Origin of the sequence: uncultured Albimonas sp., assembly GCF_963977235.1 — a bacterium.
Taxonomy (GTDB): domain Bacteria; phylum Pseudomonadota; class Alphaproteobacteria; order Rhodobacterales; family Rhodobacteraceae; genus Albimonas.
This window is the reverse complement of the sequence record NZ_CAXBOD010000022.1, coordinates 1-57671: the sequence shown is the minus strand read 5'-3', so window position 1 is coordinate 57671 and position 57671 is coordinate 1. Positions and strand designations below refer to the sequence as shown.

Annotated in this window: 46 protein-coding genes (1 of these 46 running past the window's edge); 33 read left to right on the top strand and 13 right to left on the bottom strand. The window is 73.2% G+C overall.

Annotation, left to right across the window (positions count from 1 at the left end; translation table 11 throughout):
- From AAC134_RS12335 to AAC134_RS12310, 6 genes are all read left to right on the top strand, one after another.
- Positions 1–1083: the 3' portion of an MFS transporter gene (locus tag AAC134_RS12335; RefSeq protein WP_339949390.1), read on the top strand. The gene continues 576 nt to the left of window position 1, outside the view; 1083 of the gene's 1659 nt are visible here — the last part of the coding sequence; its start codon lies beyond the left edge, outside the window; its stop codon occupies positions 1081–1083.
- Positions 1080–1427, top strand: a complete 348-nt coding sequence (locus tag AAC134_RS12330) for a DUF1427 family protein (protein WP_339949389.1) — start codon at positions 1080–1082, stop codon at positions 1425–1427. Before AAC134_RS12335 ends, AAC134_RS12330 begins: the two co-directional genes overlap by 4 nt.
- A gap of 17 nt (positions 1428–1444) precedes the next feature.
- On the top strand, positions 1445–3316 hold the full coding sequence (locus tag AAC134_RS12325; protein ID WP_339949388.1) for an amidohydrolase: 1872 nt from the start codon (positions 1445–1447) through the stop codon (positions 3314–3316).
- Between the two features lie 3 nt (positions 3317–3319).
- Entirely contained in the window at positions 3320–3754 is a 435-nt protein-coding gene (locus tag AAC134_RS12320; protein WP_339949387.1) for a DoxX family protein, read from the top strand.
- Between the two features lie 130 nt (positions 3755–3884).
- A complete protein-coding gene (locus tag AAC134_RS12315; RefSeq protein WP_339949386.1) occupies positions 3885–4508 on the top strand; it encodes a response regulator in 624 nt (207 codons plus the stop codon).
- Between the two features lie 468 nt (positions 4509–4976).
- Positions 4977–6614 (top strand): ATP-binding protein, encoded by a 1638-nt coding sequence (locus AAC134_RS12310; protein ID WP_339949385.1) that lies wholly within the window; start codon positions 4977–4979, stop codon positions 6612–6614.
- On the opposite strand, the gene AAC134_RS12305 is transcribed toward AAC134_RS12310, so the two are convergent.
- From AAC134_RS12305 to AAC134_RS12295, 3 genes are all read right to left on the bottom strand, one after another.
- Entirely contained in the window at positions 6602–7243 is a 642-nt protein-coding gene (locus AAC134_RS12305; RefSeq protein ID WP_339949384.1) for an AraC family transcriptional regulator, read from the bottom strand. The two genes, AAC134_RS12310 and AAC134_RS12305, sit on opposite strands and share 13 nt — an antisense overlap.
- A gap of 143 nt (positions 7244–7386) precedes the next feature.
- Entirely contained in the window at positions 7387–8028 is a 642-nt protein-coding gene (locus AAC134_RS12300; protein ID WP_339949383.1) for a response regulator, read from the bottom strand.
- A 116-nt stretch (positions 8029–8144) separates the two neighbouring features.
- The gene (locus tag AAC134_RS12295; RefSeq protein ID WP_339949382.1) at positions 8145–9047 is read right to left on the bottom strand and encodes a LysR substrate-binding domain-containing protein; all 903 of its coding nucleotides are present in this window, start codon (positions 9045–9047) and stop codon (positions 8145–8147) included.
- A gap of 129 nt (positions 9048–9176) precedes the next feature.
- On the opposite strand from AAC134_RS12295, the gene AAC134_RS12290 reads away from it, so the two are divergent.
- From AAC134_RS12290 to AAC134_RS12275, 4 genes are read left to right on the top strand one after another with little or no spacing between them, the layout of a single operon-like run.
- Positions 9177–10103, top strand: coding sequence for a VOC family protein (locus tag AAC134_RS12290; protein ID WP_339949381.1), 927 nt, complete (start codon positions 9177–9179; stop codon positions 10101–10103).
- Positions 10104–10162: 59 nt separating this feature from the next.
- Positions 10163–10822 carry an alpha/beta hydrolase gene (locus tag AAC134_RS12285; protein WP_339949380.1) on the top strand — a complete coding sequence of 220 codons (660 nt, stop codon included), beginning with the start codon at positions 10163–10165 and terminating at the stop codon, positions 10820–10822.
- Positions 10803–11492: a pirin family protein gene (locus tag AAC134_RS12280; protein WP_339949379.1), complete on the top strand. Its 690-nt coding sequence runs from the start codon at positions 10803–10805 to the stop codon at positions 11490–11492. Before AAC134_RS12285 ends, AAC134_RS12280 begins: the two co-directional genes overlap by 20 nt.
- Before the next feature lie 56 nt (positions 11493–11548).
- Positions 11549–12493: a pirin family protein gene (locus AAC134_RS12275; RefSeq protein WP_339949378.1), complete on the top strand. Its 945-nt coding sequence runs from the start codon at positions 11549–11551 to the stop codon at positions 12491–12493.
- An 85-nt stretch (positions 12494–12578) separates the two neighbouring features.
- Here AAC134_RS12275 and AAC134_RS12270 read toward each other — a convergent pair whose 3' ends face one another.
- The 5 genes from AAC134_RS12270 to AAC134_RS12250 are packed head-to-tail and all read right to left on the bottom strand — an operon-like array spanning position 12579 to position 17037.
- Positions 12579–13520 carry a branched-chain amino acid ABC transporter permease gene (locus AAC134_RS12270; protein WP_339949377.1) on the bottom strand — a complete coding sequence of 314 codons (942 nt, stop codon included), beginning with the start codon at positions 13518–13520 and terminating at the stop codon, positions 12579–12581.
- Position 13521: 1 nt separating this feature from the next.
- Positions 13522–14388, bottom strand: a complete 867-nt coding sequence (locus AAC134_RS12265; RefSeq protein WP_339949376.1) for a branched-chain amino acid ABC transporter permease — start codon at positions 14386–14388, stop codon at positions 13522–13524.
- On the bottom strand, positions 14385–15119 hold the full coding sequence (locus tag AAC134_RS12260) for an ABC transporter ATP-binding protein (protein ID WP_339949375.1): 735 nt from the start codon (positions 15117–15119) through the stop codon (positions 14385–14387). Before AAC134_RS12260 ends, AAC134_RS12265 begins: the two co-directional genes overlap by 4 nt.
- Positions 15116–15898: an ABC transporter ATP-binding protein gene (locus tag AAC134_RS12255; protein ID WP_339949374.1), complete on the bottom strand. Its 783-nt coding sequence runs from the start codon at positions 15896–15898 to the stop codon at positions 15116–15118. The genes AAC134_RS12260 and AAC134_RS12255 overlap by 4 nt, the downstream gene beginning before the upstream one ends.
- A 2-nt stretch (positions 15899–15900) precedes the next feature.
- On the bottom strand, positions 15901–17037 hold the full coding sequence (locus tag AAC134_RS12250; protein ID WP_339949373.1) for an ABC transporter substrate-binding protein: 1137 nt from the start codon (positions 17035–17037) through the stop codon (positions 15901–15903).
- Between the two features lie 186 nt (positions 17038–17223).
- Between AAC134_RS12250 and AAC134_RS12245 the strand changes: the two genes are divergently transcribed.
- The 5 genes from AAC134_RS12245 (at position 17224) to AAC134_RS12225 (ending at position 29325) form a co-directional block, all read left to right on the top strand.
- Positions 17224–18324, top strand: a complete 1101-nt coding sequence (locus tag AAC134_RS12245; protein WP_339949372.1) for an NAD-dependent epimerase/dehydratase family protein — start codon at positions 17224–17226, stop codon at positions 18322–18324.
- A gap of 234 nt (positions 18325–18558) precedes the next feature.
- Complete coding sequence (locus AAC134_RS12240; protein WP_339949371.1) at positions 18559–19356, top strand: enoyl-CoA hydratase-related protein; 798 nt, start codon at positions 18559–18561, stop codon at positions 19354–19356.
- 85 nt (positions 19357–19441) lie between these two features.
- The gene (locus tag AAC134_RS12235; RefSeq protein WP_339949370.1) at positions 19442–21001 is read left to right on the top strand and encodes an AMP-binding protein; all 1560 of its coding nucleotides are present in this window, start codon (positions 19442–19444) and stop codon (positions 20999–21001) included.
- Between the two features lie 256 nt (positions 21002–21257).
- Positions 21258–28301 carry an autotransporter outer membrane beta-barrel domain-containing protein gene (locus AAC134_RS12230; RefSeq protein ID WP_339949369.1) on the top strand — a complete coding sequence of 2348 codons (7044 nt, stop codon included), beginning with the start codon at positions 21258–21260 and terminating at the stop codon, positions 28299–28301.
- A 136-nt stretch (positions 28302–28437) separates the two neighbouring features.
- Positions 28438–29325: an alpha/beta hydrolase gene (locus AAC134_RS12225; RefSeq protein WP_339949368.1), complete on the top strand. Its 888-nt coding sequence runs from the start codon at positions 28438–28440 to the stop codon at positions 29323–29325.
- Positions 29326–29406: 81 nt separating this feature from the next.
- Here AAC134_RS12225 and AAC134_RS12220 read toward each other — a convergent pair whose 3' ends face one another.
- The 3 genes from AAC134_RS12220 to pncA form a co-directional block, all read right to left on the bottom strand.
- On the bottom strand, positions 29407–29805 hold the full coding sequence (locus AAC134_RS12220; protein WP_339949367.1) for a Zn-ribbon domain-containing OB-fold protein: 399 nt from the start codon (positions 29803–29805) through the stop codon (positions 29407–29409).
- A gap of 4 nt (positions 29806–29809) precedes the next feature.
- Positions 29810–30970 (bottom strand): thiolase domain-containing protein, encoded by a 1161-nt coding sequence (locus tag AAC134_RS12215; RefSeq protein ID WP_339949366.1) that lies wholly within the window; start codon positions 30968–30970, stop codon positions 29810–29812.
- A gap of 228 nt (positions 30971–31198) precedes the next feature.
- A complete protein-coding gene (gene pncA, locus AAC134_RS12210) occupies positions 31199–31807 on the bottom strand; it encodes a bifunctional nicotinamidase/pyrazinamidase (protein WP_339949365.1) in 609 nt (202 codons plus the stop codon).
- A gap of 609 nt (positions 31808–32416) precedes the next feature.
- On the opposite strand from pncA, the gene AAC134_RS12205 reads away from it, so the two are divergent.
- The 9 genes from AAC134_RS12205 to AAC134_RS12165 all read left to right on the top strand — a co-directional run bounded on the left by AAC134_RS12205 (position 32417) and on the right by AAC134_RS12165 (position 43925).
- Entirely contained in the window at positions 32417–33826 is a 1410-nt protein-coding gene (locus AAC134_RS12205; RefSeq protein ID WP_339949364.1) for a hypothetical protein, read from the top strand.
- Positions 33827–33924: 98 nt separating this feature from the next.
- Positions 33925–35286 carry an ABC transporter substrate-binding protein gene (locus AAC134_RS12200; protein WP_339949363.1) on the top strand — a complete coding sequence of 454 codons (1362 nt, stop codon included), beginning with the start codon at positions 33925–33927 and terminating at the stop codon, positions 35284–35286.
- 165 nt (positions 35287–35451) lie between these two features.
- Positions 35452–36390: a branched-chain amino acid ABC transporter permease gene (locus tag AAC134_RS12195; RefSeq protein WP_339949362.1), complete on the top strand. Its 939-nt coding sequence runs from the start codon at positions 35452–35454 to the stop codon at positions 36388–36390.
- Positions 36387–37331 carry a branched-chain amino acid ABC transporter permease gene (locus tag AAC134_RS12190; protein WP_339949361.1) on the top strand — a complete coding sequence of 315 codons (945 nt, stop codon included), beginning with the start codon at positions 36387–36389 and terminating at the stop codon, positions 37329–37331. Before AAC134_RS12195 ends, AAC134_RS12190 begins: the two co-directional genes overlap by 4 nt.
- Positions 37319–38047: an ABC transporter ATP-binding protein gene (locus tag AAC134_RS12185; RefSeq protein ID WP_339949360.1), complete on the top strand. Its 729-nt coding sequence runs from the start codon at positions 37319–37321 to the stop codon at positions 38045–38047. The genes AAC134_RS12190 and AAC134_RS12185 overlap by 13 nt, the downstream gene beginning before the upstream one ends.
- 14 nt (positions 38048–38061) lie before the next feature.
- Complete coding sequence (locus AAC134_RS12180; protein ID WP_339949399.1) at positions 38062–38757, top strand: ABC transporter ATP-binding protein; 696 nt, start codon at positions 38062–38064, stop codon at positions 38755–38757.
- Between the two features lie 210 nt (positions 38758–38967).
- Positions 38968–41007: a hydantoinase/oxoprolinase family protein gene (locus AAC134_RS12175; RefSeq protein ID WP_339949359.1), complete on the top strand. Its 2040-nt coding sequence runs from the start codon at positions 38968–38970 to the stop codon at positions 41005–41007.
- Positions 41004–42767, top strand: coding sequence for a hydantoinase B/oxoprolinase family protein (locus AAC134_RS12170; RefSeq protein WP_339949358.1), 1764 nt, complete (start codon positions 41004–41006; stop codon positions 42765–42767). The genes AAC134_RS12175 and AAC134_RS12170 overlap by 4 nt, the downstream gene beginning before the upstream one ends.
- Positions 42768–43292: 525 nt before the next feature.
- Positions 43293–43925 carry a MarC family protein gene (locus tag AAC134_RS12165; protein ID WP_339949357.1) on the top strand — a complete coding sequence of 211 codons (633 nt, stop codon included), beginning with the start codon at positions 43293–43295 and terminating at the stop codon, positions 43923–43925.
- Positions 43926–44197: 272 nt separating this feature from the next.
- Here AAC134_RS12165 and pncB read toward each other — a convergent pair whose 3' ends face one another.
- Complete coding sequence (pncB, locus tag AAC134_RS12160) at positions 44198–45493, bottom strand: nicotinate phosphoribosyltransferase (protein ID WP_339949356.1); 1296 nt, start codon at positions 45491–45493, stop codon at positions 44198–44200.
- 30 nt (positions 45494–45523) lie between these two features.
- Entirely contained in the window at positions 45524–45997 is a 474-nt protein-coding gene (locus tag AAC134_RS12155; protein ID WP_339949355.1) for a MarR family transcriptional regulator, read from the bottom strand.
- A gap of 246 nt (positions 45998–46243) precedes the next feature.
- Between AAC134_RS12155 and AAC134_RS12150 the strand changes: the two genes are divergently transcribed.
- The 9 genes from AAC134_RS12150 (at position 46244) to AAC134_RS12110 (ending at position 57501) form a co-directional block, all read left to right on the top strand.
- The gene (locus AAC134_RS12150) at positions 46244–47092 is read left to right on the top strand and encodes an FAD binding domain-containing protein (protein ID WP_339949354.1); all 849 of its coding nucleotides are present in this window, start codon (positions 46244–46246) and stop codon (positions 47090–47092) included.
- Entirely contained in the window at positions 47089–49830 is a 2742-nt protein-coding gene (locus tag AAC134_RS12145; RefSeq protein WP_339949353.1) for a molybdopterin cofactor-binding domain-containing protein, read from the top strand. The genes AAC134_RS12150 and AAC134_RS12145 overlap by 4 nt, the downstream gene beginning before the upstream one ends.
- Positions 49831–49832: 2 nt before the next feature.
- The gene (locus tag AAC134_RS12140; RefSeq protein WP_339949352.1) at positions 49833–51329 is read left to right on the top strand and encodes a 6-hydroxynicotinate reductase; all 1497 of its coding nucleotides are present in this window, start codon (positions 49833–49835) and stop codon (positions 51327–51329) included.
- A 92-nt stretch (positions 51330–51421) separates the two neighbouring features.
- A complete protein-coding gene (locus AAC134_RS12135; RefSeq protein WP_339949351.1) occupies positions 51422–52276 on the top strand; it encodes a UPF0280 family protein in 855 nt (284 codons plus the stop codon).
- Positions 52277–52294: 18 nt separating this feature from the next.
- On the top strand, positions 52295–52876 hold the full coding sequence (locus AAC134_RS12130; RefSeq protein WP_339949350.1) for an amino acid synthesis family protein: 582 nt from the start codon (positions 52295–52297) through the stop codon (positions 52874–52876).
- Between the two features lie 319 nt (positions 52877–53195).
- The gene (dctP, locus tag AAC134_RS12125; protein ID WP_339949349.1) at positions 53196–54239 is read left to right on the top strand and encodes a TRAP transporter substrate-binding protein DctP; all 1044 of its coding nucleotides are present in this window, start codon (positions 53196–53198) and stop codon (positions 54237–54239) included.
- Positions 54240–54416: 177 nt separating this feature from the next.
- Positions 54417–55472 carry a TRAP transporter substrate-binding protein DctP gene (gene dctP, locus AAC134_RS12120; protein ID WP_339949348.1) on the top strand — a complete coding sequence of 352 codons (1056 nt, stop codon included), beginning with the start codon at positions 54417–54419 and terminating at the stop codon, positions 55470–55472.
- Between the two features lie 152 nt (positions 55473–55624).
- On the top strand, positions 55625–56188 hold the full coding sequence (locus tag AAC134_RS12115; RefSeq protein ID WP_339949347.1) for a TRAP transporter small permease subunit: 564 nt from the start codon (positions 55625–55627) through the stop codon (positions 56186–56188).
- Positions 56185–57501 (top strand): TRAP transporter large permease subunit, encoded by a 1317-nt coding sequence (locus AAC134_RS12110; RefSeq protein ID WP_339949346.1) that lies wholly within the window; start codon positions 56185–56187, stop codon positions 57499–57501. The genes AAC134_RS12115 and AAC134_RS12110 overlap by 4 nt, the downstream gene beginning before the upstream one ends.
- Positions 57502–57671: the final 170 nt, after the last annotated feature.

Genomic DNA, 57671 nt, shown 5'->3' with positions numbered 1-57671 from the left:
GTCTCGAGCTATGTGTTCGTGATCGCCACGCTGTTGTGGTGGAAGCGCCCCGCGACCGCCGACGACGGGCTCGCCGAGCGCTTTCCCGGCGCCTTCCGCGCCGGCCTGCGCTATGCCCGCGCCTCGTCCGAGCTGCGGCGCACGCTGCTGCGGGCGGCGATGTTCTTTCCCTTCGGGGCCGCGATCTGGGCGCTGATGCCGCTGGTCTCGCGCGATCTCCTGGGCGGGGACGCGGGGTTCTACGGCATGATCCTGGGCGCGGTCGGGGCGGGCGCGATCGGGGGCGCCTTCGTGCTGCCGGCGCTGCGCCGGCGCTTCGACAACGACGCCATCCTGCTGGGCTCGGCCCTGGTGGTGGCGCCGGTGATGGCGCTGCTGGCGATGGGGCCGGGCAGGCTGGGAGGGCTCGCGCTGGCGCTGGTCGTCGGCGCGGCCTGGATCGCGGCGCTGACCACGCTCAGCGGCACGGCGCAGGGGGTGCTGCCGAACTGGGTGCGGGGCAGGGGGCTTGCGGTCTACCTGACCGTGTTCAACGGCGCGATGACCGCGGGCAGCCTCGGCTGGGGGGCGGTCGCCTCGGGCATCGGGCTGCGCGGGGCGCTGCTGGCGGCGGCGGCGGGGCTGGTCGTCTCGGCGCTGATCGCCCGGCGTCTGCCGCTGCCCTCGGGGGACGACGACCTCTCGCCCTCCAACCACTGGCCCGAGCCCGCCGTCGCCGAGGCCGTCGCCCATGACCGCGGCCCGGTGCTGGTGACCATCGAATACCGCGTGGCGCCGGGGGACCGCGCGTCCTTCCGCGACGCCATGGCCCGCCTCGCTCCCGTGCGCCGCCGCGACGGCGCCTACGCCTGGGGCGTGAGCGAGGACGCCGCCGACCCCGAGCGCATCGTCGAGTGGTTCATGGTCGAGAGCTGGGCCGAGCACCTGCGCCAGCACGCCCGCGCCTCGGGCTTCCAGGCCGACATGCAGGTGGCCGCCCGTCGCTGGCACCAGGGCGAGGCGCCGCCCGTCGTCCGCCACCTGATCGGCCTGCCTCCGCAGGACCGCCGCCCGCCCCCGACCCGAGCAGGAGATCCGAAATGAAGATGTACCTGATATCCCTTGGCTGCGGCCTGTTGGTGGGGGTGATCTACAGCCTGCTCCAGGTCCGCTCGCCGGCGCCGCCCGTCGTGGCGCTGGTGGGGCTGCTGGGGATCCTGCTGGGCGAGCAGGCGATGCCGCTGGTCCGCTGGATCGGGGCCGAGGCGAAGACCGCCGCCGCCGAGCGCCGCGTGCCCGCCGCCTGCCTGAACCACCTGTTCGGCGAGCTGCCCAGCGTCCACGCCCCCCGCCGCGAGCCTCCCGAAGCCGCCCCCGCGGGCGCCCCCCGCGAGGCCGCCTCCGAGCGCGGCTGCGACCCGACCTCGTCCCCCGACAGCCGCGGCTGAGCTCCAGGAGCGCCCCCATGCATCCCGACCTGATCCTGCTGAACGGCCGCGTCACCACCCTCGATCCCGCGGCGCCCGAGGTCACTGCGCTGGCCATCCGCGACGGCGTGATCGAGGCGACCGGGCCCGACCCCGAGATCCTGGCGCTTGCCGGCCCGAAGACCGAGCGCATCGACCTGCAGGGCCGCCGCGTCCTGCCGGGCCTGATCGACAACCACACCCACGTCATCCGCGGCGGGCTGAACTTCAACCTCGAGCTGCGCTGGGACGGGGTGCGCAGCCTGTCGGACGCGATGGCGATGCTGCGCGCCCAGGTGGCGATCACCCCGCCCCCGCAATGGGTGCGTGTGGTCGGCGGCTTCACGCTGAGCCAGTTCGACGAGAAGCGCCTGCCCACGCTCGACGAGATCAACGCCGCAGCCCCGGACACGCCGGTGTTCCTGCTCCACCTCTACGACCGCGCCCTGCTGAACCGCGCCGCCCTGCGCGCGGTGGGCTATGACCGCGACACGCCCAACCCGCCGGGCGGCGAGATCCAGCGCGACGCGAACGGCGACCCCACCGGCCTGCTGATCGCCAGACCCAACGCCGCGATCCTCTACGCGACGCTCGCCATGGGGCCGAAGCTGCCGCCCGAATACCAGCTCAACTCCACCCGCCATTTCATGCGCGAGCTGAACCGGCTGGGGATCACCGGCGTGATCGACGCCGGCGGCGGTTTCCAGAACTATCCCGAGGACTACGAGGTCATCGAGAAGCTGCATGCCGATGGCGAGCTGACCGTGCGGCTCGCCTACAACCTCTTCACCCAGAAGCCGAAGGAGGAGACGGCGGACTTCCTGCGCTGGACGAAGTCGGTCAGGTATCGCCAGGGCGACGACTATTTCCGCCACAACGGCGCGGGCGAGATGCTGGTGTTCTCGGCCGCCGACTTCGAGGATTTCCGCGAGCCCCGCCCAGACCTCGCCCCCGAGATGGAGGGCGAGCTCGAGGAGGTGGTGCGGATCCTGGCCGAGAACCGCTGGCCCTGGCGCCTGCACGCAACCTATGACGAGACCATCTCCCGCGCGCTGGACGTGTTCGAGCGGGTGGACCGCGACATCCCCCTCTCGGGCCTGAACTGGTTCTTCGATCACGCCGAAACGATCTCGGAGCGGTCCATCGACCGGATCGCGGCGCTGGGCGGCGGGGTCGCGGTGCAGCACCGCATGGCCTACCAGGGCGAGTTCTTCGTCGAGCGCTATGGCCCGAAAGCCGCCGAGGCGACGCCGCCGGTCAAGCGGATGCTCGAGAGCGGCGTGCGCACCTCGGCGGGCACCGACGCCACGCGGGTGGCGAGCTACAACCCCTGGGTCTCGCTCAGCTGGCTGGTCTCGGGGCGCACCGTCGGCGGGCTGACCCTGACGCCCGAGCGCAACCGCCTCGACCGCACGGAGGCGCTGCGGATGTGGACCGAGAACGTGGCCTGGTTCAGCGGCGACGAGGGGCGGCGGGGGCGGATCGCGCCGGGCATGCTCGCCGATCTGATCGCGCCCGACCGGGATTATTTCGCGGTTCCCACGGCCGAGATCGCGGAGCTGACCTCGGACCTGACCATGGTCGGCGGGCGGGTGGTCTTCGCCAAGGGGGCGTTCGCCGCGCTCGATGCGGGCGGCCCGCCGCCGGCGATGCCCGACTGGTCGCCGGTGAACGGCTTTGGCGGCTATGCCGGCTGGAAGGCGCCGGGCGCGGCCGGGGCGGTGGCGCGGGCCGCGGCCTCGGGCTGCGGCTGCTCGAGCGCCTGCGCCGTGCACGGCCACGACCACGCCAGGGCCTGGACCGGCGGCGTGCCGGCGCGCGACCTCAAGGCCTTCTGGGGCGCGCTCGGCTGCGCCTGCTGGGCGGTCTGAGCGATGGGCGCGACCTCCCCCGCCCCTGACGCCGCGCGGCGCGCGCTGGTGTTCCTGGGGCTCGCCGGCCTCTGCGCGGCCTATGTGCAGGGGCCGGTGGCCAAACTGCTCGATTTCGAGGGCGCGCGAGCCGAGATGGCGCATTTCGGCCTGGCGCCCGAGACGCTCTTCGCCGCCGGCGTGATCGTGTTCGAGCTTGTCGCCTCGGGCCTGGTGCTCAGCGGCCGCTTCCGGCGGCCGGCGGCGGCGGCGCTGGGCCTGTTCACCCTGGCCGCCACCGCCCTCGCCCTGCGCTGGTGGGAGCTGCCGCCGGGCCCCGAGCGCGCGATGGCGGCCAACGCCTTCTTCGAGCATCTGGGCCTTGCCGGGGCCTGGCTGCTGGTGGCGCTGGGCGCGGCCGAGGCGCTGCTGCGGGGGCCCGCGCCCCCCGGCCGCTGAGGCGCGAGGCTTTCGCGACAAGACTCTTCGGCCCCGCCGCGGCACAAGAAGAGGTCGATCGCGCGCGTCCGGGCGCGGCGACGATCCGAGGGAGGAGCGAACGACGTGACAACGACCCCCGCTCGCGCGCATGGGCGATGAGCCGGCCTCCGCGCCGACCGTCTTTGTCATCGACGACGACGCGGACGTGCGCGAGGCGGCCGAAGGGCTGCTGCGCTCGGTGGGCCTGCGGGTCGAGACCTATCCCTCGACCGAGGCGTTCGCCGCGGCCGGGCGGCTGGACGCCCCCGGCTGCCTGCTGCTCGACATCCGCCTGCGCGGGCGCAGCGGCCTGGCCTTCCTGGCGCAGCTGCGCGAGGCGGGCCGGGACACGCCGGTCGTGTTCATGAGCGGTCATGTCGACGTGCCGATGGCGGTGCAGGCGATGAAGGCGGGGGCGCTGGACGTGCTGCCAAAGCCCGTGCGCCCCGCCGATCTGATCGAGGCGTGCAACCGGGCGCTCGCCGAGGACGTTCTTCGCCGGCGGGCGCGGGCGGAGCTCGACCTGATCCGGCGCGCAGAGGCGAGCTTGAGCGAGCGCGAGCGCGAGGTGATGGCGCGCATCGTCTCGGGCGAGTCGAACCGGCAGGCGGCCGCGGCGATGGGCCTGTCCGAGGCGACGGTGAAGGCCCACCGCGCCCGGGTGATGGCGAAGATGGCCGCGGCGAGCCTCGCCCAGCTGATCGACGCCGCGCGCCGGCTGCGGGCCGAGTAGGCCGGGGGTCGTCGGCGCGCGCGAGGCGCGGCCCCGGCCGGCCTGTCGGACCCCCGGGCCCTGTCGGGGCCCGGGCAGGATCCCCCCGGGCTTGCCGCCCGGTTCGGCCTCGCCCGAATCCGCCGCGATGACGCCGCGCTCCGACCCGGTGTAGCATGCCCGCGCCATGGCGTCGGCCAGGGCGGCGGCAGCGGAGGGCGGCATGGGTCGGCAGGAACCTCATCAGGGCCAGCGCGAGGGCGTCGCGCGGCGCGGCCCCGTGCGGTCCGGCCCGGCGTTCCGCGAGGCTGCGCGACCGGCCGACGCGCTGGGCGGCCCCCTGGGATCGGGGCCGCATGGCCCCCGCAGGCCCCGCGTGTTCGCGCCGGGCGGGCGGCCGGCGGCGCCCCGCGCCGCAGAGCCGCGGGCCGCCTGGCGAGTTGAGGCCGGGCGGTTTGATGACTGGCGGGTTGTGGATCGGGCGGCGCCATGACCCTCGACGCGCGCGGCGGCGCGCCCTCCGCAGCCTCCCCCTCCGCAGTCTCCGCGTCCGGGGACGAGCTGGTCCTGTTGATCTCGACCGAGGCGCCGGAGCGGTCGGACCTGCGTCTGGCCGGCGGCGTCGTCGCGCTGCTGGTCGCGGCCCTGCTGGCGACCGCGCCCTTCGCCGGAACGCCCCTGCCGGGGACCGCGGCGCTGGTGCCGGCCTATTTCGCCGCGGCGCTGATCTGCCAGACGCTGACCGCGGCGCTGCTGCTGGCGCTGCATGCGGCGCAGGCCTCGCGTCCGCTGCTGACGCTGGCGGCGGGCTACCTGTTCGCCGGGCTGATGATCGTGCCCTGGGGCGTGTCCTTTCCCGGCGCGATCCCGGCGCTGACGCAGGACTGGCGGTTGAACGCCACCGCGACGGTGGCGGCGGTCAACCGGCTGGGGTTCCCGCTGTTCGTGCTCGCCTACGCCCTGTGGCCGCGCGGCCGGGCCGCCCCCCGCGCGCAGCGCCCGGCCCGCGCCGCCGCGGCGACGGCGGCCGCGGTGACGGCGCTCGTCGCGGTCTTCGGCTGGGCGGTGCTGTTCACCGACCTGCCGCTGCCGCCGTTCATGCGCGACGCGATGCGGCCCTCGGCCCTGTGGCAGGTGGTGCCGCCCGCGGCGCTGGCGATCTGCGTGGCCGCGATCCTGGCGCTGGCGCGCCGCCGCCTCTCGCTGCTGGACCTGTGGCTGATCGTGGCGCTGGTCTCGCTGGTCATCGAGATCGTGCTGCTCGCCTGGCTGGCCGGCGGCGCCCGGCTGTCGCTGGGCTGGTGGGCGGGGCGGCTGTTCGGCCTGGTGGCCGCGAGCGTCGTGCTGGTGGCCCTGCTGGCAAGCGCAACCCGCCTCTATGCCCGCCACGCCCGCGCCGTGCTGGCCGAGCGTCGGGCCCGCGAAAGCCGCCTGACGCTGGTCGAGGCGATCTCGGGCGCGCTGGCCCATGAGCTGCGCCAGCCGCTGGCCAGCATCGGCCTGGATGCGGCCGCGGGCCTGCGCTGGCTGCGGCGCGACCCTCCCGACCCCGCCGAGGCGGCCGCGGCGCTCGAGCGGATCCTGGCGGTGGACGAGCGCGCCGGCCAGGTGATCGACGCGGTCCGCGGCGCCTTCCGGCGCGACGACGCGGTTCGCGCCGCGCTCGACGTCAACGCGATGATCGAGGAGGCGACCGCCCGCTGCCGGGCGGAAGCCGGGCTCGACCGGGTCGAGGTCCGCGTCGCGCTGGCCCCCGACCTGCCGCCGGTGCTGATGGACCCGCTGAAGCTGCAGCTGGTGCTGGTCAACCTGCAGCGCAACGCGATCGAGGCGATGTGCGCGGTCACCAGCCGCCCGCGCATCCTGTCCATCGCCAGCGCGCGGGAGGGCGACTCGGTCGCCATCGCGGTGCGCGACACCGGCGTGGGGCTGCCGGCCGACCACGAGGCGCGGCTGTTCACGGGGTTCTACACCTCCAAGCCCGGCGGGATGGGGGTGGGCCTGATGTTCTGCCGCACCATCGTCGAGACCGCTGGCGGCCGGATCCGGGCCGAGCGGAACCGCCCCCACGGCGCGGCCTTCCACGTCTCGCTCCCGGCGATGGAGCGGGGGGCTCAGCCCTCCTGACGGTAGGTGCGCCGCCAGGTCAGCGGCGTGGTTCCCAGATGACGGCGGAACAGCCGGGTCAGGTGGGCCTGGTCGCTCATCCCGCACAGCATGGCGACCTGGCTCAGCGGTTCGTCCGTGGTCAGCATCAGATGCTGCGCGCGCGCGAGGCGCCGACGGACGATGAAGCCGTGGGGGGTCTCGCCGGTGCTGACCTTGAAACCGCGGCAGAAATGCCCCTCGCTCAGCCGCACCTCGCCGGCGAGATCGGCCACGGTGATCGGCGCGTCGAGGCCCGCCTCGACGCAGCGCTCGACCCGACGCAGCTGCCAGGGCGCCAGGCCGCCGCGCACGATCCCGGCCCCGACTCCGCCCGCAACGCCGCCCGCCTCGCGCCCGTCCGCGACGTTCGCATACGCCTCGGGCCCATCAGCCTCGGGCCCATCCGCGTCGCCGTCGGCGGCGCGGCGCCGGTCCATCAGCCAGGCTGCGGCGTTGGCCGGGGGGGAAGGCGCCTCGATCAGGGCGGCGAGCCGGCGCAGGCACCGGCGCGCCTGGCGCAGGTCGCGGTCGAGCGCGGCCTCGGCGTCGGCCAGCAGGCGGACGGCGACCGCCTTTTCGGACTCTGCGATCAGGACCTGGCGCTGCACCTATCGACCTCCGGGCGATGGACCGTTGCCGCCAGAATAGGCCGCGCCCCGCGCCGGGGGCAGCTGGACCCTCGGACCGATGGCTCAGCCGAACCGGGGGGGCGCCCTATCCCTGGGGATAGGCGCCGCCTCGCCCCCGCGCCTCAGGGCTCGCCGCGTTCCAGCGTCGCCGCCATGCGCACGAGCTCGACCACCGAGCGCGCGGACATCTTCCTGAGCATGGCCGCCCGGTGCATCTTCACCGTGACCTCGGCGACGCCCAGCCGCGCCGCGATCTGCTTGTTCATCAGCCCCTCGGCGACCAGGCCCATCACCTCCTGCTCGCGCGGGGTGAGCGAGGCCTGGCGCGCGCGCAGCGCCGTCATCTCCCGCTCGGTCTGCAGGCGCGTCTCGTGCCGGGCCAGCGCCCGCTGGACGACGTCCAGCAGCTCCTGGTCGCGGAACGGCTTGACCAGCATGTCGAGCGCGCCCGCCTGCACCGCGCGCACCGCCATGGGCACGTCGGCGTAGCCGGTGACGAAGACGATCGGCACGATGCAGCCCTGCTCGGCGAGCCGGGCCTGCAGCTCGAGCCCGGTCATCCCCGGCATCAGCACGTCGGCGACGAGGCAGCCGGCGCCCGCGGGCATCGGCCCCTCGAGCAGGGCCGCGCCCGAGGCGAAAAGGCGCGTCTCGATCCCCACCGAGCGCAGGAGGGAGTCGATCGCCGCGCGCATGGCGGCGTCGTCCTCGACCACCACCACAAGCGGGGCCGGATCGGGCGGTGTCGGCGCCTGGGGCGTCACGCCTGGGGTCCTCCGTGTCCGGGGCGCCTGCCGCGGGCGCCGGGTTTCGTTGCCGGAGGAAACCGGCCGCCGTCAAGCCCCCGGACGAACGCGAAGTCGGGGGCGAGGGCGCGGCGTCAGACCGGGCGGGTCTGCGTGACATGGGTCTCGAAGAAGTCGGAGAAGGCCGCGACCCGGCTCGGCAGACGGTCGTAGGGCGGGTAGTAGAGGGTCAGCCACAGCGGCGGCGCCTCCCATTCCGGCAGGATCTCCTCCAGCGCGCCCGTGCGCAGGCCGTCCTCGACCATGAACCGGGGCAGCAGGGCGACGCCCTGGCCGCGGGCGGCGAGATCGGCGATCAGCTCGCCGTTGTTCGCCGCGACCGGGGTTCCCGCGGTCGCCCGCATCCGGCGGGCGCCCTGGCTCAGCTCCCACACCTCGGGACCCGCATCGGGGCCGTGGCCGAGCAGGGCCCGCCCGGCCAGGTCGCCGGGATCGCGCGGCCGCCCCTCGCGCGCCAGCAGCCCGGGCGAGGCGACCATGCAGCGCCGCACCGGGCAGATCCGCCGCCAGATCGTCAGCTTGTCCGAGGGCTGGCCGGAGATGCGCACCGCCAGATCCGCGGGCTCGGTCATCACGTCGATCAGGCGGTCGGTCAGGGTGACCGCGAACTCGACGCCCGGATGGGCCTGGCGGAAGGTCGCGATCGCCTCGGGCAACAGGCGCCGGCCGAGCGAGAGCGGCGCGTTGATCCGCAGCCGCCCGGTCAGCGCGCCGGCCTCGGCGCGCAGGTCCTCGGCCGCGGCCTCGAGCCCCTCGACCAGCGGGCGCACGCGGGCCGCATAGGCGGCCCCCGCCGCGGTCAGCGAGACCCGGCGCGTGGTGCGCAGCAACAGCTGCACCCCCAGCCGATCCTCGAGCGCGCCCACCGCGCGGGTGGCGGCAGGCGGGCTGATCCCGAGGCGCCGGGCGGCGGCGGCAAAGCTCTCCTGCGCCGCGACCTCGAGGAACACGCGCAGGGTCTCAAGATCTCCGGGCATCGGATCGTTCCTGAAATCGCAATTATGTTCGCCGATTTATTCCTGTTATCGCAGCGCCTGTCATCCCCCATCTTTCCGGTCAGGCCGGCGGCCGGACCCACCCGGCGCCGCGAACCGGAGGATGACGCGATGAAGATCGACGGTCTGCACCATGTGACGGCGCTCGCCTCGGGCGCGCGGTCGAACAATGAGTTCTATACCCGGACGCTGGGACTGCGGCGGGTCAAGAAGACGGTGAACTTCGACGCGCCCGACACCTATCACCTCTATTACGGGGATGAGCTGGGACGTCCGGGCACGGCGATCACCTACTTCCCCTTCGCCGGCATCGGCAAGGGAACGCCGGGGGCCGGCGCGGCCTCGGAGGTCGCCTACGCGATCCCCGAGGGGGCGACGCAGGCCTGGGCCGAGCGCCTTGCCGCCCACGGCGTTCCGCATCGTCGCCGCGAGGGGCCCTTTGGCGAGACCGGCCTGACCCTGGCCGGCCCCGACGGCGAGGGCATCGCGCTGATCGAGACGACGGGCGACCCGCGCGTGGGCTGGACCGGCGGCGGGATCGAGGCCGCCCATGCCATCCGCGGCTTCCACGGCGTGACCCTGACCCTGCGCGAGACCGCCCCCACGCAGGCGCTGCTCGAGGCGATGGGTTACGCGGTCGAGGGGGTCGAGGGCGCGCGGACCCGGCTGCGGATGCCTCAGGGCAACGGCGCGGATGTCGTGGACCTGCTCGCGGCGCCCGACGCGCCCCGCGCGATCGAGGGCGCGGGCTCGGTCCACCATGTCGCCTTCTCGGTCCCCGACCGGGCGGCGCAGGACGAGGCGCGGGCGATCCTGACCGCGGCCGGCGCGCGGATCACGCCGCCGATCGACCGGGACTACTTCTGGGCGATCTACTTCCGCACTCCCGGCGGGGTGCTGTTCGAGATCGCGACCGCCGAGCCCGGCTTCGACCGCGACGAGACGCCCGAGACGCTGGGCGCCGCCCTGAAGCTGCCCCGCCAGCACGAGCGGCTTCGCCCGCAGCTCGAGGAGATCCTCGAGCCGCTCGACGCCTGACCCTTGCGGAGGGGGGACGCCCCCCCCTCCGCCCCCTCCCGAGACAGGAGACCCGAGCCATGACCGACATCGCCGCCTCCGACCGCATCGGGACCGTGGACGGGCGCATCGCGCTGATCCGCCCGCCCCGGCGCCCCGGCGCGCCGCTGGTCTTCGCCTTCCACGGCACCGGCGGGGACGAGAGCCAGTTCGCCGAGCTGCTCGCCCGCCTCGCCCCCGAGGCCGGCGTGATCGCGCCCCGCGGAGAGGTCTCCGAGCACGGCGCCGCGCGGTTCTTCCGCCGCAGGGCCGAGGGCGTCTATGACATGGACGACCTGCGCGCCCGGCGCGACGCGCTGATCGGCTGGGTCGAGGCCCGGCGCGCCGAGCACCCCGACGCGCCGGCCTGGGGCCTTGGCTATTCCAACGGCGCCAACATCCTGGCCGCCATGGCCTTCGAGGCGCCGGGCCTGTTCGGCCGCCTGGCCCTGCTGCACCCGCTGATCCCCTGGACGCCGGCGCCCCAGCCGGGGCTGGCCGGCGTCCCGGTGCTGATCGGCGCCGGCGCGCGCGACCCGATCGCGCCCGCCTCGGCGACCCGCACGCTCGAGGCCTGGTTCCAGGCGCAGGGGGCGCGGACCCGCCTCGCGATGCACGCCGGCGGGCACGAGATCCGGCCCGAAGAGCTTTCGGCCCTGGCCGCCTTCCTGGGAGAGACCGATGACCGTCCTGATCCATGAGAGCATGAACCGCGGCCGCAGCCGGCTGGGCTGGGTCGACGCGTTCCACAGTTTCTCGTTCGGCGGGTTCCACGACCCGATGCGCATGGGCCACGGCCGTCTGCGCGTGCTGAACGAGGACCGCATCGCCCCCGGCGCGGGCTTTCCGGCCCACGACCATGCCGACATCGACGTTCTGACGCTGGTGCTCAAGGGCCGCCTGCGCCACGAGGACGACATGGGCCATGTCGAGGAGATCGGCGCGGGCGAGGCGCAACTGATGCGCGCGGGGTCCGGGGTGACCCACTCCGAGGTCAACCCCTCGCCCGACGAGGCTGCCAAGGCGCTGCAGATCTGGCTGGTCCCCCGCCTGCGCGGCGGCGATCCCGCCTATGCCCGCGCCCGGCTGCCCGAAGGGGCGGGGCCGCACCTGCTCGCCTCCGGCGACGGGGAGGGGGCGCTGAGGCTCGGCTCGGACGTGCGCGTCTGGTGGGGCCGCCCGCAGGAGGGCGCCCGCTCGCGCTTCGATCTCGGCCCCGGCCGCAAGGGCTTCGTGCAGCTCGTCGAGGGCTTTGGAACCATGGAGGCCGAGCGGCTGGTCGCGGGCGACGGGCTCCAGCTCGAGGAGACGCCGCCCGAATTGCTCTGGGCCTCCGAGGGGGCCTATCTTTTCTTCGACCTCCCGGCCTGAGGCCGCCCGGGGGCGCGGGTCGCCCGCGCCTCCCCCTTCCCTCGAAAGGACACGCCATGAGCTGGAATCCCTCCCAGAGCCCCGACTGCCCAGCGGGCGGCGGGCTCGACGCGATCGAGACGCTGATCGTGCCCCGGGCCCGCGATCTCGGCGGTTTCGAGGTGCGCCGCGCGCTGCCCGCGCCCAGGCGCCAGATGGTCGGCCCGTTCATCTTCTTCGACCAGATGGGCCCGGCCGAGTTCCTCACCGGCGGGGGCATCGACGTGCGCCCGCACCCGCACACGGGGCTCGCGACCGTCACCTACCTCTACAAGGGGGAGTTCCATCACCGCGACTCCACCGGCGCCGACCAGATGGTCTATCCCGGCGAGGTCAACTGGATGATCGCGGGGCAGGGGGTCACCCACTCCGAACGGACCTCGGAGGCGATGCGCCGCAAGCCGGGCGAACTGTTCGGCATCCAGACCTGGGTGGCGCTGCCCGACGAGGCCGAGGACATGGGCGCCGCCTTCGAACACCATGGCAAGGAGGCGCTGCCCTTCCTCGAGGACGGCGGCGTCTCGACCCCCCTGATCCTGGGGACCGCCTGGGGCGCGAAGGCCCCGGTGAAGACCTTCACCGAGACCTTCTATGCCGACGTGGGGCTGGCGCCCGGCGCCTCGGTCCCGCTGCCTGACGACCATGAGGACCGCGGCGTCTACATCGTCGAGGGCGCGGTCGAGGTGGCGGGCGAGCGGTTCGAGGCCGGCCGGATGATGGTCTTCCGCCCTGGCGACCGCATCACCTTGAAGGCCGGCGAGCAGGGGGCCCGGCTGATGGCGCTGGGCGGCGAGACGCTGAACGGACCGCGCTACATCTCGTGGAACTTCGTGGCCTCCTCGCCCGAGCGGATCGCCGAGGCCAAGCGCGCCTGGGCCGAGGGCGACTTCGCCCACGGCCGCTTCGCCCTGCCGCCGGGCGACGGCGAGGAGTTCATCCCGCTGCCCGACAACATGCGATAGGCGGTGGCGCGGCCGGGGGGGCACTCCCCGGCCGCCTGCGGTCGAGCGGCGGGGCGCGCGCCCGCCCTCAGGCCGCGCCCCGCCCTCAGGCCCTGCGTCGCCGCAGCAGGCGCAGCCCGCTGCCGGCGAGGCCCGCAAGCCCGCCCGGCAGGAACGACAGCACCACGATCAGCGCGCCGCCCAGCACGATGCTGTCGACATAGCCGCCGAAGGAGAAGAACTTCTCCTGCATCAGGATCAGCCCGACCCCCAGCAGCGGCGCCAGCAGCAGCCGCCGCCCCACCAGCACCACGGCGGTCAGCATCAGGATCAGGAAGTAGGTCTCCAGCACGTCGGCCGAGATATAGGCCCTCTGGTAGGCGTAGAGCCACCCGGCCCCCGCGGTGATCGGGGCCGAGACCAGGAACACCTGCAGCCGCGTGCGCAGCGGATCGATGCCCGACATGGTCGCGAGCTCGGGGTTCAGGTGCACGGTCATCGCCCGCTGCCCCAGGCCCGAGCGGCGGAAGGCGTCGACGAGGTAGATCGCGGCCATCAGCAGGACCCAGGCGACGGGCCAGAGGTCGCGGTCGGTGCGCGCCTGCCAGCCGGCGATCTCGAACAGCGGAATGCCGCTGATCCCGTCCGAGCCGCCCAGGAACGCCCAGTTCGCCGCCACCGTCATCGCCACCACGGTGACCGCGTAGGTGACGAGCGAGAACACGAACTCCCGCAGGCGCAGGGTCACCAGCCCGATCACCGCGGCGAGGGCGAGCGCGGCCAGCACGGTCAGGGCCAGGCTCTCGACCGGGCCGAAGCCCAGCCGCGTGGTCGAGATCGCGGTGGCGTAGGCTCCGCAGGCGAAGAACACCGGATGGGCGAGGCTGACCTCGCCCAGGTCGGAGACGATCACGTCGAGCCCGTAGGCCATGGTTGCGAAGATCGCGATCAGCACGAAGGCCGAGAACACCGCCGCCCCGCCCCCCAGCAGCCAGGGACCGGCCAGCGCGATCAGCGCGAGGGCGGGAAACAGGAGCGCGCGCAGCATCTCAGCGCCCTCCCGCGCGGGCGGCGAGGCCGCCGGGCCGCAGCGCCAGCACCACGATCAGCACGCCGAACATCGCCGCAGTCGCGTAGGCCTGGCTGACATAGGCGCCGAAGAAGGCGGTGAAGAAGCCGAGGCCCAGCCCCGCGAGGTAGCTGCCCGTGACGCTGCCGATGCCGCCCAGCACCACCACCACGAAGGTGATGATCACCTCCTGAAAGCCCATCGAGGTCAGGATCGGCGTGCGCGGCGCCACCACCGCCGCGGCCAGCGCCACCGCCGCCCCCTCGAAGGCGAAGACCCCGAGGTAGACCCGGCGCACGTCGACGCCCGCGAGCTGCGCGAGCTTGGGATCCTCGGCCACCATCCGCACCAGCCGGCCGAGGCGCGAGCGCTCCAGCACCAGCTTCAGGGCGATGAAGACCACGATGGTCACGATCACGATGGCCACGTCCTGCCAGGTGATCCACAAATCGCCGATGTAGATGTCGAGCAGCGACAGCGGCGTGTCCAGGATCTGCCCGGTGGAGCCGAAGGACAGCCCCGCCACCCCCTCGAGCAGGTGCCCGAAGCCCAGCGTCACGATCATGATCGAGACGAGATCCTGCTTGATCGTCAGCCGCAGCAGGGTCGCCTGCATGATCCAGCCGATGATCACGCCCGCCAGCATCGCGGCGGGGACGGCGATCAGGTAGGGCAGCCCCCAGGCGGCCATCACGAACCAGGCCACGAAGGCCCCGATCATGTACATCTGGCCGTGGGCGAAGTTGACCAGCTTGGCCGTGCCCAGAAGCACCGTCCAGCCGATGGCGATCAGCGCGAACGCGTGGCCCAGGATCAGCCCGTTCAGCGCCTGCTGCGCGAAGTTCATGGCGCGCCCCCTCCCAGGTAGGCTTCCGCGATGCGCGGGTCGTCCTGCATCTGCGCGGTCGGCCCCTGCGCGAGGATCCGCCCCCGCTCCAGCAGCACCAGGCGGTCGACCACGGGGATCGTCGCCTTCACGTTCTGCTCGACCAGCAGCACCGTCAGCCCGTCGTCGACCAGCGCCCGGATCGTCTCGAGCACCGTCGAGACCAGGCGCGGCGCGAGGCCGATCGAGGGCTCGTCGAGCATCAGCGCCCGGGGCGCCAGCCGCAGCGCCCGGGCGATCCCCAGCATCTGCCGCTCCCCGCCCGAGAGCTGGCCGCCGAGATGCCCGCGCCGCGAGGCGAGGTTGGGGAACAGGTCAAAGATCTCGTCGGTGGAATAGGACCGCCGCCCCTGCGCGTGGCGGGGGTGGGCGGCGTGGGCGAGGTTCTCGTCCACGCTGAGCGTCGCGAAGATCAGCCGGGACTCGGGGATCAGCAGCAGCCCCGCCTTCACCCGGTCGGGCGTCCGCAGGCCCGAGACGTCGCGCCCATCGAGGCGCACCGTGCCGCTCGCCTTCGGCTCCCCGCGCGACCAGCCGGCCAGCGCGTTGACCAGCGTCGACTTGCCTGCGCCATTGGCGCCGATCACGCCCACCAGCTCGCCCTGCGCGATGGAGAGATGCTCGACCGAGAGGGCGAGGTTGCCGCCGTAGCGGACCTCCAGCCCGTCTGCCTCCAGAACCGGCGCGCTCATGCGCTGCGCCCCAGGTAGGCTTCCAGGACGGCGGGGTCGCGGCGGACCTCCTCGGGCGGGCCGTTCGCGATCATCCGCCCCTGGTCGAGCACGACGATCCGGTCGGTGACGCTCATGATCAGGTCCATGTGATGTTCGATGACGACGAGGGCCATGCCCTCGGCCCGCAGCGACTGCAGCAACGTCACCAGCTGGGCCATGTCGGCGCCGCCGAGGCCCGCGGCCGGCTCGTCCAGCATCAGGATCTGCGCGCCGGAACCGTTGGCGAGCGCGATCGACAGCATCCGCTGCACGCCATAGGGCGCCTCGCCGGGGTAGGCGTCGTGGTAGCGGGCGGGCACGCCCATCCGCTCGAGCGCCTGCGCGGCGGCCTTGCGGGTCTCGATGGCGTCCCGTCGGGTGGCGAAGGGGCGGAAGACGGCGCGCGCGAGGCTCGCCCCCCGCTCGTCCTGCAGGACGGCGGCCATGTTCTCGAGCACCGTCAGGTCGCCGAAAAAGGCGTTCTGCTGGAAGGCCCGGCGCAGGCCGAGGGCCGCGAGGCGATGGGCGGGGACGTGGGTGACGTCCTCGCCCCTCAGGGTCACGCGGCCCTCGCGGCGCACCAGGTGGGTGGCGGCGTTGTAGCAGGTGCTCTTGCCTGCGCCGTTGGGGCCGATGATGCCCAGGATCTCCCCGGGCCTCACCTGCCATGACACGTCGTCGAGGGCTTTGAGCGCCCCGAAGGCGACCCGCAGCCCCTCGACCTGCAGCGCGGGGGCTGCGGAGTCCGATGGCGTCATGCTTACTGCTCGACCACCATCTTTTCGTCCTCGACCACGAACAGGTAGTGGTTGGAGTCGAGCTGGCCGTTGGCCTGGAAGGAGATGTCGCCCAGCAGCGTGCCGGTGAAGGAGCCGCCGCGGATGCGGTTGGCCACGGCCTCCTTCTCGAAGGACCCCACCTCCTCGACCGCCATCGCCCAGACCTGCAGGGCCGCGGCCGCCAGCGCCATGTACTTGTCGGGCGTGCGGTCGTGCATCTCCTGCAGCTTGGCCACGAAGGCCTGGTTGACGGGGTTCGAGGCGAAGGGCTCGATCTCGGGGAAGTAGATGTCGGCCCCGACCACGCCGTTGGTTGCGGCGCCCGCGACCTCGATCACGCTGGGCGCCACGGTGCCCACCGCCGAGACCAGCGTGCCCGGCAGGCGCGAGCGCGAGGCCTGGCGGATCAGGGCGGGCATGCCCAGCCCCTCGTTGGCGTTGATCGCCACGGTGATCTCGGGGTTCGCGGCCTTCACGGTCGACAGCGGCACCCGGAAGTCGGCCTGGTCGAAGGGGAATTTCTCCACCGCCACCAGCTCATAATCGTGGCCCAGCGCGTCGAGCTCGGCCTCGATCGAGGCCTGGGCGCCGTTGCCGTAGGCGTCGTTCTCGGTGAGGAAGGCGATGCGCTTGGCGCCGTTGTCGACGATGTACTTCGCGATCACCGCGCCATCGAGCGCGTTGGAGCTGTTGAAGCGGATCGCCAGCGGGTTGCCCTCGCCCGAGAGGATCGGGTCGGCCTTCGAGATCGCGGTGATGTCGAGAATCCCGGCCCGGCTGATCACCGGCTGCATGGCAAGCGTCACGGGGCTGTTCCAGCCCTCGATGATCACCTCGACGCCTTCGCCGATCAACTCGTTGGCGCGGGAGACGCCCACCGCGGGCGTGGATTCGTCGTCACGGATGTGGATCTCGATCTGGCGGCCCATCACGCCGCCGTCGGCGTTGATCATCGTGGCCATGGCGTCGAGGGACTCGGAGATGTGCTGGCCCTGGGGACCGGCGCCGCCCGAAAGCGGAAAGATCGCGCCGACCTTGACCGTGTCCTGGGCCCAGGCCGCCCCGGCGGCGAAGACCGCGGCGGCGACGAGCAGACTCGTCCCGAGCATGCGGGTCATCATGTTCCTCCCTTAATTGGCCGTTTAATTGATTCGACCTTGGGGGGACCTTAGCATCTCGCCCGACGTTGCAACGAGAATCGTGTCGGTCGCGCGGGACCTCGCGCCGGTGCTCGTGCCGGTGCTCGCGGCGGCGTCCAACAGCGCGCCCCCGTCGCGGAGGGCGCCGCGACAGGGGAGTTGTTCATGACGCATGTGGTCATCGCGGGCGGGGCCGGCGTGGTCGGCTCGGCCGCGGTCGAGGCCTTCGCCGCCGCCGGCTGGCGGGTCACCGCCATCTGCCGCCGGCCTCCGCCGGCGCTGCCGGGGGTGACGCACCTGGCCCTCGACCTCAACGACCGCGCGGCCTGCGCGGCGGCCATCGGGCAACTGGGCGACGTCACGCATGCGGTCTACGCCGCGCTCTACGAACTGCCGGGGCTGGTGGCGGGCTGGCTCGATCCGGGGCAGATGGAGACCAACCGGGCGATGTTCGCCAACTTCCTCGACCCGCTGACGGAGGCGGCCGCGGGGCTGCGCCACGTCTCGATCCTGCAGGGGACCAAGGCCTACGGCGGCCACATCCGGCGCACCATGCCGATCCCGGCCAAGGAGCGGTGGCCCCGCGACGACCACCCCAACTTCTACTGGCTGCAGGAAGATCACCTGCGCGCGGCGGCCGAGCGCGCGCCCTGGTCCTGGACCATCCTGCGCCCGCAGGTGGTGTTCGGCGGCGCGGTCGGCTCGGCGATGAACATCGCGCCGGTGCTGGGGGTCTTTGCGGCGCTGTGCGCCGAGCAGGGGCGCCCCTTCGGCTTCCCCGGCGGCCCGGCCTACCTGTGGGAGGCGGCGGATTCCCGCCTGGTGGCCAAGGCGCTGCTCTGGGCCGCCGAGGCCCCCGCGGCGGCCAACGAGATCTTCAACGTGGCCAACGGCGACGTCGCCGACTGGCATCAGCTTTGGCCCTCGATCGCGCGCGCTCTGGGCCATGCCCCGGCGGCGCCCGAGCCGCTGGAGCTCGCCGCCTGGCTGCCCGCGCAGGCCGAGGCCTGGGACCGGATCCGGGCCCGCCACGACCTGCGCGCCCCCCCGCTCTCGGCCTTCCTGGGGGAGTCGCATCACTATGCCGACCGGGTCATGGCCCATGGCGGCAAGCGCCCGCGCGACCCCTGGATCGTCAGCACCATCAAGATCCGCCAGGCCGGGTTCGACGCCTGCCAGGACACCGAGGACATGTTCGCCGAATGGTTCGCCCGCCTGGTCGAGGACCGCATCCTTCCTCCGCCAGGCCCCGCCCCGCGCGATTGAGAGATTGCTGTTTAACTGACTAGCTAATACTGTCGCCTGACCAACGCCGGCGACGATCGGCGACGCCCCGAAGGGGAGGAGACATCGCAGCCGCCGCCCTCGCCCCCTGCGGGCGGGGGCGGCGTCGCGGCCCGCCCCCCCCCCACGGATCTTTCGCCCGATGCCCGGGCGACCCGGACGACCAACGACGGACCGCCGCGGACGCGGACGGAACCGCGGGGAGGAGACGACGCCATGGACGGAGCCGCGCCCGGTTTCGACACCCTGATCTACGAGCTGCGCGACCACGTCGCGCGCATCACGCTCAACCGGCCGCACCGGCGCAACGCGCTGAACCGGGAGGCCTACGACGAGCTCGAGGCCGCCTTCCGCCGCGCCTCGGCCGACCCCGAGACGCGCTGCGTGCTGGTCACCGGCGCCGACCCCTCGTTCTGCGCGGGCGAGGACGTCAAGGAGATGATGACGGGCGAGAAGAAGCCCCCCTCGACGCTCGCCAAGCGCCCGCCGACCCCCGCCGCGATGGCGGCGATGGAGTGCCCGGTCCCGGTGATCGCGGCGGTCAACGGCTCGGCCGTGGGCTGGGGGATGGAGCTCGCCCTCTACGCCGACATCCGCATCGCCTCGGAAAAGGCGGTCTTCGCCGAGCTGTTCATCCGCCGCGGCCTGATCTGCGATGTCGGCGGCCTCCTGCGCCTGCCCGCCATCGTGGGGCCGGAGCGGGCGGCCGAGCTGCTTTATACCGGCGACGTGATCGACGCGCAGACCGCGCTCGACTACCGCCTCGTCTCCCGCGTGGTCCCCCACGAGGCGCTGCTGCCCGAGGCCGAGGCGCTGGCCGCCCGCATCGCCGGCAACCCGCCGCTGGCGCTCCGCTGCATGAAGGAGGGCCTGCGCCGCACCGCCTATGGCGACCCGCGGGAGGTCGGCTCCTGGGCGATCGACACGATCTATCGCCTGTTCGACACCGAGGATCACCGCGAGGGCGTGAAAAGCTTCCTCGAGAAGCGCGAGCCGGTGTTCACCGGCCGCTGAGACCCCGACGCGGACCCCCGCGCGGCGCCGCCCGGCCCGCCCGCGCGCAGCCCCCAATCGCGACGGCCGGGCGCGGGAGGAGATCATGACCGCACCCAGACCCTGGGTCCGCATCGCGGACGAGACGCGCGCGCACGCCGAGATCGACGCGCAGGCCCGTCGCGCCGCCTCCGGGTTCCGCGCCATGGGCGTGGCCGAGGGCGACGTGGTCGCCGTGCTGATGCGCAACAGCTTCGAGTTCATCGAGGCGACGCTCGCCGCCGGCCTCGTGGGCGCCTACGTGGTGCCGGTGAACTGGCACAACACGACCGAGGAGGTGCGCTACGTCCTCGACAACTGCGGCGCGCTGGTGGTGGTGGCCCACGCCGACCTGCTGCGCCGCGCGCAGGGCGCGATCCCGCCGGGCGCGCGGGTGCTGGCCGCCCCCACCCCGCCCGCGATCCGCGAGGACTACTCGGTGGACGAGGCGACCGCCGCCGTCCCCGAGGGCGTGGAGCGCTGGGAGGCGTTCGTGGCCGCGAACGCCGAGATGCAGCCGCCCTTCGCCGTCTCCCCCGGCTCGATGATCTACACCTCCGGCACCACGGGGAACCCCAAGGGCGTGCGCCGGGCGCCGCCGACGCCCGAGCAGACCGAGGCCTCTGGCGAGATGCTGCGCATCGTCGGCGGGCTCGAGGGCTGGCAGGACCGGATGAGCGAGGCGGTGTTCCTGATCCCGGGGCCGGCCTATCACTCCTCCCCCAACGGCTGGCTGTTCGGCGTCTACGGTATGGGCGGCAACCTGGTGGTCGAGCCGCGCTTCCGCGCCGAGCGGGTGCTGAGGCGCATCGCGGAAAGCCGCATCACCCACGCGCTGATGGTGCCCACCATGTTCGTGCGGCTGCTGGCGCTGGACGCGCAGACGAAGGCCGCGCACGACGTCTCCTCGCTGGTCAGCGTCAACCACGTGGGCGCGCCCTGTCCGCCGCATGTGAAGCGCGCGATGATCGACTGGTTCGGCCCGGTGATCACCGAGCACTACGGCTCGACCGAGCTGGGCGCCGTGGCTTTCTGCACGGCCGAGGAATGGCTGGCCCACCCCGGCACGGTCGGCCGCGCGCTGCCCGGCTGCGAGATCGAGATCCACGACGCCGACGGCAACCCGCTGCCCCCGGGCGAGAGCGGCGAGATCGTCTCGCGCCGGGTGGTCTACGCCGATTTCACCTATCACGGCGACGACGCCAAGCGGCGGGCGACGGGCCGCGCCGGAGGGCTGCTGGCGCCGGGCGACATGGGATATCTGGACGCGGAGGGGTTCCTGTATCTCTCGGGTCGGGCCTCGGACATGATCATCTTCGGGGGGACCAACGTCTACCCGGCCGAGATCGAGGCCGAGATCCACAAGATCCCCGGCGTCGCCGACTGTGCCGTCTTCGGCATCCCCGACGAGGCCTATGGCGAGGTGGTCTGCGCCCACGTGCAGCCCGACCCGGGCGCGCGCCTGACCGAGGCGGGGTTGACCGAGGCGCTGAAGGGCGCGCTCGCCTCCTACAAGATCCCCCGCAAGGTGGTGTTCGAGGACAGCCTGCCGCGCGAGGACACCGGCAAGATCTTCAAGCGCAAGATCCGCGCGCCGTATTGGGAGGCGCTGGACCGCGCCATCTGAGGGCGCGCCCTGCAGGGCTGGCGGGCAAGGCCCGGGCGCCGCGCGCCCGGGAAACGCGCGACCGTGTTCATGCCTGTCGACCCCCAGTTTTCTGGTGACGAGGCGCGTTCAAAGTGTTGAACTGCGAAACGGCTTCGAGCGCTCGGGGGGGTCTTCGAAGTCGGCGGCGACCGAATCGCGATGAACGCGGCCGGGCCGTTTCGGGTTGGGCGGGCTCGATGTATCCCCGCCTGTGACAGGCGTGGGGAGTGCTGCCTTGTCCATCCTTCTTCGCAACGCCGCGGCGCGGCGTCCGTTCCTGTGTGCGATGCTGGCGACGTCCTCGGCGATCGCGCTGGCCTCGACCCCCTCGGCCCGGGCCGACGTGATCGGCTGCAGCACGTCCTACGACAAGACCTGCACGCTGAGCGCCGGCGACACCGGCATCGCCTTCGCCCCCACGCTCTCGCAAGACGGCTTCCTGGGCTATGTGGAAAATGACGTCGACGTCACCGCCACCGCGGGCTCGCAGCCGATCGTGATCGACTACCATGCCACCGGCAGCAGCGGCTCCACCAGCGGCGACGACGGCAACGACAAGGCGCGGGGCGTCGACGGGGGCGAGTTCTTCATCACCAACCGCGGCTCGCTGACCCTGACCGGCGGCGGGACCGGGGGCGGCGGGCGGCTGTCGCTGATCGACCTGCAGGGGTTCGGCGGCGCCGGCGCCACGCCCGATTCCAACGGCAACGACGGCGGGCGCGGCGGCGACGGCGGCATCCTGACGGTCGACAACTACGGCCAGATGATCGTGCGCTCGAACGCGCCGGGGTCCAACGGCGACGAGGTCTTCGGCGTCCGGGTGGTCAGCCAGGGCGGCGACGGCGCCGAGATGAACGGCGGCAGCGGCGACCAGAAGGGCGGCAACGGCGGCGACGCCAAGCAGATCACCATCACCAACCACGCCGGCGGACTGATCCGGCTGGGCGATTCCCAGACCAGCCTGCTCTCGATCCCCAACGGGGCGCAGGCCATCATGGCCTATGGCAACGGCGGCAACGGCGGCTCCGAGAATGGCGCGGGCGGCGCGGGCGGCCAGATCAACGTGACCAACGCCGGGACCATCGAGATGTATCTCGACACGACCGGCCATGTCGCCAACCCGCAGAGCTCGATCGCGGGCGTCTACGCCCATTCCCGGGGCGGCCTCGGCCAGTCCTCGGAAGACAACTCCGACCCCGGCGGCCGGGGCGAGGAGGGGCGGCCGATCACGATCGGGAACACGGGCTCGATCTCGATCTACGCGCCGAGCCTGACCGCCGCCTTCGACACCGACATGGGGTCGGGCGCGATGTTCGCGCTGTCGACGGGCGGCGACGGCGGCGCCTCGCCTGACAAGAACGTCGGCGGCGCGGGCGGCGGCGCGGCGGTGAACACCGACGGCTCGGTCGGCCAGATCCACCTCAGCAACACCGGCGGCGCGATCACGACGCAGGGCTACGGCCTGAGCGGCATGGTGGCGCTGGCGCGCGGCGGCGACGGGGGCGAGGGCAACGGCGACGACAGCTCGCGCGGCGGCGCCGGCGGGCGGGGCGGCGACATCCTTCTGGAGATGGGCGCCAACAGCACCCTCGACACCAATGGCGAGGCGGCCTACGGCGCGGTCGGCCAGTCGGTCGGCGGCATCGGCGGGGGCAACGCCAGCGTCGCGGGCGACGGCGGCGCGGCCGGAACGGTCAGGATGACCGGCGCGGCCGGCTCGTCCATCGTCACCCGGGGCGATTTCTCGACCGGCGTGGTCCTGCACTCGCTGGGCGGGGGCGGGGGCGTCGGCGCGGACTTCACCGGCGTCCTCTTCGGTTCGGGCGGGGACGGAGGCAACGGCGCCAACGGCTCGGGCGCCGAGATCGTCATGCAGGGCTCGGTCGAGACCTCGGGCGACCATTCCTACGGCCTGCTGGCGCAGTCGATCGGCGGGGGCGGCGGCTCGGGCGGCGTCGGCGCGGGGCTGGTGCTGGGGCTTGGCGGCGACGGCGGCGAGGGGGGGCTCGGCTCGACCGTCACCGTCCAGCACTCGGGCTCGGTCACCACCTCGGGCTACGGGTCGAACGGCATCGTGGCGCAGTCGATCTCGGGCGGCGGCGGCGCCGGGGGCGCCTCGGGCGGCGTGCTGTCGATCGGCGGCCAGGGCGGCGCCTCGGGCGCCAACGCCAACCAGGAATCGGGCGCGGCCGGCGTCAACACCGCCGGCGACGTGACCACCACCGGCGACGCCTCGATCGGCGTGCTGTCGCAGTCGATCGGCGGCGGCGGCGGCTCCGGCGCGGGGTCGCTGGGCATCGCGGCCGTGGGCGGCAGCGGCGGCGCGGCGAGCGAGGGCGGCGACGCCAGCATCTTCGCGGTCGCGGGCTCGACCGAGACCTCGGGCGCCTTCTCCCACGGGCTGGTCGCGCAGTCGATCGGCGGCGGCGGCGGCACGGGCGGCGACGTGATCGACATGTCGGTCGGGGCCGGGCTGGGCGTGGGCGGGTCCGGCGGCGCGTCGGGCGAGGGCGGCAGCGCCTGCATCTCGACCGACTACGACGCGTGCACGGACGGCCCCATCAACCCCAACGACGCCGCGGGCGCCCCCTCCGACGAGGGGGTCACCTACGTGACGACGCGGGGCGACTATTCCACCGGCGTGCTGGTGCAGTCGATCGGCGGCGGCGGCGGCGCGGGAGGTTCGGCGACCGGCGGGGGCGTGCTGGACATCACCAGCCTCCAGCTCGGCGGGACCGGCAGCGCGGGCGGGAACGGCTGGTTCGCGCAGGCCTACTGGCACGGCGCCTATATCGACACCTATGGCCAGAGCTCTCCGGGGCTGGTGGTCCAGTCGATCGGGGGCGGGGGCGGCTCGGGCGGCTCGGCCTTCACGGTGGGGGCCGAGGACGTGATTCCGCTGCAGATCGGCGGCGGCGGCTCGGCCGGCGGCAACGGGATCGCGGCCGTGGCCGAGGTGAAGGGCGGCCAGGTGCGCACCCGCGGCGCCAACTCGGCGGCCGTGGTGGCGCAGACCATCGGCGGCGGCGGCGGGACCGGCGGCTCGGCCCAGGGGCTGGTGGCGAACGTGGGCTTCGGCTTCGACGTCTCGGTCGGCGCCAGCGGCGGCGTCGGCGGCCAGGCGGGCGCCAGCGGCGACGGAACCGTCGTCGACATCAATGGCGGGGCCAGCCTGATCACCGGCATGAACGACGACGGCACGCCGGACTACGACGCGTCCGATTCCCCGGCCGTGGTGGCCCAGGGCATCGGCGGCGGCGGCGGCATGGGCGGCTCCTCGCTCGCCGACGCGCTGACGGTGGCGGTGCCGGTCGATCCCGAGGATCCGGCCAACGCGGTGGCGCTGTCGGTCTCCACCGCGGTGGGGGGCACGGGCGGGACCGGCGGCGCCGGCGGCGACGTCTATGTCTATCTCCGCGACAACTCGATGCTGACGACCGGCGGCGACGGCAGCCACGGCGTGCTGGCGCAGTCGATCGGCGGCGGCGGCGGCGCGGGCGGCGCCAGCCAGGCGCTGAGCGCCACGGTCGGCTATGCCGAGAGCACCTCGCTGGGCGTCTCCTCGGCCATCGGCGGCGACGGCAGCGGCGGCGGGCGCGGCCACACGGTCGCCTTTGCGCTCGAGGACACCGCCAGCATCACCACCTGGGGGGCGAACGCCAACGGCATCCTGGCGCAGTCCATCGGGGGCGGCGGCGGCGACGGCGGCGTGGGCAACGCGGCCGCCGAGACCATCGGCGGGGGCTTCACGGCCGACGTGAAGATCGGGCTGGGCGGCTCCGGCGGCTCGGGCTCCTTCGGCGGCGCGGTCAATCTGACGACCGAGGCCGGAACCCTCGTCTCCACCATGGGCTCGGGCTCGCGCGGGATCGTGGCGCAGTCGATCGGCGGCGGCGGCGGCGCGGGGCAGGGCGGGACCATCGGCATCGGGGCCGAGTTCGGGACCGGCGGCGGCGAGGAGGCCGAGGGCGAGGGCGAGGAGGGCGAGTTCGAAGGCGACGTGACCCTCAGCGTCGGCGCCAGCGGCGGCTCGGGCGCGACCGGCGGCGCAGTCGACGTGACCCTGAACGGCGGAGTCGCGACGCAGGGCGACGACGCCGACGGCGTCCTGGCGCAGTCGATCGGCGGGGGCGGCGGGCTCGGCGGCTCCGCGGCCAACGACACGGGGCGCGAGAGCAAGTCCTTCGGCGACGACTCGAAGACGACCTACAACCTGACCCTCAGCCTCGGCGGCTCGGGCGGATCGGGCGGGACCGGCGGGACCGTGTCGCTCGACTTCGGCGGCGCGATCGCCACCCGGGGCGACTGGGCCCGGGGCATGGTGCTGCAGTCGATCGGCGGCGGCGGCGGCGTCGGCGGCACCTCGACCGCCGAGGGGTCGGAGGCGACGGCCAACCTCACGCTGGGCGTCGGGGGGACCGGCGGAACCGGCGGCCATGGCGGCGACATCTACTTCACCGCGAACACGCCGAACACCTCGATCTCGACGCTCGGCTACGGCGCGCACGCGGCGGTGCTGCAGTCGATCGGCGGCGGCGGCGGCCTGGGCGGGGACGGCTCCGACCAGGCGGCGGGCGACCTGACGGTGGGCGGATCGGACGGCGGCGCCGGCGGCGCCGCCGGCAACGGCGGCGCGCTGTCCTTCAACACGGAGGGCATGTTCCTCTATGCCACGACCGCGGGCGACGACGCCTACGGCCTGCTCGCCCAGTCGATCGGCGGCGGCGGCGGGCTGGGCGGCGCCGGCAACTCCGAGGCGTCCGAGAAATCCTCGTCCCACCAGCTCCAGGTCACGGTCGGCGGCCGGGGCGGGGCCTCGGGCAACGGCGATATCGTCAACCTCGTCCTCTACGACGCCCAGGTGACCACCTCGGGCGACCGCGCCTTCGGCGTCGTCGCCCAGTCGATCGGCGGCGGCGGCGGCGTCGGCGGGGCCGCGGACACCGACTCGCTCGCCTCGGTCACCGTCGGCGGCGGCGGCGGCGCCAGCGGCGCCGGCGGCCAGGTCAGGCTGGACACCACCTCCTCGACCCGCATCGCCACGTCGGGCGCCGGCGCGCACGGGCTGGTGGCCCAGTCGATCGGCGGCGGCGGCGGCATCGGGGGCGACGCCTCCGGCCCCACCTACCAGTTCCGCGGCATCGAGGGCGGCGGGGGCGCCTCGGGCGAGGGCGGCCTCGTCAACCTGACCATCGACGCCACCATCACCACCACAGGCGCGCGGGCGCACGGGATCGTCGCGCAGTCGATCTCGGGCGGGGGCGGCATCCAGGGCGGACCCGAGGGGGTCAGCTACGGCTCCAGCGCCGGCGACTCGCCGACGGCGCAGTCCACGGGCGAGGTCTATATCGACGTCTCCAGCTTCGGCGTGGTCCATGCCCAGGGCGCGGGCTCCATCGCCATTCTCGCGCAGGCCGACGGGGCGCAGACCCCGGGCAAGATCGACGTCGAGATCGACGGCAGCGTGATCGGCGGAACCGGAAGCAACGGGACCGGCGCGCTGCTGATCGACGGGTCGAACAACACGGTGCTGGTCGGCGGCGGCGCCTATCTGGGGACGGCGGACGGCGACGGCTATGCGGTGCGCTACCTCGGCTCGCGCAGCAAGGCGCAGGGGTCCTACATCACCGTCTCCAACTACGGGACGCTTGCCGGCGACATCGCCTTCGAGAACGCCGACGGCAGCGGCGGCGCGGCGGGCGTGCTCTACAACCAGGGGACCTGGACCGGGATCGACCGCTCCGCCGCCGATGTGACCAACGCCGGCACGGTGGACCTGGTGGCAGAGCCCGGCGTATTCGCGGGCGGCGGCGCCGCGCCGGGCCGCGGGCCGCGGCTGAGCCCGCTGACGCCCCCCGCCCCGCCGCGCGCGGGCATCGGGCAGGCGCGCCTGACCGGCGACTTCACCCAGACCCGCGAGGGCACGCTGCGGGTGACGGGCGACTTCGACCGCGAGCGGATGGACCTGCTGCAGGTCGACGGCACGGCCCGGCTCGGCGGCACGCTGCTGATCGAGCCGGTGACCATCTCTCCCGACGCGCAGGTTCAGGTGATCTCGGCCGAGGGCGGCCTGCGCGGCCGCTTCGACGAGATCGAGAGCGTGCTGTTCGAGTTCGCGCAGACCCGCGCCGGCGGCGCGATCGCCGTCGAGGCGGTGGACAGCAACCTCGCCGCGCCCGAACTGGGGCTCGACGCCCAGCAGGCCGCGGCGGGGCGCTATCTCGACGGCGTGTTCGACGCGGGCGGCGAGGGCTTCGGCGCCTTCTTCGCGGGGCAGGAGCGGCTGGCCCGCCTCGACCCCGCGGCCTACGCGCAGTCGCTGTCGATCTTCGCGCCGGGCGCCACCCTGGCCCCGGCGGCGGCGAACTTCGACCGCGCGCGCAGCCGGCTCGACGCGGCGCAGGGCTGCGACGGCCCGGCCGCGATCGGGGGCGGGGGCGCCGCGATGGACGGGCAGGGCCGCTGCGTGCGGATGCTCGGCGGGATCGAACGGCGCGACCAGCAGGGCGACGCCTCGGGCGCGTTCGGCTACGACGGCTCGGTCTGGACCACCGGCCTCGCCGGCCAGGCCATCGTCGCGCCAGGCTGGATCGTGGGCGGCGCGGCGGGCTACGAGGGGGCAGACTACTCCGGCGACACCTCGACCTCGGCCGAGGGCGGAACCGGCTTCCTCGCCGTCTCGGCGCGCCACGAGATCGGCGCCTGGGGTCTCTCGGCGGGCCTCGGCGGAAGCTGGGGGTCCTTCGACCTCGAGCGGCGCCTGGCCGCCGCCACCGCCACGGCCGAGACCGACGTCTGGAGCCTCTCGGGCCGGGTCCGCGCCGACTGGACGATGGCGCTGCCGCACGGCTGGCTGCGGCCCTCGCTCGACGTCGACGTGGTGCACTCGGCGGCGGGCGGCTACTCCGAGCAGGGAGCGGGCGCGCTGAACCTGGCGCTCGCCTCGAGCAGCGAGACCGCGGTGATGGTCACCCCGGCGCTTGAGGTGGGCGGCGAGACGCCGCTGACCGCGTCCTCGATGCTGCGCGGCTGGGTGAGGGTGGGGGCGACGCTGTCCTCGCTCGACGGCTATCAGGCGCAGGGGCGCCTCGCCTCGGCCAACCCGGCGCTGGGCAGCTTCGCCAACACGGTGGCGGTCCCCGACGCGACGGCGCGGCTGAGCGCGGGCCTCGCGGTCGTCGACTCCGAGCAGCTGTCGGTGGAGGCGGTCTACGACGGCGCCTTCGCGGACGGCTATTCGGCCCATGGCGGCAGCCTGCGCCTGACCCTGCGCTTCTGAGCGCAGGGCCCGACCCATCCCGAAGCCGGGCGCGCCCTGCGCCCGGCTTCTTCATGCAGGCGCCTCCGGGCGCGGTTCGAACGGCGGCGCGAAATGCGCTGTCACCGGGCGAGATCAGATCACGCGAGGCGAACGAATGGAGACGGAACAGGCCGCCGAGGCCGAGGAGTGCGCCTGGGAGGTCGACGGCCTGCGCTTTGCGGGTCTCGCCTGGGGGCCGGAGGACGGCACGCCGGTGCTGGCCCTGCACGGCTGGATGGACCACGCCGGCAGCTTCGCCGAGTTGGCCCCCCGGCTGACCGGCTGCCGGGTGATGGCGCCGGACCTCAGCGGGCAGGGCCTGAGCGGTCACCGCGCGGCGCACGCCACCTACAACATCTGGGACGACCTTCCCCAGCTCGTCGGGCTGCTCGACCTGTGGGACTGGGACGACTGCGTGCTGCTGGGCCATTCGCGCGGCGCCAACATCGCCTCGCTCTTCGCCGCCGCGCTGCCCGAGGCGGTGCGGGCCTACGTGGCGCTCGATTCCCTCGCCCCCCAGCCGATCGGCGAGGACGTCGCCGCCACCCTGCGCGCCTTCGTGCAGGAGACCCGGTTCCGCCGCTCGCGCCCGCCGCGCCTGTTCGAGAGCCCGGGCGACTACATCCGCCGCCGCGGCGACAAGGGCAACGCCGAGCGCACAGGCGAGGCGCTGGCCGCCCGCGCCCTGGTCGAGACGCCCCACGGCTTCCGCATGCGCGGCGATCCGCGGCTGTTCGCAAGCTCTGCGGTCAAGCTCAGCCAGGCCCAGGTTGAGAGCGTGCTGCGCGCCATCCGCAGCCCGGTCCTCAACATCTGGGCGAGCGAGGGCACCCTGCACCTGCGCCCCGAAAATGCGGGCGTGGCCGAGCGGGGCGCCGAGCTGATCGAGGACTACGCGCGCCTCGAGCTGCCGGGCGACCACCATTTTCATCTGGACCCCGCCACCGCCGAGCCGATGGCCGCGGCGATCCTGGATTTCCTGGATCGCAAGGGCGTTCGCTGAGCCGCCGGGCCAGGCCGGGACCAAAGCAAAGGGCGGCGCCGGACCTCCGGCGCCGCCCTTCGTCGTTTCGCTCCGTCCCGATCAGGCCGGGGTGAACACCAGGATGTTCTGGCCCGAGGCGGAGGGGCGGAAGGCGGCTTTCACCTTCTGGCCGATCTTCAGCGCCTCGGGGTCGCAGTCGACGATGTTGGTGATGGCGCGCACCCGGTCGGCGATCTCGACATAGGCGTAGACGTACTTGCCCCCGCCCTTCACCTGCTGGGCGGTGAACGAGTAGATCGTGCCGGTCCCGTCGCTCTCCTTCCACTCGAGGTTCGTGGAGTAGCAGTGCGGGCACATCGCGCGCGGGAAGTGGTGGCCCCGGCCGCAGTCGAGGCAGGTGCGGATCACCAGCTTCTCTTGGTTGCAGGCCTCCCAGAAACCCTTGGTCTCGGGCAGCATCCAGGGGTCGGCGTAGCTCATCTTGTGGTCTTCGGCCATGGGATCAGTCCTCCCGCGCGAGAATCAGGGTCGAGGCGCCGTGGCGGGTGCCGAGGCTCCCCCCGGTGCCATGCGCCAGCGCCAGGGCGCAGTCGGGGACCTGCACGGCCGGGTGCGCCTCGCCGCGCAGCTGGCGGACCGCCTCGATCACCTTGGTCATGCCGCCGCGGTTGCCCGGGTGGTTCGAGCACAGGCCCCCGCCGTCGGTGTTGAACGGCAGCTTGCCCTTGCCCGAGATCAGGTTGCCCTCGGCCACGAAGCCGCCGCCGTGGCCCGGCTTGCAGAAGCCCAGGTCCTCGATCTCGAGCAGCACCGTGATGGTGAAGCTGTCGTAGATCGAGGCGTACTGGATCTGGTCGGGGGTGCAGCCGGACATCTTCCAGGCCTTCTCGGCGGCCCATTTGCCCGCGGTGAAGGTCAGGTCGATGTCGCCCGCGCCCTGGTGCTTCACCGCCTCGCCGGTTCCGAGGATCTTCACCGAGGGGCGGTCGAGCTTCTTTGCGATGTCCGAGCGCGCCAGCACCAGCGCGCCGCCGCCGTCGGTGATCACGCAGCAGTCGAAGCGATGCAGCGGCGAGGCCACTATCGGCGAGTTCACCACGTCCTCGACCGTCACCACGCCCTGCAGCAGCGCATGGGGGTTGTGCTGGGCGTGATGGGAGGCCGCGACCTTGATCCAGGCGAGCTGCTCGGACGTCGTGCCGTACTCGTGCATGTGCCGCTGGGCGGCGAGCGCGTAGTTCGCCGGCACCGTGGGGTGGTAGGTCAGCTCGAAGTCCTGGTCGGGCTTGTTGGCGTCGGTCATCGGGCGCGAGCCCTTGGCCGGCGTGCGCGGCTTGCCCGCCAGCGTGACCAGCGCCACGTCGCACAGGCCCGCGTCGATGGCGCGGGCGGCGCGCGCCACGTGGGAGACGTAGGAGTTGCCGCCCGTCTCGGTCGAATCCGTGTAGCGGGGCGTGATGTTGAGATACTCGATCAGGCTCATCGGCCCCATGCCGGGCGTGTCGCCGCCGCAGAAGAAGCCGTCCACGTCCTTCATCGTCAGCCCGGCGTCCGCGACGGCGCCCAGCGCGGCCTCGGCCTGCATCTGCGCCAGGGACTTGTCCGGCGCATGCCGGTACGGGAGTTCGTAGGCGCCCACAAGGCGCGCGTCATGTGCGGTCATCTTCCCTCCAGGTTCGTCCTTGCCCGAGCCTCGCGCCGCGGGTCGGCGGCAAGGTCGGGTGCAGCGCGGCATGCCTGCCGGCCGGTCGGATAATCGCCGTTATCTTTCCCGAGCGCCAGTGCGTCGGCGCGCCCGCGGCGGTTCTGCCGCGCCGGGGGGCGCGAGGCGGTTCTGCCGCGCCGGCGAGGGTCCGGCCTCGTCGGGGACGACGAGAGGGGGGGGCGGGGATCAGCCCTCGAGCAGCCTCACCCCGGCCGCGCGCATCTCCTCGAGGGCCGGGGCCAGCGATCCGTCGAGATCGATCGCCCGGCAGGCGTCGAGCCGGACCGTGGCGCGAAAGCCCAGCCGGGCCGCGTCCACGGCCGACCAGCGCACGCAGAAGTCGGTGGCGAGCCCACAGAAGGTCAGGTCGGCGATCCCCCGCTCGCGCAGATAGCCGGCGAGGCCGGTTGGCGTCTCGTGGTCGTTCTCGAAGAAGGCCGAGTAGCTGTCGATCGCCGGGCGGAAGCCCTTGCGGATCACCAGGTCGGCGCGCTCGGTGGCGAGGTCGGGGTGGAACGCGGCGCCGGGCGTGCCCTGGACGCAGTGGACGGGCCACAGGACCTGCGGACCGTAGGCGGCTTCGGTCATCGAGAAGGGCTCGGCGCCGGGGTGGTTGGCGGCGAAGGAGGCATGCTCGGCCGGGTGCCAGTCCTGGGTGAGGACGACGGCGCCGTGCTCGGCCTGCAGCGCGTTGACGAGGGGCGCGATCTCGTCCCCGCCCGCGACGGCGAGCCGGCCGCCGGGGCAGAAGTCGGTCTGCAGGTCGATGACGATCAGGGCGCTGTCGGCGGTCATCCGGGGCTCCGGTCTGGGAATTCGCGAGGGCTGGGAAATCGCGAGGGCTGGGGGAGCCTCGGGCAATCGGGGCGCCCGTTCAAGGGGGCGCCGCGACAAGCCTCGCGCCCGTGGCCCGGTCTCGCCCGCGGCGCGGATCTGGCGTCCCGCCCGTGGCGGGCGTCCGGCGTCGCGCGGGATGCGGGCGTTCGGAGGCGCGCCGGGGGGAGCGTCGGGCGTGGCGCCGGGGAGCGCCACGCGCGTGACGGTCGGCCCGGGCGGTCGCGCCGGCGGTGGACCGGGCGCGGCGGGGCCGGGCGCAGAGGTCCGCCCGGGCGCCGCGCCCCGGCGCCCGGGCGGCGCCGGGATCCGCCCGTGGCGCAGGTCCGGCGCCCCGTCCCGGGCGCCGGTCGCCCCAGGCGCATCGCCGAAGCGCGCCGCGGGCGGGGCGTCTGCAAGGGGCGAGGCGCCGGACGCGGCGCTCCCTCGCCAGGGGCGCCGCGGCGCGTGGCGGGCGCGACAAGGCGTCGGTTGCTCTGCCGGGCCGGATGGCGCGGAGTGGCTGCCATGGGGAACGCAGGTCCAGGGCGGAGGCATGGGGCGGCGCGCGGGCGGCGCGCGGCGCGGGCCGTGCGGTTCGCGACGCCGGCGGTGTTGATGGCCGCGCCGGCGCAGGCGCATGTCTCGGAAGGGGCGGTGGCGCTGCTGCTGCCCACCGCCTACTGGATCCCGGCGGGAGCGGCGGCGGTCGGGGCCTCGGCGCTGGCGCTGGCGCTGGCCCCGCCGGCCTGGGCGCGGGCGGCGACGCGGGCGCTGCGGCTGCCGGTCCCCGCGCCGCGGGGCGGAGAGCGGCTGGCGGGCCTCGCCTCGGCGCTCGGTCTCTGGGCGCTGATCCTCATCGGCTGGTTCGGGCCGCGCGATCCGCTAGAGAACCTCGCTTCGCTGGGCCTGTGGTGCGGGCTCTACATCCTGGCGCCCGCGGCGATGTTGCTGGGAGGCGACCTCTGGGCCTGGCTCTCGCCCTTCCGCGCGCCGGTCCGCGAGATCCGCGCCCGCCTCCTGCACGACCGCCCCCCGCCCCTCCCCCTGCCGGAGCGGTGGGGGATGTGGCCCGCCGCCCTCTCGTGGCTGGCGGTGATGGGCTTCGCGCTGGCCGATCCCGCGCCCTTCGATCCCGCCCGCGCCGCCTCGGCGATGGCGCTGTGGTGGATCGTCCACGTCGCCTTGGCGCTCGTGTTCGGCGAGGCCTGGCTGGAGCGGGGCGAGGGCTTCGGCGCCTGGCTCTCGCTGTTCTCGGCGCTCGCGCCCCTGCGCGAGGAGGGCGGCCGGCTTGCCCTGCGCCTGCCGGGCGGGCGGCTGGCCGAAGGCGCCGCGGGCGCGCTCGCCGGGGCAGGCGCCGCGGGATTCGCGCTGGCGGCGCTCGGCGCGGGGATCTTCGACGGGCTGAACGAGACCTATGTCTGGCTCGACTGGATCGGGGTGAACCCGCTGGAGTTCCCGGGCCGCTCGGCGGTGATCGCGGAATCCCTGCTGGGCATGGCGGGCTCGGTGGCGCTGCTGAGCCTGGCCTGCGGGGGGTGCGTGGCGGCGGGTCTGGCGCTGGCCGGCCCCCCGGCGCCGGGCGACCCCGTCCCCCCCGGCTTTCGCGCGGCCTTCGCGCGGCTGGGCCTGTCGCTGGTTCCCATCGTCGCGGGCTACCACCTCGCTCATTACATCCCCGTCGTGCTGGTGCAGGGGCAGTACCTTTGGGCGGCGCTGGGCGATCCGCTGCATCGGCACTGGGAGCTGACCAGCTTCACCTCGCACGAGGTCACCACCTCGTTCTTCAACCATGTCGACGACGTCCGCCCGATCTGGCTGACCCAGGCCGCGGCCATCGTGCTGGGCCACGTCGTCGGCGTCTTCGTCGCCCACGCCGCGGCGCTGGACCTGTTCGGCTCCGCCCGCCGGGCCGCGCGCTCGCAAATTCCGCTGGCGGGGTTCATGGTGCTGGCAACGCTGCTCGGTTTGTGGCTCCTTGCCGCTCCGAAAGGCGCCTGAACGGGGCTGGTGCGAAAACGCTGGACAAGTTGTTTGCACACATACAGCTTGAGTCTATTAAACCGGCGGTCAGCCGGGGACCGACAGAGGAGGGTCCGATGTCCGAGATCGTGAAGAAATCCGCGTCCGGGGGGACGACGAAGATTGAGACCACGGCGACCGGAACGGGCGCCGCAGGCGGGGGGCTGAGCCGGCGCACCGCGCTCAAGGGCCTCGCGGGCCTCGGCGCTGCGGGCGCGGGCCTGGGCGCGCTGCCCGGCTTCGTGCCCTACATCCAGGCACAGAGCTCGGCCCCGATCAAGATCGGCTTCCAGGTCCACCGCACTGGCATCGGCGCCGCCTACGGCCGCTGGTACGACCGCGTCACCACCGCCGCCGCGACCCTGATCAACGAGCAGGGCGGCATCAACGGCCGCGAGGTGCAGATGGTGGCCGAGGACGACGGCACCGATCCCAAGCGCGGCGCCGAGGTGGTCGAGAAATTCGCCACCCAGTCCGAGTGCGACGTGGCCTACGGCACGCTGTTCTCCCACGTCGTGATGGGCTCGGCCCCCCGCGCGGGCGAGCTGAAGATGCCCTATTTCGTGGTCTCCGAGGGGCACCACGTCGCCTCGGGCGCGCTGAACCGCTGGACCATCCAGCCGGGCATCTGCGACGTCAAAAGCCAGGTGATGGCGATGGCGCCGTTCATCACCTCGACGCTCGGCAAGAAGGTGACGATGGTCTATCCGGACTACGCCTTCGGCCACGATCACCGCGACAGCCTGGTCCCCGCGATCCAGGCCCAGGGCGGCGAGGTGATCAAGCAGATCGCCATCCCGCCGACCGAGACCAGCTTCACCAAGTACTTCCCCCAGATCCCGCGCGAAACCGAGGTCCTCTACCACGTGATGGTCGGCCCCGCGGTGCTGACCTTCGTCAAGGAGATGGGCGAGTTCTTCGGCCCCTCCCGCCCCGAGATCTTCGGCTTCATCGACAGCCTCGAGGCGACCGACCTGACCAACCCCGGCCTCGAGTATCTCGACGGCACCTACTTCTGGGAGGGGATGCCCCGCTACGCCCAGGAGGGCGGGCCGCAGTTCGACGCCTTCTACCGCGAGAAGGTGGGCTGCGACGCCAACGGGGCCTCGGTTTCGGACCCCAAGGACGTCTCGACCTACGCCCACATGTTCGGCTGCTGGGAGACGATGTTCGTGATCAAGGCGGGCATGGAGGCCGCGGGCTACGCCGGCCCCTCGGACCGCCAGAAGCTGATCGAGGCGGTCGAGGCGATGGGCGAGATGCCGGCCTCCGAGATGCACCCCCAGGGGCCGAAGCGGTTCAACGGCAAGACCCACCAGGTGTTCGGGCCGCAGTACGTCTCGAGGGTCGAGGGGGGGAAGCTCGTCCTCAAGCACACCGCGCCGATCGAGGCGGGGCTCTATCCCGACGAGGTCGACTACACGACGATGTCGTTCTGACGCCGCTTCGCGCCCCGGCCCTCGCGCCGGGGCGCGCAAGGCGCCGCGGCCGTCCCGCTCCGAGGGGAGGCGGGGCGGTCCCTTTCCTGACTTCCGCCGCCGGCCGGCGGCGCCCGCAGGCCGGGCGCCCGGCCCCGGCCCTTCAACGAGCCGCCTGACGCCCCCATGGAACTCGGTCCCTACCTGTTGCTCGCCTCGCTCGAGGGCGCGGTGCTGGCCGCCGTGCTGTCGCTGACCGCGCTGGGCCTGAGCCTGGTCTTCGGCGTGATGCGGGTGGTCAACGTCGCTCATGGCGAGTTCTTCATGCTCGGCGCCGTCGCGTCGTGGTTCGTCGCGACCTTCGTGGACGAGACGCTGGGCGCCCCGCCCTGGCTGGGCTTCGCGGCTGCGCTGATCTTCGCGCCGCTGGCTGTCGGGGCGCTCGCCTGGGCCGCCGACCGGCTGGTGCTCGAGCGGGTGGGCTACGACCCCGAACGGACCATCGTGGCGACCATCGGCCTGCTCTACATCATCCAGCAGGCGACCCTGATGGGGTTTGGCCCCGACGCGCGGCCCGTGCAGCCGCCGTTCAATCACCGCCTGGCGCTGCCCTGGATCGAGTGGGGCGAGCAGGGGCTGGCGCTCTACTGGCCCTGGGGGCTGTCGACGACCTCCTACAAGCTGTTCGTGATCGGGGCGGCGGTGGCGATGCTGATCGCGGTGTGGCTGGTGCTCTCGCGCACCCGTCTGGGCCTTGTGATGCGCGCCACGCAATATGACCGCGAGACGGCGCAGGCTTTCGGCATCCCCGTCGGCCAGGTCTTCGCGCTGACCTTCGCCATCGGCGCGGGGCTGGCCGCGGTGGCGGCCGTGCTGATCGTGCCGATCCAGCAGGCGCATTACCTGATGGGCGGCGACCCGCTGCTGCTGAGCTTCATCGTGGTGATCATCGGGGGCTTGGGCAGCCTGCGAGGCACGGTGCTGGCCGCCCTGCTGATCGGGATGAGCGACGGGATCATCTCGGTGTTCTTCTCGCCGACGCTGGCCAAGATCCTGGCGACGCTGCTGGTGGCGATGGTGCTGGTGTTCCGCCCGCAGGGCCTGTTCGGAGCGCGCGCGGCATGACCGGTTTCGCCAAACCCGGCGCCCTGCACATCGCGGTCGCCCTGCTGCTGCTGGCGGCGAACTTCCTGCTGCCCGACTATCACCACGGCGTCATCGCCCGGGTGCTGGTGCTGGCGGTCTTCGCGCTGGGCTACAACGTGATGTTCGGCTACGCGGGGCTGCTGTCGCTGGGCCATGCGCTGTTCTTCGCGGCCGGCCTCTACGGCATGGGCCTGCCGATGCAGCACCTCGGCCTCGCCGCAGAGCCCGCCTTTGTGGTCGGCATCTGCTCGGGCGCGCTGATCGCGGCGGCCGTGGGCGCGCTGGCGCTGCGCACCGCAGGCGTGGCCTTCATGATCGTCACGCTTATGTTCGCCCAGGCCGGCTACCTGACGATCCTCTACTTCCTCGAATACACCCGCGGCGACGAGGGGTTCGTCATCGCCCGCGAGGCGCGGACCTTCTTCGGCCTCGACCTCGCCGCCCCCGACGTCCGCTATCTCGCCGCCTGGCTGCTGTTCAGCGTGGCGATGTTCATCGTGCTCGCGCTGGTCCGCTCCCCCGCCGGCCGGGTGCTGGTGGCGATCCGCGAGAACGAGGAGCGGGCGCGGATGCTGGGCTACGACGTCGCCCGCTACAAGCTGGGGGCGATCGTGGTCTCGGGGGCGCTGTGCGGGGCGGCGGGGGCGGCCTACGGGCTGCTGTTCGGCTATGTGGGCGCGACCTTCGCCTCGGTGCAGTATTCGATCCTGCCGCTGCTGTGGGTGCTGCTGGGGGGCGCGGGGACCGTGCTGGGGCCGCTGCTGGGGGCCGCCTTCATGTTCTACCTGATCGACCTCTCCAGCGGAATCACCGACGCCTACATGCTGATCGCGGGCGCCGCGCTGGTCATCCTGACCCTCTTCGCCCCCGCCGGTCTGCTGGGCGAGCTTCGCAGGAGGGCGCTGCCGTGGCTGCCCTGAGCGCGCCCGCGCCCCTGCTTTCGACCCAGGGCGTCACCCGCTGGTTCGGCGGCCTCTGCGCCGTGGATCACGTCGAGTTCTCGTTGCCCGCCGGCGAGATCCGCGCCCTGATCGGGCCCAACGGCGCGGGCAAGTCCACCTTCGTGGGGCTGCTGGCCGGGCGCATCCTGCCCTCCGAGGGGCGGGTGACCTTCGCGGGCCAGGACGTGACCCGCCTGCCGGCCCACGCCCGCATGGCCCGCGGCATGGCCTACACCTTCCAGATCACCTCGATCTTCGCCAACCTCTCGGTCTTCGACAACGTGGCGCTGGCGGTGCAGCGACGCCTCGCCCCCGGCCAGTCGCTGGCGGGCGAGGTCGAGGCGGCGCTGGCCCGCGTCGGCCTCGCCGACCGTCTGGGCCAGGTTGCGGGAGACCTCTCCTACGGCCACCAGCGCCTGCTGGAGATCGCCATGGGGCTCGCCCAGCGCCCCCGGCTGCTGATCCTCGACGAGCCCACGCAGGGCCTCTCGGACGGCGAGATCGAGGGCTTCAAGGCCCTGGTCCGCGAGGTCGCCCGCGAGGCGACCGTGCTGCTGATCGAGCACAACATGGACGTGGTGATGAGCCTCGCCGACACGATCACCGTGCTCGACATGGGCGCGGTGCTGGCCGAGGGGACGCCGGCCGAGATCCACGCCAACCCGGCCGTGCAACGCGCCTACCTGGGGGGCTGAGGATGGCGGAGGCTCTGCTTTCGGTCGAGGGCGTCGACGCCTTCCACGGCAAGGTCCAGGCGCTGCGGGGCGTCTCGCTGTCGGTGGGCGCGGGCGAGATCCTGTGCGTGATGGGCCGCAACGGCGCGGGCAAGACCACCACGATGAAGGCGATCATGGGCCTTGTGCCGGTGCGCGCGGGCTCGGTGAGTCTGGCGGGCGAGGAGCTCGCAGGCCTCAAGCCCCACGAGATCCCCCGCCGCGGCATCGGCTACGTCCCCCAGGGCCGCCGCCTGTTCGCCGAGCTGAGCGTGGCCGAGAACCTCGAGGTCGGCCTGATGACCCGCGGCACGGGGGCCGAAACGCGCGAGCGGTTGCTGGAGATGTTCCCCCGCCTGCGCGACCGCCTGCGCCAGCGGGCGGGCACCCTCTCGGGCGGCGAGCAGCAGATGCTGGCGATGGCCCGCGCGCTGTGCCTCGAGCCCTCGGTCCTGCTGATGGACGAGCCGACCGAGGGGCTGCAGCCCTCGATGATCGCGCTGATCCGGGAGGCCGCGCTGGAGATGAAATCCCGCGGCGTCGCCATCGTGCTGGTCGAGCAGCGGGCCGACGCGGTCCTGCAGATCGCGGATCGGGTGACCTTCCTCGACAACGGCCGCAGCGCCGAGACGGTCGAGGCCGAGACCCTGCGCGCCGACCCCGACCTGTTGCGCCGCCATGTCGGCGTCTGAGCCCGCCCCCCGCGGGGCAAGCGCCGCGACGCCCCGCGCGCGCGTGGCTGGTCTGCGGCCCGCGGCGCGGGTCGAGACCTGCGCGGGGGGCGACCCTGCCCAGGCGCGCGACGCCCGCATCGCGCCGCGGGCGGACCCGATCCCACGGGCGGGCGCGGGGTCGCGGCGCTCCCGCCGCGGGCCGACGACACGACGGAAGGACGAACTGCCATGAGCGTGGTCGCGGGCATCGACGTGGGCGGCACCTTCACCGACCTGGTGATGCTGGACGAGACGGGCGGCGGCGTGCGCCTCGCCAAGGTTCCCACCACCCCCGAGAACCAGGCGGGCGGCGTGCTTGCGGCCCTCGACGCCGCCGACGCGGACCCGGCCGCGCTGGACCTGATCGTCCACGGCACCACCGCCACCACCAACGCGGTGCTGGAACGTCGTCTGGCGCGCACCGGCCTGATCACCACGCAGGGCTTCCGCGACGTGCTGGAGCTCGGCCGCCGCACCCGTCCCCAGGCCTACGGGATGGTCGGGACCTTCGTCCCCGTGATCCCGCGCGACCTGCGCCTCGAGGTCCCCGAGCGGATGGATGCCGCGGGCGCCGTGCTGACCCCGCTCGACGAGGACCGGCTGCGCGCCGCCGCCCGCGCGCTGCTGGCGCAGGGCTGCGAGAGCGTGGTGGTCCATTTCCTCCACGCCTACGCCAACCCCGCCCACGAGCTGCGCGCCGGCGAGATCCTGACCGAGATCTGGCCCAACCCCTACGTCACGCTCGGCCACGCGCTGCTCTCGGAGTCCCGGGAATTCGAGCGGGGGGTGACGGCGGCCGTCAACGCCTCGGTCCAGCCGCTGCTGCAGCGCTATGTCGACCGGCTGGCCGGCGAACTCGCCAACCGCGGCTACGCCCGCGACCTGCTGGTGATGAACGGCAACGGAGGCATGGTCTCGGCCCGGCTGGTGGCGCGCGAGGCGGCCAAGACGGTGATGTCGGGGCCGGCCTCCGGCGTGATGGCCGCGGCCTATACCGGGCGGCGGGCGGGGGCGCCGAACCTGTTGACCTACGACATGGGCGGCACCTCGACCGACGTGGCGCTGATCAAGGGCGCGCAGCCCGCCGTCTCGAACGAGATCGAGGTCGAATACGCCATGCCCATCCACGTCCCGATGGTGGACGTGCGCACGGTGGGGGCGGGGGGCGGCTCGATCGCGCGGGTCAACGCCGCCGGCCTGCTCGAGGTCGGGCCAGAGAGCGCCGGCGCCCAGCCCGGGCCGATCTGCTATGGCCGCGGCGGGACCCGGCCCACGATCTCGGACGCCAACCTGATCCTGGGGCGGCTCGATCCCTCGCGGCTGAACGCGGTCGAGGGGGGCGTCTCGCTCGAGCAGGTGCGCGAGATCTTCGCGCGCGACCTGGGCGGCCCGCTGGGGCTGGACGCCGAGGCCGCGGCCGCGGCCGTGATCCGGGTCGCCAACGCCCGGATGGCGGGCGCGATCCGCATGGTCAGCCTGAGCCTCGGCGAGGATCCGCGCGACTTCGCCCTCTTCGCCTTCGGGGGCGCGGGGCCGCTGCACGCGGTGGCGCTGGCGCGGGAGCTCGGCGTCGCGCGCGTGCTGGTCCCCGCCCGCCCCGGCATCACCAATGCGCTCGGCTGCGTGGTCGCCGACATCCGCCACGACTTCGTCAACACGCTCAACCAGCCGCTGGACCACGCCGACATGGACCTCGTCCACGCCACCCTCGCCCGCCAGGCCGAGGAGGGCCGCGCCCTGATCGCGCAGGAGCGGGTGGAGGTCCGCGAGGTGCGCGAGCAATTCTCCGCCGACATGCAGTTCATCGGCCAGACCCACCTGCTGCGGGTTCCCCTGCCCACCGCCACCCCCACCCGCGAGGCGTTGCAGGAGCTGTTCGCTCGCGCCTACTGGGACCGCTTCCGCGTCGACCTGCCCGAAATCCGCCCGGCGCTGGTCAACCTCAACGCCTCGATCGTGGGCGTGCGCCCCGAGATCGACCTCGCCCTGCTGATCCCCGCCGAGGGCCGGGCCGCGACGCTCGCCGAGGCGCAGACCGGGACCCGCCGCGTCTGGTTCGAGGACGGCTGGCGCGAGACCCCCGTCTATCGCCGCGAAAAGCTGCCCGCCGAGGCCGCGCTGGAGGGGCCCGCCATCGTCGAACAGCTCGATTCCACCCTCGTCGTCGATCCCGGCTGCCGCGCCGCCGGGGACGCCGACGGCAACCTGATGATCGAGGTGGCGGCATGACCGACGCGCCCGTTTCCGCGACGACGCTGGACCCGATCACCCTCTCGGTGATCCAGGCGGGGCTGAGCCAGGTGTGCGAGGAGATGGACCTCGCCTTCACCCGGGCCGCCTTCTCGCCGATCATCGCCGAGGCCAACGACCGCGCCGACGGGATTTACGCGGCCGAAGACGGCAGCCTGATCGCGCAGGGTCCCAACGGGCTGCCGGTCTTCGTGGGGGCGATGCAGGAATCCACCCGCATCCTGCTCGAGCGGATCGGGCAGGGCGTGACGGCGGCGCCCGAGCCGGGCGACGTCTACATCGTCAACGACCCCTACCTGGGCGGCACCCACCTGATGGACGTGCGCTTCGCGCGCCCGTTCTATCGGGGCGGGAAGATCTGGTGCTGGCTGTCGAACACCGGCCACTGGCCCGACACCGGCGGGGCGGTGCCGGGGGGCTTCTCGGCCTCGGCCACCGCGGTCGAGCAGGAGGGGCTGCGCCTGCCCCCCGTGCGCCTGTTCAAGCAGGGGGTGCTGGATGCCGAGATCTACGCGATCATCTGCTCCAACATCCGCGTCTCCGAACAGCGGATCGGCGACGTGAAGGCCCAGGCCGCCGCCCTGCAGGTCGGCGCCGACCGGCTGGAGAAGCTGCTCGACCGCTATGGCGAGGCCACCGTCGAGGCCGCCGTCGCCGAGCTGCGCCGCCGCGCCGCCGCCCAGATGCGCGTGCATGTCCGCGAGATCCCGGAGGGTCGCTGGGAGGGCCTCGCCCATATCGACAGCGACGGCGTGGTCAACGCGCCGCTCGAGATCCGGGTGGCGGTCGAGCGGCAGGGCGACGACCTGCATTTCGATTTCGCCGGCAGCTCGCCGCCCTGCGCCGGGCCGATGAACTCGGTGCGCGCCACGACGCTGTCGGCGGTCTACCTCGCGGTGCGCCACATCTTCCCCGACGTGCCGATCTCTGCGGGCGCGTTCGAGCCGCTGCTGGTCTCGGGGATCGAGGGCACGTTCCTCGACGCGCGCTACCCGCGCCCGGTCTCGGGCTGCGCGGCCGAGACCTCCCAGCGTGTGGCCGAGGCGGTGTTCTCGGCGCTGGTCAAGGCGAGCCCCGAGCGGGTGACGGCGGCGCCGGCGGGGACCTCGGGCAACTTCGGCCTGGGCGGGGTCGACCCGGAGAAGGGGCGCGGCTTCGTGATGTACCAGCTGTCGGGCGGGGGCTACGGGGGCGGCGCGGGGGGCGACGGGCTGTCGAACGGCTGCTCGACCATCGGCATCTCCAAGGCGCCGCCGGTCGAGATCATGGAGCAGCAGTTCCCGGTCCTCTACCGCCACTACGCCCTGCGCGAGGACTCCGGGGGGGCGGGCGAGCATCGCGGCGGCCTGGGCCTCTCCTACGAGATCGAGCTGCGGCGGGGCGAGGCGCGGGCCTCGTTCGTGATGGACCACGGGCGGTTCGGGCCGCCGGGGGCGCTGGGGGGCCGGGACGGGGCGATGAACTCGGTCGAGGTGATCCGCGGCGGGGAGATCCACGTGCCCCCCCACCTGTCCAAGGAGCAGGACATCCCGATGGGTCCGGGCGACCGGGTGCGCGTGGGCACGCCGGGCGGGGGCGGCTACGGCGATCCAGGTGCGCGCGATCCCGCGAAAGTGGCCGAGGACGTGCGGCTTGGCCGGGTCGGGGCGAAGGCCGCGCGCGAGATCTATCGCGTGGCGCTCGACACGGCCGGAGAGGTCGATCGTGCGGGGACCGAGCGGCTGCGCGGAGGGGGGTGACGGGGGCGAGGAGGAGGGGACGGGGGCGAGGAGGCGCCCTGCGGGCGGGCTTTGTCCTGGACCCGCAGTTGTCGCGGGCCGGGCAGGGCGGCGTGGGCGGCCGCCGAGGGCCGCTCCCGACTCACCAGAGAACAGGCCCCGCGCCTGGTCTCCGGCGCCGTCCATCGCTTCTGGCTCGCCTGAGCGACTCGTCTCCGCCGGTCAAGGACAAGCCGCCCTGCGGGCGGTCGCCTGCGGCGATCCCTGACCGCCGGCGCCGAGTCGCTCCGTCGGCCGCCAGCGACGGACGGCTCCGGAGAACAGGCGCTCGCCGAGGGGGCCGGGCGTGGCGCCAAGGCGCCGGAAGGGCCGGCCGGGACACGGGGGCCAGAGGCGCCGGGGGCGAGCGGGGGCCAGAGGCGCCGGGGGCGAGCGGGGGGCAAGCGGCGCTGCGGGCGACGCGGCGCGCGGTCGGGGGCGGGCTTGCACGGGGACGGCGGCGGCTGGCAGCATGACGGACGCGGAATGGCGGAGGGGGCCTGAGGGATGCACGAGACGCTGCTGGTCGCCTTCGCGACGATGTTCGCGACCGTCGGGCCGCTGGACGTGGGCATCGTCTTCGCGACGCTGACCGCCGGCCAGTCCCCGCGCGAGCGGCTGGGGACCGCGCTGCGGGGGCTCGCCATCGCCGCCGCGATCCTGCTGAGCTTTGCGATCTTCGGGGACTCGGCGCTGGACCTGTTCGGGATCTCGCTGCCGGCGCTGCGCATCGCGGGCGGGATCCTGCTGCTGCTGATCGCCATCGACATGGTCTTCGCCCGATCCTCGGGCGCCACCTCGACCACCGAGGACGAGGCGCGCGAGGCGCGCTCGCGGCCCGACATCTCGGTGTTTCCGCTGGCCACGCCGCTGCTGGCGGGGCCGGGGGCGATGGGGGCGGTGGTGCTGCTTATGGCCGACACGGACGGCGACTGGGAGCGGGGCGCGGCGGTGGCGGTCGCGGTGCTGGCGGTGCTGGGCGTCGCCTTCGCCGCGATGATGCTGGCCAGCCAGCTTCAGCGCCTGATGGGGCGCACCGGCGTGCATGTCGTCGCGCGGGTCTTCGGCGTGCTTCTGGCCGCGCTCGCCGTGCAGTTCATGCTCGACGGGCTGGCCAACAGCGGGCTGTTCGCGCTGTGAAAGTCGTAGCTGGGGGCGATTTGCTACGGACCCGGCGCCGCCTTCACTCGTTGCAGAGGGTCGTGTTGCCGATGCGATTGTAGGTCTGGCCGACGCCGCCGCTGACCATCGTCAAAGTGAAAGACACAGCCAGAATTCCACATTTCCACATTCGCAATCTCCTATCATGGCGCGGGTGCGCAAGTCTGAGAACGAATATTACATGAGGACATGTCCGGACGCAGCGCGGGCGCGAAACGAGTCCCTCAAAATCGCGTCTTGCAGCCCTCGCCTCAGACCATGACCGGCCGCGCCGCCTGCTCGCCCACGCCGAAGACGCGCTTGTAGCGGGCGATCTCCTCGGCGGGGCCGGTGGCCTTCACCGGGTTGTCGGAGAGCTTCACGCAGGGCCGGCCCTCGGCCGAGACCGCCTTGCAGACGAGGCTGAACGGGGCCAGTCCGTCTCGCGGAGCAAGGCCGCGGAAGTCGTTGGTCAGAAGCGTGCCCCAGCCGTAGCTGACCTTGGCGCGGTTGGCGAAGCGGGCGTGCAGGTCCTCGATCACGTCGATGTCGAGCCCGTCGGAGAAGATGATCCGCTTCTCGCGCGGGTCCTCGCCATGGCGCTTCCAGAAGGCGATGGCGGTCTCGGCGCCCTCGGCCGGGTCGCCGCTGTCGATCCGCGCGCCGGTCCAGCGGGCGATCCACTCGGGCGCATGGGCGAAGAAGCCCTTCGAGCCGATGGTGTCGGGCAAGACGATGCGCAGGTTGCCCTCGTAGTCCTTCTGCCAGTCCTCGAGCACCTTGTAGGGCGCCTGGGCCAGCGCCGCGTCGTCCTCGCCCGCGAGCGCGCAGTAGACCATCGGCAGCTCATGGGCGTTGGTGCCGATCGCCTCCAGGTCGCGGCGCATGGCGATCAGGCAGTTGGAGGTGCCCGAGAACCGCGGCCCCAGCCCCTCGATCATCGCCTGCACGCACCAGTCCTGCCACTGGAACGAGTGCCGCCGACGCGCGCCGAAATCCGAGATCTGCAGGCCGGGCAGCGCCTGCAGACGCTCGATCTTCTCCCAGATCCGGGTCATGGCGCGGGCATAGAGGATCTGAAGCTCGAACTTGCCCATCGAGCGCAGGACGGCGCGGGTGCGCAGCTCCATCAGGATGGCGAGCGCGGGGATCTCCCACATCATCGCCTCGATCCAGGGGCCCTCGAAGGTCAGCTCGTACTGGTCGCCGCGACGCTCGAGCCGGTAGTCGGGGAACCGGAAGTTCTCCAGCCAGTCCATGAACTCGGGCTCGAACATCCAGCGCTTGCCGTAGAAGGTGTTGCCGCGCAGCCAGGTGCTCTCGCCCCGGGTCAGGCGCAGGGTGCGCACGTGGTCGAGCTGCTCGCGCAGCTCCCCCTCGTCGATCAGGCGCGCCAGCGGCACGTCGTCCGAGCGGTTGATCAGCGAGAAGGTCACCCGCGCGTCGGGGTGATTGTGGAACACCGTCTGGGCCATCAGCAACTTGTAGAAATCGGTGTCGATGACCGAGCGGACGATCGGGTCGATCTTCCACTGGTGGTCGTAGACGCGCTTGGCGATGTCGTTCATCGGAGCGGCTCCGGCGGGCGCAGGGATGCGTCAGGAAATGCGGTCGAGAAGCGCCGTCAGCGTGCGCCGCTCGTCGGGATCGAGGGGGGCGAGCGTCTCCTCGGTGATCTCGAGGGCGATCGGCGCGGCCCGGGCGAAAAGCTCCGCGCCTTGGGGCGTCAGCGAGACGATCAGGCGGCGGCGATCCTCCAGGCTCGGCTCGGTCGCCACCAGGTCGCGCCTGGCGAGCCGGTCGATGACGCCCTTGATCGTGGCCGCGTCCATCGAGGTCGCGCGGCCCAGCTGGTTCTGGGAGGCGGGCCCCTCCTCTTTCAGCTTGGCGAGCGCGGCGAACTGGCGGGGCGTCAGGTCGGGCATGCGGGCGGAGAAGATCGCAAGATGGCGCTGGTTGGCGCGGCGCAGCAGGTGGCCGGCCTGCGAGGTGAGGCGATAGCCGCCCTTCGCCCGCTCCGGACGTCTCTCCGCCGGGTCGTCGTCAGTCGTCGCGTTGCCGGACGCGGTCACAGGAGGTCCTCCCCCGCAGGCTGCGGTTTGCTTCTCACCTACCGCAGGAAGACGGGAAAGGACAGGCCCGCCGACCGGTCGGCAGGCACGGCGCGCGAGCCGGTTGCGGGCCATTGCGCAATTGACAGGCCGGGGGCGTCGGGCGCAGGCTTTCGTTGGTATGCAAATGATGCCCTGCGCCCGACCCTGAGCCCGCCCCAGCGCCCGGTTCCATGCCCGCGCAACCCGGCCAGCCCCGAGGACCCGATGAGCTACGAGCGCCCCGCCGACCTCGCCCGCGCCCTTGCGCTGCGCGCCGAGGGCGGGCGCGTCGTGCTGGCGGGCGGCACCGACCTGCTGGCCGCGACCACCGCGCGCGAGCTTGCCGGCCCGGTGCTGGACCTGACCGCGGTGGCCGAGCTGCAGGGGGTGACCCTCTCGCCCGCGGGCCTTCGCCTGGGCGGCGGGGCGAGCTGGACGCAGGTGGCCCGCGCGGCGCTGCCGCCGGCCTGCGCGGGGCTGCAGGCGGCGGCGCGGGTGGTGGGCTCGATCCAGATCCAGAACCGCGGCACGGTGGCGGGGAACCTCGTGAACGCCTCGCCGGCCGCCGATTCCGTGCCGCCGCTGCTGACGCTCGACGCGGAGGTGGAACTCGCCTCGGTCCGCGGCCTGCGCCGGATGGCGCTGTCGGCGTTCCTGCTGGGTCCGCGCCGCACGGCCCTGGCCGCCGACGAGCTGCTGCTTGCCGTGCACATCCCCGCCGCCGCGCTGGCGGGGCAGGGCGCGTTCGAGAAACTGGGCGCGCGCGCGCACCTGGTGATCTCGATCGGCATGGCCGCGGTGCGCCTCGTGGCGGTCGAGGACCGGGTCGGCGCCGTGGCGCTGGCGGTGGGCGCCTGCTCGCCCGTCGCCTGCCGGCTGGCCGAGGCCGAGGCCGGCCTGCTGGGCCGTCCGCTGGCCGATCTGCCCGAGGCGCTGGACGCGGCCGCGGTGACCGCCGCCCTCTCGCCCATCGACGACGTGCGCGCCGAGGCCGCCTATCGCCTGGCCGCCGCGCCCGAACTGTTGCGCCGGGCGCTCGCCGCCTGCGCGCCCGCCCCGGAGATCGCCCGATGAGCCTCGACGCCGCCGCGCCCGGCCTGGCCCTGACCCTGAACGGAGAGGCGGTCTCGCTGGCCGTCCCGCCAGGCCGTCGCCTGTCCGAAGCGCTGCGCGGCGCCGGCGCGCTGGGGGTGAAGTCGGGCTGCGACGCGGGCGACTGCGGCGCCTGCACCGTGCTGCTCGACGGCGCCCCGGTCTGCGCCTGCCTGACCGCCGCCGCCCAGGCCGAGGGGCGCGAGGTGCGCACGGTCGAGGGGCTCGGCGGGCCCGGCGCCAACGCCCTGCAGCGCGCCTTCCTGCGCCACGGCGCGGCGCAATGCGGGATCTGCACGCCGGGCATGCTGATGACCGCGACCGCCCTGCTGGCCGACACCCCCCGCCCCACCCGCGCGCAGGCCGAGCAGGCGCTGGGCGGGGTGCTGTGCCGCTGCACCGGCTACGCCAAGATCATCGACGCCGTCTGCGAGGCCTGGCGCGAGACCCCCGGCGAGGCTCCCGCGCCCGCCCCCTCCGGCGCCTCGGTCGGCGCCCGGATCGAGCGTCTGGACGGCCTCCCCAAGGTCGACGGGACCGAGGTTTTCGGCGCCGACGCGATCCCCGACGGCGCGCTGACGGTCCGCGTGATCCGCTCGCCCCACCATCATGCCGCCTTCGCCTTCGGGGATCTCGCGGCCTGGGCCGCCCGCCACGGGATCGAGGCGGTGCTGACCGCGGCCGACGTGAAGGGCTCCAACCGGTTCGGCGTGATCCCGCCGTTCGCCGACCAGCCGGCGCTGGCCCCCTCGCCCGCCCGCTTCAAGGGCGAGGCGGTGGCGCTGGCGGTGGGCGAGGCCGAGACGATGGCCGCCCTCGATCTGGCGTCCTTCCCGGTGGAGTGGACCGCGCTTGCCGCCGCCCTCGACCCCGAGACGGCGAAGTCGGCCCCCCCGCTGCACCCCGACCGCCCCGGCAACCTGATGACCGCGGGCTTCGTGGCCCAGGGCGACGCGCAGGCCGGCCTCGCCGCGGCCGCGTTCACCGCCACGACCACGATCGAGACCGCCCATGTCGAGCACGCCTATATCGAGCCCGAGGCCGGCTGCGCCTGGCTCGAGGGCGAGGTGCTGGTGATCCGCGCCTGCACCCAGGCGCCGGTGATGGATCGCGACGACACCGCCCAGGTGCTGGGGCTGGATCCGGCCAGGGTGCGGATCATCCCCACCGCGGCGGGCGGAGGCTTCGGATCGAAGCTCGACCTCTCGGTGCAGCCGCTTCTGGGGCTCGCCGCGCTTGCAACCGGCAAGCCCTGCCGACTGGTGTTCACGCGGGCCGAGTCGCTGGCCTCGACCACCAAGCGGCACCCGGCGCGGATGACCGCGACCATCGGGGCGGACGCGCAGGGGCGCATCACGGGGATGCGTTTCGACGGCGATTTCAACACCGGGGCCTATGCCTCCTGGGGCCCGACGGTGGCCAATCGGGTGCCGGTGCACGCCTCGGGCCCCTACCGCACGCCCAACTACCGGGCCGAGGCGCGGGCGATCCACACCCATGTCACGCCCTCGGGCGCCTTTCGCGGCTTCGGCGTCCCCCAGGCGGCGCTGGTGCAGGAGGCGCTTTACGACGACCTGGCCGGGAAACTGGGCCTCGACCGGCTGGAGTTCCGCATCCTCAACGCCCTGCGCGACGACGAGGCCACTGTCTGCGGCCAGCGCCTGAAGGGCGTGGGCATCGGCCCCTGCCTCGAGGCGCTGCGCGAGGACTGGGCCGCGGCGCTGGCGCGTGCGGCCGGGCACAACGCCGCCCACCCCGAGCGTCCCCGCGGCGTCGGGGTCGCGGGGTGCTGGTATGGCTGCGGGAACACCTCGCTGCCCAACCCCTCGACCATCAGGGTGGGGGTGACGGGCGAGGGGCGCCTGCGCCTGCACCAGGGGGCGACGGACATCGGCCAGGGCTCGAACACCGTCATCGCCCAGATCTGCGCCCAGGCGCTGGGCGTGGGACCGGAGGCGTTCGAGCTGATCGGCCCCGACACCGCCCTGACGCCGGACGCCGGCAAGACCTCCGCCTCCCGCCAGACCTTCGTCAGCGGCAACGCCGCCAGGCTGGCCGGCGAGGCGCTGCGCGGCGCGATCCTGCGGCTGGCCAACATGGGCGAGGGCGCCGCGATCCGCGTGGCCCCCGGCGAGATCCGGGTCGAGGAGGGGGGACAGGCCCACCGCATCGACCTGACGCGCCTTCCTCCGGACGCCCACGGCTACGCGATCTCGGCCGAGGAGACCTACGACCCGCCGACCCTGCCGCTCGACGCCAACGGCCAGGGCAGCCCCTACGCCGTCTACGGCTGGGGCGCGCAGCTCGCCGAGGTCGAGGTCGACCGCGCGCTCGGCACGGTGAAGGTTCTGCGCATGACCGCCGCCCACGACCTCGGCCGGGTGATCAACCCGATGCTCGCCGAGGGCCAGATCGAGGGCGGCATCGCCCAGGGCCTCGGCATGGCGCTGATGGAGGCGTTCCTCCCCGGCCGCACCGAGAACCTGCACGACTACCTGATCCCCACAACCTCGGACATGCCCGCCATCCGCACGATCCTGCTCGAAGTCCCCGACCCCGAGGGGCCTTACGGCGCCAAGGGCCTGGGCGAACACGCCCTGATCCCCACGGCGCCCGCGATCCTCAACGCCATCGGTCACGCCACCGGCGCGCGCATCGACCGGCTGCCGGCCCTGCCGCACCGGGTGAAGGCCGCCATCGACGCGGCGCGGGAGGGCTGAGCATGGACGCCCCCGCCCCCGCCCCCGCCCCCGAAGCGCGGCGCAAGGCCGAGAAGGTCCGCTGCGACGCCTGCCCGGTGATGTGCTACGTGGCGCCGGGCAAGACCGGCGCCTGCGACCGCTACGCCAACCTCGACGGCCGGATCGTGCGCTGCGACCCGCTGACCGTGCTCGACCGCCGGATCGAGGCCGGCGACAGCGTGGTCCCCTTCCTCGCCGCGGGCTGGAACGGCGAGATCGTCCCAGAGGCCGAGCGCTTCGTCACCGGCATCGGCGCCGGCACCACCTATCCCGACTACAAGCCCGCGCCCTTCATCGTCTCTCGCGAGGTCGAGGGCGCCGACCTCGTCACCGTGGTCACCGAGGCGATCTTCTCCTACTGCGGCGTGAAGGTGAAGATCGACACCGACCGCCACCTGGGCCCCGAGACGGCCCTGGTGCGCGCCCGGGGCGAGCCGGTGGGCCACGTGAGCACGGCCGAATACGGCTCCCAGATGCTCAGCCTGGGCGGCGTGCGCCACCTGACCGGCGGCGAGAAGGCCGAGGGCCGGGTGACCTGCGAGACCCTGCTCGCGCTCTGCAACCGCGAGGCGGTGGAACTGACCATCGACGGCGGCGAGAGCGTGATCGTCCAGGCCGGCGAGGCCCCCATCGTCAACGGCGTGCGCGAGACCCGGATGCGGGTCGGCTGCGGCTCTGCCACCATCGGCATGTTCGCGACCCAGTGGCGGGGGCTGGTCGACGAGGTGGTGGTGGTCGACGACCACATCACCGGCGTCGTTTCCGAGCACCAGGCGGGCAAGGAGATCGGCTGGCCCGACACCGGCATCAAGATCCTCGGCCGCCGCTCGACCCCCGGGCGTTACTTCCGGGTGGCCGCGCCCGGAACCGGCTGGGGGGGCGCGGACATCGAGGATCCGCTGCAGATCCTGGGGCCGTGGAACGCCAGGAAAGGCGCGCGCCCCGGCCTGACCCTGCTGATGGTCTCGACCACCGGCGAGCAGCACGCCTACTACGTGCTCGACGAGGATCTGGTCCCCCGCCCCGCCCCCCTGCCGGAGGCGCTGCGCGAGCCTGTCGAGATCATCGCCGAGAACTGCGAGCCGGCGCTCTGCACGGTCCTGTTCATGGGCGGGGCAGGCGGCAGCCTGCGCGCGGGCGTGACCCGCAACCCTGTGCGCCTGACCCGCTCGGTCCAGGGCGGCGAGACCACGATGACCAGCGGCGGCGCCCCGGTCTACGTCTGGCCGGGCGGGGGCATCACCCTGATGGTGGACGTGACCACGCTGCCCGAGCGCAGCTTCGGCCACGTGCCGACCCCGGCGCTGGTGGCGCCGCTGGAATTCACCCTGCCGCGGGCGGCCTACGCGGCGATGGGCGGCCACGAGGGCGCGATCCGCGAGGTCGAGGACGTGCTGGCCCGCGGCGGCGACTACGGCGACGCGGCCCGCTCGCTGGGCGCGAGGGGCGGCCCCGCCTGGCCGCCGCGCCGGAGATGACCGGGCCCTCGCGGCCGGAGAAGACGGGGCCGCGGCCGCCGTCCGGGACAACCGCCCCGGAGGCGAAACCGGCCCCCGGGGCGCGGCCCGGGATGGGCGTCCCGCGGGGGCGGATGCTGCCCGACGGCCGCCGCCTGCACCTCCATCACGGCCCCATCGACCTGGTGATCGAGGCCGAGGGCGACCCGGACGAGGCGCAGGCCGCGCTCCTCCAGGCCGCCCGCCGCTTCGATGGGCTGCTCGAGGAGCTGGTCGAGGAACTGCCCCTCCTGCGCCGTCCTCTCGACCCGGCCGCGCCGCCGCCGCTGCAGGGGCCGATCGCCCGCCGGATGATGGCCGCGACGCTCCCCTTCGCCGAGGTCTTCGTGACCCCCATGGCCGCCGTCGCCGGCGCCGTGGCCGACGAGGTGCTCGAGGCGATGATCGTCGGCCGGCGCCTGCGCAAGGCCTATGTGAACGACGGCGGCGACGTCGCCATCCACCTCGCGCCCGGCGAGGAGATGCGCGCCGCGCTCGCGGTCGGCGAGCGGGCGCGCGACGCGGGCACGGCGGTGATCGGCCACGCCGATCCCGCGCGCGGCATCGCCACCTCGGGCCGGGGCGGGCGCAGCCTGTCGCTGGGCGTGGCCGAGGCGGTGACGGTGCTGGCGCCCACGGCGGCGCTGGCCGACGCGGCGGCCACGCTGATCGCCAACGCCGTCGACCTGCCCGGCCATCCCGCGATCCGCCGCGGCCCGGCCCGGGACGAGGACCCCGACAGCGACCTCGGCGACCGGCTGGCGACGCTTTCGGTCGGGCCGCTCGCGCCGGACGAGGCCGCGCGCGCGCTCGAGGCCGGGCTCGCGGTCGCGCAAACCTTCCGGGCGCGCGGCCTGATCCAGGCCGCGGCCCTGTTCCTTCAGAACGAGGCGCGGGTCTGCGGACCCATCGCCCCCACGCCAGACTAGACGCGAGCGAGACCCCCCATGCCCGAATTCCGCCTCCGCCGCACCGCCCTGACCGTCGAGGAGATCCACCACGAGGGCGGCCCCGCCCCCGAGGCGCCGCGCCGCCGCGCCGCGATCGTGGCGATCGTCTCCAACCCCTTCGCCGGCCGCTACGCGCCCGACCTCCAGGGCGCGATGGACGACCTGACCCCGCTGGGCGAGAGCATGGCCGCCCGTCTCGTCGAGGCGATGGGCGGCCCCGGGAACGTCGACGCCTACGGCAAGGGCGCCATCGTCGGCGAGGGCGGCGAGATCGAGCACGGCGCCCTGTGGCATGTCCCCGGCGGCTACGCGATGCGCGGCCTGATCCGCCCCTCGAAGGCCATCGTGCCCTCGGCGATGAAGGTCGGCGGGATGGGCGCGCGGCTCGACGTGCCGCTGGGCCACGTGAACGCGGCCTACGTCCGCTCGCATTTCGACGCGATGGAGGTGGGGCTGCCCGACGGCCCGCGGGCGGGAGAGATCCTGTTCGCCCTGGTCATGGCGCAAGGCGGGCGCGTCCACAGCCGCATGGGCGGGCTCGAAGCCGGCGACGTCGCGGGCGAGGACGGCTTGCGCTGAGTGGGGGGCAGGGGAGCCGTTGCGGGGCGGGCGCGACCCGCTCCGTCTAGGGGCGAGCCCCTGCCGGACCGGGCGCGGAGCGGCGCGCGCGGCGGCCGGACCCGGCGGCCGGCGCGCGAGCGGCTGACGCAACGCTCCCAACAGGATTGTTCGCTCGCCTGACGACCGCCGGCAGGTTGCGGGCGAAACCTGCGCGCGACCGGGCATCAGTTTGAAACCCGTGTTTCATCGGAGTTGACTGATCGGCAGGGCGATGGTCTGAATGATTCAAAGCGCCGTACGCAGTGACAGGATGCGGCGCGCCTAAAGGGAGGAGTTCATGACCAACCAATCGCGCGGCGTAAGCCGTCGCGGGGTCCTCGGCGGCGCGGCCGCCGTCGGCGTCGCCGCCCCCGCCTTCATCGGCAAGGCCATCGCGCAGGGCCAGGTGACCTGGCGGGTCCAGGCGCACTGGCCCAAGGCCTCGGTGTCGTTCAACGACAGCCTGGTGAAGCTGGCCACGATCCTCGAAGAGGAAACCGAGGGCGCCTTCAAGATGGAGCTCTTCGGCGCCGGCGAGTTCGCCAAGGGCCCCGAGATCTTCGCCATCACCCAGCGCGGCATCGTGCAGATGGGCACCGGCTCGGCCTCCTACTACGAGAACGAGGGCACCTGCGCGGGCTTCGCCTACGGCATCCCCGGCACGCTGCGCAACGCGCTCGAGCAGATGCACTACATCAAGAACATGGAAGTCGAGGCGCTGTTCGCCTCCGAGCTCGCCGAGAAGGGCATCATCTACAAGGCCGAGAAGGCCTACCCGACCGAGCTCGTGGTCTCCAAGAAGGTCAACTCGGTCGACGACTTCCGGGGGCTGAAGCTGCGCTCCTCGGGCACCATGCTCGACTACCTGACCGCGGCCGGCGCCTCGGCGAGCTACATCGCGGGCTCCGAGCTCTACCAGGCCCTGTCTTCGGGCGTGGTCGACGGCGCCCACTGGGGCGCGGCCCAGGGCGCGCAGTCGATGTCGCTGTGGGAGGTGTGCAAGCATCACTATCGCCCGCCGCTCGGCTTCACCGACGACGCGTGGATCTTCAACGCCGATGCGGTCGAGGCGCTGCCCGACGACATCCGCACCGTCTTCGAGGCGGCCGTGGAGACGCGCTACTTCCTGCGCTCGGCCGAGTACATGCACCTCGAGGCCAAGTCGCTGTCCGAGGGCGTGGCCAACGAGGGCATCACCGTCGAGGAGTTCCCCGACGACGTGCTGGCCCTGTTCACCGAGGCCTCCGGCAAGATCATCGAGAAAGAGGCGGCGAAGTCCGAGAAGGCCGCCAAGTGCGCGGACAACCTCACCTCGCTGATGAAGGACCTCGGCTACTCCTGAGCCGAACCGACGTGACCGCCGCTCCGCATGCGGGCGGGGCGGCCCACGCTTGGCGCCGCCCCGGGCGGGGCGGTCGGTGACGGCCTCGCCCGGCGACGGGCGACGCCGACGTCATGCGCATCCGGCGCCCGGATCGGGCCCGGATTGGCCGGATCGGCACGTCAGGGGAGGAGACCCATGACCCAGGATATCAATCCCAGCCGTCGCGCGTGGCTGCGCGGCGCGGCCGGCGCGGGCGCCGTGACGCTCGCGGCCCCGGCCTTGATCGGTCCGGCCATCGCGGCCGGAGAAGTGGAATGGCGGGTGCAGGCGGTGTGGCCCAAGGCCTCGTCGTCCTTCGAAGGCTCGCTCGGCAAGCTGGCCTCGATGCTCGAGGAACGCACGGACGGCCGCTTCCGCTGGCAGCTGTTCGGCGCGGGCGAGCTGGCCAAGGGGCCGGAGATCTTCAACATCGTCAGCCGCGGCGTGGCGCAGGCGGGGACCTCCTCGGCCTCCTACATGGCCGACGTCTCCTCGGTTTCGGCCTTCGCCTACGGGATCCCGGGCACGCTGCAGGATTTCTGGCAGCAGAGCCACCTGCAGAAGAACCTCGGGATCGAGGCGATGATGAGCGCCGAGACCGAGAAGCACGGCGTCATCTACAAGGCCGAGAAGTCCTATCCCACCGAGCTGATCCTGAAGAACCCGATCAGCTCGGTCGAGGATTTCAGCCGGCTGAAGCTGCGGGCCTCGGGCGCGCTGCTCGATTACCTGGCCGCGGCCGGCGCCTCGCCCAGCTTCGTGCCGACCTCCGAGCTTTACCAGGCCCTGTCCACGGGCGTGGTCGACGGCGCCCACTACGGCGCGGCGGTGGGGGCCAAGACCCTGTCGCTGTGGGAGGTGTGCAAGTTCCACATGAAGCCGGCGCTGGCCTTCAGCTCCGACGCCTGGATCTTCAACGCCGACGCGATGGAGGCGCTGCCCGAAGACCTGCGCCTGCACCTCACCGCCCTGCTCGAGGAACGCTACTATGCGCGCACCACCGAGTATCAGCTGCTCGAGACTCTCGCCATCAAGGACGGGATCGAGACCCAGGGCGTGACGGTGCAGCAGTTCCCCGACGACGTGCTGGCGCGCATGGCCACGGCCTCGGCGCAGATCCTCGCCAAGGAGGCCGAGCGGTCGGAGGCCGCGGCGACCGCGGCGGACCGGCTGAGCGAGTTCATGTCCCAGCTGGGCATCGCCCGCGCCTGATCCGCCGGCCGGGCCGGCCCGCGACCCGGGCGGCCAGGCCTGCGCGCAGGCCCCGACGTTCCGCCGCCCGCTCTCCCTCAGGGGAGGCGCGGGCGGTCCTTCCCCTGACCCGGTCCCGGCCCCGCGCCGGTCCGCGAAGCATCCGAGGTCCCATGTTCGCCGCCTTCGCCCGAGCGATCACCTCGCTCAACCGATGGATCGGAAAGGTCGCCGCCTGGGTGGTGATCCCTCTGTTCCTGCTGCTGTTGTGCGACGTGGTCATGCGCTACTTCGCCGGCCGTCCGCTGATCTGGACGTCCGAGACCGCACAGCTGGTCTTCGCCGTCTATGGCACCATCGCCGGCGGCTGGCTGCTGGCCGAGCGCGGCCACGTCAACGTCGACATCTTCTACGGAACCTTCAGCGTGAAGCGGAAGGCGCTGGCGGACCTGTCCACCTGCTTCCTGTTCCTGCTGTTCGTGGGGGTGCTGCTGTGGCAGGGCCTCGACCTCGCGATGGAGAGCTACGAGAAGCTCGAGCGGTCGAACTCCGCCTGGAAGCCGCAGATCTGGTTCGTGAAGTTCTTCATCCCCGTCTCGGCGCTGCTGCTGTTCCTGCAGGGCATCGTGCGCATCGTCGCCGACGTGCGGGTGCTGATGGGCCTGCCGGTCCCTGACGAGATTTACGGCGCCCCCGGCTCCGCCGGGTCGGCCCATGGCGAGGAGAGCGAGGCATGAGCGTCGAGATCATGACCCTGATCTTCTTCGGGGCGCTGCTGTTCTTCCTGTTCCTGGGAACCCCGCTGACCTTCGTGCTGGGCGGGCTGTCCTCGATCTTCCTGTGGTGGAAGTGGGGGGACATGGCCTTCTACCTGATCGCCTCGAAGCTGTGGGACTCGATGTCGAGCTTCACGCTGGTGGCGATCCCGTTGTTCGTCTTCATGGCGATGATGCTCGAACGAAGCGGCGTCGCCCACGACCTCTACCGCATGATGCATGTGTGGTGGGGCGGCGTGCGGGGCGGGCTCGCGATCGGCACCGTGGCGATCTGCGCGATCTTCGCGGCGATGTGCGGCATCTCCGGCGCGGCCGTGGTCACCATGGGCACCATCGCCCTGCCGCGGATGCTCGAGCGGGGCTACGACTCCAAGATGGCGCTGGGCGCGATCAACGCGGGCGGCGGCTGGGGGATCCTGATCCCGCCCTCGATCCTGATGGTGCTCTATGCGCTGCAGACCGAGGTTTCGGTCGGCCGGCTGTTCGCGGCGGGCATCGGGCCGGGGCTGCTGCTGTTCCTGCTGGTCTCGATCTACATCGCGGTGCGCTGCTGGATCCAGCCCAACATGGGCCCCGCCCTGCCCAAGGAGGAACGCGCGGGCTGGGACGTGAAGCTCAAGTCGCTGGCCGCGGTGATCCTGCCGCTGTTCATCGTCTTCATCGTGCTCGGCTCGATCTTCGGCGGCTTCGCCACGCCCACCGAGGCGGCCGCGATCGGCGTCTTCGGCGCCATGGCGGCGGCGGCGGTGAACCGGCAGCTGAACTTCAAGAACGTGTCGGACTCGGCCAAGGCGACGCTGCGGCTGACCACGATGATCATGTGGATCCTGTTCGCGGCCCACGCCTTCTCGGCGGCCTACACCGCGCTCGGCGCCCAGGCGCTGATTTCGGACGTGGTCGAGCTGATCCCCGGGGGCAAGTACGGCGGCCTCGCCTTCATGATGGCGGTGCTGTTCTTCCTCGGGATGGTGCTGGACCCGGTGGGGATCATGCTGATCACGCTGCCGGTGTTCCTGCCGATCGTGGCGGCCAACGGCTTCGATCCGATCTGGTTCGGCATCCTGTTCGTGATCATGATGGAGGTCGGCTACATGACCCCGCCCTTCGGCTTCAACCTCTTCTACCTGAAGGGGGTGGCGCCCAAGGGGATCGGCATGGGCGAGATCTACGCCTCGGTGATCCCCTACGTGCTGGTCACGCTGCTGGGGCTCGCGCTGATCGTCGTGTTCCCGCAGATCGCGCTCTACCTGCCGGAGCTGTTCTTCTCCCGATAGGGCGGACAGACCGACACCCCGGGGGGCGGCGAAGGCTCTGGCCATCGCCGCCCCCTTGTGCATTCATGCTCGCCGGATCCCGACGGCCACCCCTCTTTTGGTGGCGGCGATCCCCGCGCCCGTCTCGCCCGGGCCCCCCCCCCCCCCCCCCCCCCCCCCCCCCCCCCCCC

Coding starts and splice junctions, on each gene's coding strand:
- AAC134_RS12330 (WP_339949389.1), top strand. CDS start 1,080: ATGAAGATGTACCTGATATCCCTTGGCTGCGGCCTGTTGGTGGGGGTG.
- AAC134_RS12325 (WP_339949388.1), top strand. CDS start 1,445: ATGCATCCCGACCTGATCCTGCTGAACGGCCGCGTCACCACCCTCGAT.
- AAC134_RS12320 (WP_339949387.1), top strand. CDS start 3,320: ATGGGCGCGACCTCCCCCGCCCCTGACGCCGCGCGGCGCGCGCTGGTG.
- AAC134_RS12315 (WP_339949386.1), top strand. CDS start 3,885: ATGGGCGATGAGCCGGCCTCCGCGCCGACCGTCTTTGTCATCGACGAC.
- AAC134_RS12310 (WP_339949385.1), top strand. CDS start 4,977: ATGACCCTCGACGCGCGCGGCGGCGCGCCCTCCGCAGCCTCCCCCTCC.
- AAC134_RS12295 (WP_339949382.1), bottom strand. CDS start 9,047: ATGCCCGGAGATCTTGAGACCCTGCGCGTGTTCCTCGAGGTCGCGGCG.
- AAC134_RS12290 (WP_339949381.1), top strand. CDS start 9,177: ATGAAGATCGACGGTCTGCACCATGTGACGGCGCTCGCCTCGGGCGCG.
- AAC134_RS12285 (WP_339949380.1), top strand. CDS start 10,163: ATGACCGACATCGCCGCCTCCGACCGCATCGGGACCGTGGACGGGCGC.
- AAC134_RS12280 (WP_339949379.1), top strand. CDS start 10,803: ATGACCGTCCTGATCCATGAGAGCATGAACCGCGGCCGCAGCCGGCTG.
- AAC134_RS12275 (WP_339949378.1), top strand. CDS start 11,549: ATGAGCTGGAATCCCTCCCAGAGCCCCGACTGCCCAGCGGGCGGCGGG.
- AAC134_RS12270 (WP_339949377.1), bottom strand. CDS start 13,520: ATGCTGCGCGCGCTCCTGTTTCCCGCCCTCGCGCTGATCGCGCTGGCC.
- AAC134_RS12265 (WP_339949376.1), bottom strand. CDS start 14,388: ATGAACTTCGCGCAGCAGGCGCTGAACGGGCTGATCCTGGGCCACGCG.
- AAC134_RS12260 (WP_339949375.1), bottom strand. CDS start 15,119: ATGAGCGCGCCGGTTCTGGAGGCAGACGGGCTGGAGGTCCGCTACGGC.
- AAC134_RS12255 (WP_339949374.1), bottom strand. CDS start 15,898: ATGACGCCATCGGACTCCGCAGCCCCCGCGCTGCAGGTCGAGGGGCTG.
- AAC134_RS12250 (WP_339949373.1), bottom strand. CDS start 17,037: ATGACCCGCATGCTCGGGACGAGTCTGCTCGTCGCCGCCGCGGTCTTC.
- AAC134_RS12245 (WP_339949372.1), top strand. CDS start 17,224: ATGACGCATGTGGTCATCGCGGGCGGGGCCGGCGTGGTCGGCTCGGCC.
- AAC134_RS12240 (WP_339949371.1), top strand. CDS start 18,559: ATGGACGGAGCCGCGCCCGGTTTCGACACCCTGATCTACGAGCTGCGC.
- AAC134_RS12235 (WP_339949370.1), top strand. CDS start 19,442: ATGACCGCACCCAGACCCTGGGTCCGCATCGCGGACGAGACGCGCGCG.
- AAC134_RS12225 (WP_339949368.1), top strand. CDS start 28,438: ATGGAGACGGAACAGGCCGCCGAGGCCGAGGAGTGCGCCTGGGAGGTC.
- AAC134_RS12220 (WP_339949367.1), bottom strand. CDS start 29,805: ATGGCCGAAGACCACAAGATGAGCTACGCCGACCCCTGGATGCTGCCC.
- AAC134_RS12215 (WP_339949366.1), bottom strand. CDS start 30,970: ATGACCGCACATGACGCGCGCCTTGTGGGCGCCTACGAACTCCCGTAC.
- pncA (WP_339949365.1), bottom strand. CDS start 31,807: ATGACCGCCGACAGCGCCCTGATCGTCATCGACCTGCAGACCGACTTC.
- AAC134_RS12200 (WP_339949363.1), top strand. CDS start 33,925: ATGTCCGAGATCGTGAAGAAATCCGCGTCCGGGGGGACGACGAAGATT.
- AAC134_RS12195 (WP_339949362.1), top strand. CDS start 35,452: ATGGAACTCGGTCCCTACCTGTTGCTCGCCTCGCTCGAGGGCGCGGTG.
- AAC134_RS12190 (WP_339949361.1), top strand. CDS start 36,387: ATGACCGGTTTCGCCAAACCCGGCGCCCTGCACATCGCGGTCGCCCTG.
- AAC134_RS12175 (WP_339949359.1), top strand. CDS start 38,968: ATGAGCGTGGTCGCGGGCATCGACGTGGGCGGCACCTTCACCGACCTG.
- AAC134_RS12170 (WP_339949358.1), top strand. CDS start 41,004: ATGACCGACGCGCCCGTTTCCGCGACGACGCTGGACCCGATCACCCTC.
- AAC134_RS12165 (WP_339949357.1), top strand. CDS start 43,293: ATGCACGAGACGCTGCTGGTCGCCTTCGCGACGATGTTCGCGACCGTC.
- pncB (WP_339949356.1), bottom strand. CDS start 45,493: ATGAACGACATCGCCAAGCGCGTCTACGACCACCAGTGGAAGATCGAC.
- AAC134_RS12150 (WP_339949354.1), top strand. CDS start 46,244: ATGAGCTACGAGCGCCCCGCCGACCTCGCCCGCGCCCTTGCGCTGCGC.
- AAC134_RS12145 (WP_339949353.1), top strand. CDS start 47,089: ATGAGCCTCGACGCCGCCGCGCCCGGCCTGGCCCTGACCCTGAACGGA.
- AAC134_RS12140 (WP_339949352.1), top strand. CDS start 49,833: ATGGACGCCCCCGCCCCCGCCCCCGCCCCCGAAGCGCGGCGCAAGGCC.
- AAC134_RS12135 (WP_339949351.1), top strand. CDS start 51,422: ATGGGCGTCCCGCGGGGGCGGATGCTGCCCGACGGCCGCCGCCTGCAC.
- AAC134_RS12130 (WP_339949350.1), top strand. CDS start 52,295: ATGCCCGAATTCCGCCTCCGCCGCACCGCCCTGACCGTCGAGGAGATC.
- dctP (WP_339949349.1), top strand. CDS start 53,196: ATGACCAACCAATCGCGCGGCGTAAGCCGTCGCGGGGTCCTCGGCGGC.
- dctP (WP_339949348.1), top strand. CDS start 54,417: ATGACCCAGGATATCAATCCCAGCCGTCGCGCGTGGCTGCGCGGCGCG.
- AAC134_RS12115 (WP_339949347.1), top strand. CDS start 55,625: ATGTTCGCCGCCTTCGCCCGAGCGATCACCTCGCTCAACCGATGGATC.
- AAC134_RS12110 (WP_339949346.1), top strand. CDS start 56,185: ATGAGCGTCGAGATCATGACCCTGATCTTCTTCGGGGCGCTGCTGTTC.